This is a genomic window from Paraburkholderia solisilvae, from assembly GCF_902859875.1.
Lineage (GTDB): Bacteria > Pseudomonadota > Gammaproteobacteria > Burkholderiales > Burkholderiaceae > Paraburkholderia > Paraburkholderia solisilvae.
In genome coordinates, this window is record NZ_CADIKF010000004.1 from 173,015 (window position 1) to 230,685 (window position 57,671).

General features: G+C 64.2%; 50 protein-coding genes and 1 tRNA gene (2 of these 51 running past the window's edge). 14 read left to right on the top strand and 37 right to left on the bottom strand.

What is annotated here, in order from left to right; translation table 11 throughout:
• The 7 genes from HV675_RS04575 to HV675_RS04600 form a co-directional block, all read right to left on the bottom strand.
• Positions 1–254, bottom strand: partial view of a histone H1-like DNA-binding protein gene (locus HV675_RS04575; RefSeq protein ID WP_175109575.1) — the start only. Its footprint begins 322 nt before the window's first position; 254 of the gene's 576 nt are visible here — the first part of the coding sequence; the start codon lies at positions 252–254; its stop codon lies off the left edge, out of view.
• A 30-nt stretch (positions 255–284) separates the two neighbouring features.
• Positions 285–650: a hypothetical protein gene (locus HV675_RS32370; protein WP_377700555.1), complete on the bottom strand. Its 366-nt coding sequence runs from the start codon at positions 648–650 to the stop codon at positions 285–287.
• An 82-nt stretch (positions 651–732) separates the two neighbouring features.
• Positions 733–2,001: a ribonucleotide-diphosphate reductase subunit beta gene (locus tag HV675_RS04580; RefSeq protein WP_175109576.1), complete on the bottom strand. Its 1,269-nt coding sequence runs from the start codon at positions 1,999–2,001 to the stop codon at positions 733–735.
• Between the two features lie 513 nt (positions 2,002–2,514).
• Positions 2,515–5,550, bottom strand: coding sequence for a ribonucleoside-diphosphate reductase subunit alpha (locus tag HV675_RS04585; protein WP_175109578.1), 3,036 nt, complete (start codon positions 5,548–5,550; stop codon positions 2,515–2,517).
• 606 nt (positions 5,551–6,156) lie between these two features.
• Positions 6,157–6,753 (bottom strand): 1,6-anhydro-N-acetylmuramyl-L-alanine amidase AmpD, encoded by a 597-nt coding sequence (ampD, locus tag HV675_RS04590; protein WP_175109579.1) that lies wholly within the window; start codon positions 6,751–6,753, stop codon positions 6,157–6,159.
• 237 nt (positions 6,754–6,990) lie between these two features.
• Complete coding sequence (locus HV675_RS04595) at positions 6,991–7,344, bottom strand: PP0621 family protein (protein ID WP_175109580.1); 354 nt, start codon at positions 7,342–7,344, stop codon at positions 6,991–6,993.
• Positions 7,345–7,352: 8 nt separating this feature from the next.
• Positions 7,353–8,372, bottom strand: a complete 1,020-nt coding sequence (locus tag HV675_RS04600) for a cytochrome C assembly family protein (protein WP_175109584.1) — start codon at positions 8,370–8,372, stop codon at positions 7,353–7,355.
• 128 nt (positions 8,373–8,500) lie between these two features.
• Between HV675_RS04600 and ffh the strand changes: the two genes are divergently transcribed.
• Entirely contained in the window at positions 8,501–9,868 is a 1,368-nt protein-coding gene (gene ffh, locus HV675_RS04605; RefSeq protein ID WP_175109586.1) for a signal recognition particle protein, read from the top strand.
• A gap of 142 nt (positions 9,869–10,010) precedes the next feature.
• Complete coding sequence (locus HV675_RS04610; RefSeq protein ID WP_175109588.1) at positions 10,011–10,562, top strand: hypoxanthine-guanine phosphoribosyltransferase; 552 nt, start codon at positions 10,011–10,013, stop codon at positions 10,560–10,562.
• A 37-nt stretch (positions 10,563–10,599) separates the two neighbouring features.
• Here HV675_RS04610 and HV675_RS04615 read toward each other — a convergent pair whose 3' ends face one another.
• Positions 10,600–11,196 carry a MarC family protein gene (locus HV675_RS04615; RefSeq protein ID WP_175109589.1) on the bottom strand — a complete coding sequence of 199 codons (597 nt, stop codon included), beginning with the start codon at positions 11,194–11,196 and terminating at the stop codon, positions 10,600–10,602.
• Positions 11,197–11,208: 12 nt separating this feature from the next.
• Positions 11,209–12,945, bottom strand: coding sequence for a proline--tRNA ligase (locus tag HV675_RS04620; protein ID WP_175109591.1), 1,737 nt, complete (start codon positions 12,943–12,945; stop codon positions 11,209–11,211).
• 501 nt (positions 12,946–13,446) lie between these two features.
• Between HV675_RS04620 and HV675_RS04625 the strand changes: the two genes are divergently transcribed.
• Positions 13,447–14,145, top strand: a complete 699-nt coding sequence (locus tag HV675_RS04625; protein ID WP_175109592.1) for an RNA pyrophosphohydrolase — start codon at positions 13,447–13,449, stop codon at positions 14,143–14,145.
• An 88-nt stretch (positions 14,146–14,233) separates the two neighbouring features.
• Positions 14,234–14,797, top strand: a complete 564-nt coding sequence (locus HV675_RS04630; RefSeq protein ID WP_175109593.1) for a CNP1-like family protein — start codon at positions 14,234–14,236, stop codon at positions 14,795–14,797.
• 58 nt (positions 14,798–14,855) lie between these two features.
• Here HV675_RS04630 and proB read toward each other — a convergent pair whose 3' ends face one another.
• The 4 genes from proB to rplU all read right to left on the bottom strand — a co-directional run bounded on the left by proB (position 14,856) and on the right by rplU (position 18,139).
• The gene (gene proB, locus HV675_RS04635) at positions 14,856–15,974 is read right to left on the bottom strand and encodes a glutamate 5-kinase (RefSeq protein WP_175109595.1); all 1,119 of its coding nucleotides are present in this window, start codon (positions 15,972–15,974) and stop codon (positions 14,856–14,858) included.
• A gap of 98 nt (positions 15,975–16,072) precedes the next feature.
• Entirely contained in the window at positions 16,073–17,191 is a 1,119-nt protein-coding gene (gene cgtA, locus HV675_RS04640) for an Obg family GTPase CgtA (RefSeq protein ID WP_175109597.1), read from the bottom strand.
• A gap of 348 nt (positions 17,192–17,539) precedes the next feature.
• The gene (gene rpmA, locus HV675_RS04645; RefSeq protein WP_175109598.1) at positions 17,540–17,803 is read right to left on the bottom strand and encodes a 50S ribosomal protein L27; all 264 of its coding nucleotides are present in this window, start codon (positions 17,801–17,803) and stop codon (positions 17,540–17,542) included.
• A gap of 24 nt (positions 17,804–17,827) precedes the next feature.
• Positions 17,828–18,139, bottom strand: a complete 312-nt coding sequence (rplU, locus tag HV675_RS04650; protein ID WP_007180329.1) for a 50S ribosomal protein L21 — start codon at positions 18,137–18,139, stop codon at positions 17,828–17,830.
• 244 nt (positions 18,140–18,383) lie between these two features.
• Here rplU and HV675_RS04655 point away from each other — a divergent pair, with 244 nt between their 5' ends.
• From HV675_RS04655 to HV675_RS04695, 9 genes are all read left to right on the top strand, one after another.
• Positions 18,384–19,376 carry a polyprenyl synthetase family protein gene (locus HV675_RS04655; RefSeq protein WP_175109600.1) on the top strand — a complete coding sequence of 331 codons (993 nt, stop codon included), beginning with the start codon at positions 18,384–18,386 and terminating at the stop codon, positions 19,374–19,376.
• Positions 19,377–19,435: 59 nt separating this feature from the next.
• Positions 19,436–19,512: transfer RNA gene (locus HV675_RS04660), tRNA-Pro, on the top strand.
• A 251-nt stretch (positions 19,513–19,763) separates the two neighbouring features.
• Positions 19,764–21,068, top strand: coding sequence for an HlyC/CorC family transporter (locus tag HV675_RS04665; RefSeq protein ID WP_175109602.1), 1,305 nt, complete (start codon positions 19,764–19,766; stop codon positions 21,066–21,068).
• Positions 21,069–21,234: 166 nt separating this feature from the next.
• Positions 21,235–22,551, top strand: a complete 1,317-nt coding sequence (locus HV675_RS04670) for a GspE/PulE family protein (protein ID WP_175109604.1) — start codon at positions 21,235–21,237, stop codon at positions 22,549–22,551.
• Entirely contained in the window at positions 22,548–23,786 is a 1,239-nt protein-coding gene (locus tag HV675_RS04675; RefSeq protein WP_175109606.1) for a type II secretion system F family protein, read from the top strand. The genes HV675_RS04670 and HV675_RS04675 overlap by 4 nt, the downstream gene beginning before the upstream one ends.
• A gap of 27 nt (positions 23,787–23,813) precedes the next feature.
• Positions 23,814–24,800: a prepilin peptidase gene (locus HV675_RS04680; protein WP_377700554.1), complete on the top strand. Its 987-nt coding sequence runs from the start codon at positions 23,814–23,816 to the stop codon at positions 24,798–24,800.
• Positions 24,801–24,803: 3 nt separating this feature from the next.
• Positions 24,804–25,406 carry a dephospho-CoA kinase gene (coaE, locus tag HV675_RS04685; protein ID WP_175109608.1) on the top strand — a complete coding sequence of 201 codons (603 nt, stop codon included), beginning with the start codon at positions 24,804–24,806 and terminating at the stop codon, positions 25,404–25,406.
• Positions 25,407–25,714: 308 nt separating this feature from the next.
• Complete coding sequence (gene zapD / locus HV675_RS04690) at positions 25,715–26,470, top strand: cell division protein ZapD (RefSeq protein WP_175109610.1); 756 nt, start codon at positions 25,715–25,717, stop codon at positions 26,468–26,470.
• 326 nt (positions 26,471–26,796) lie between these two features.
• On the top strand, positions 26,797–26,991 hold the full coding sequence (locus HV675_RS04695) for a DNA gyrase inhibitor YacG (RefSeq protein ID WP_175109612.1): 195 nt from the start codon (positions 26,797–26,799) through the stop codon (positions 26,989–26,991).
• A 25-nt stretch (positions 26,992–27,016) separates the two neighbouring features.
• On the opposite strand, the gene HV675_RS04700 is transcribed toward HV675_RS04695, so the two are convergent.
• The 4 genes from HV675_RS04700 to secA all read right to left on the bottom strand — a co-directional run bounded on the left by HV675_RS04700 (position 27,017) and on the right by secA (position 32,650).
• Positions 27,017–27,442, bottom strand: coding sequence for an NUDIX domain-containing protein (locus HV675_RS04700; RefSeq protein WP_175109614.1), 426 nt, complete (start codon positions 27,440–27,442; stop codon positions 27,017–27,019).
• Positions 27,439–28,308, bottom strand: a complete 870-nt coding sequence (locus HV675_RS04705) for an ATP-binding protein (protein WP_175109615.1) — start codon at positions 28,306–28,308, stop codon at positions 27,439–27,441. Before HV675_RS04705 ends, HV675_RS04700 begins: the two co-directional genes overlap by 4 nt.
• Before the next feature lie 58 nt (positions 28,309–28,366).
• Positions 28,367–29,617 carry a bifunctional glutamate N-acetyltransferase/amino-acid acetyltransferase ArgJ gene (gene argJ / locus HV675_RS04710; RefSeq protein WP_175109617.1) on the bottom strand — a complete coding sequence of 417 codons (1,251 nt, stop codon included), beginning with the start codon at positions 29,615–29,617 and terminating at the stop codon, positions 28,367–28,369.
• 201 nt (positions 29,618–29,818) lie between these two features.
• Positions 29,819–32,650: a preprotein translocase subunit SecA gene (secA, locus tag HV675_RS04715; RefSeq protein ID WP_175109649.1), complete on the bottom strand. Its 2,832-nt coding sequence runs from the start codon at positions 32,648–32,650 to the stop codon at positions 29,819–29,821.
• A gap of 431 nt (positions 32,651–33,081) precedes the next feature.
• Here secA and HV675_RS04720 point away from each other — a divergent pair, with 431 nt between their 5' ends.
• Positions 33,082–33,588, top strand: coding sequence for a DciA family protein (locus HV675_RS04720; RefSeq protein WP_175109619.1), 507 nt, complete (start codon positions 33,082–33,084; stop codon positions 33,586–33,588).
• Positions 33,589–33,708: 120 nt separating this feature from the next.
• Here HV675_RS04720 and lpxC read toward each other — a convergent pair whose 3' ends face one another.
• The 20 genes from lpxC to HV675_RS04820 all read right to left on the bottom strand — a co-directional run.
• On the bottom strand, positions 33,709–34,626 hold the full coding sequence (gene lpxC, locus HV675_RS04725) for a UDP-3-O-acyl-N-acetylglucosamine deacetylase (protein WP_175109650.1): 918 nt from the start codon (positions 34,624–34,626) through the stop codon (positions 33,709–33,711).
• Positions 34,627–34,974: 348 nt separating this feature from the next.
• The gene (locus HV675_RS04730; RefSeq protein ID WP_175109621.1) at positions 34,975–35,478 is read right to left on the bottom strand and encodes a peroxiredoxin; all 504 of its coding nucleotides are present in this window, start codon (positions 35,476–35,478) and stop codon (positions 34,975–34,977) included.
• Between the two features lie 230 nt (positions 35,479–35,708).
• Positions 35,709–36,905, bottom strand: a complete 1,197-nt coding sequence (ftsZ, locus tag HV675_RS04735; protein ID WP_175109623.1) for a cell division protein FtsZ — start codon at positions 36,903–36,905, stop codon at positions 35,709–35,711.
• A 105-nt stretch (positions 36,906–37,010) separates the two neighbouring features.
• Positions 37,011–38,243 carry a cell division protein FtsA gene (gene ftsA, locus HV675_RS04740; RefSeq protein WP_075158229.1) on the bottom strand — a complete coding sequence of 411 codons (1,233 nt, stop codon included), beginning with the start codon at positions 38,241–38,243 and terminating at the stop codon, positions 37,011–37,013.
• A gap of 27 nt (positions 38,244–38,270) precedes the next feature.
• A complete protein-coding gene (locus HV675_RS04745) occupies positions 38,271–39,023 on the bottom strand; it encodes a cell division protein FtsQ/DivIB (RefSeq protein WP_175109625.1) in 753 nt (250 codons plus the stop codon).
• A gap of 10 nt (positions 39,024–39,033) precedes the next feature.
• A complete protein-coding gene (locus HV675_RS04750; RefSeq protein WP_175109627.1) occupies positions 39,034–39,975 on the bottom strand; it encodes a D-alanine--D-alanine ligase in 942 nt (313 codons plus the stop codon).
• Positions 39,972–41,369 (bottom strand): UDP-N-acetylmuramate--L-alanine ligase, encoded by a 1,398-nt coding sequence (gene murC, locus HV675_RS04755; protein ID WP_175109628.1) that lies wholly within the window; start codon positions 41,367–41,369, stop codon positions 39,972–39,974. Before murC ends, HV675_RS04750 begins: the two co-directional genes overlap by 4 nt.
• On the bottom strand, positions 41,366–42,496 hold the full coding sequence (gene murG, locus HV675_RS04760) for an undecaprenyldiphospho-muramoylpentapeptide beta-N-acetylglucosaminyltransferase (protein ID WP_175109630.1): 1,131 nt from the start codon (positions 42,494–42,496) through the stop codon (positions 41,366–41,368). The genes murC and murG overlap by 4 nt, the downstream gene beginning before the upstream one ends.
• Positions 42,493–43,773, bottom strand: a complete 1,281-nt coding sequence (ftsW, locus tag HV675_RS04765) for a putative lipid II flippase FtsW (RefSeq protein WP_175109631.1) — start codon at positions 43,771–43,773, stop codon at positions 42,493–42,495. Before ftsW ends, murG begins: the two co-directional genes overlap by 4 nt.
• Complete coding sequence (gene murD, locus HV675_RS04770; protein WP_175109632.1) at positions 43,770–45,284, bottom strand: UDP-N-acetylmuramoyl-L-alanine--D-glutamate ligase; 1,515 nt, start codon at positions 45,282–45,284, stop codon at positions 43,770–43,772. Before murD ends, ftsW begins: the two co-directional genes overlap by 4 nt.
• Before the next feature lie 30 nt (positions 45,285–45,314).
• Positions 45,315–46,484, bottom strand: coding sequence for a phospho-N-acetylmuramoyl-pentapeptide-transferase (gene mraY / locus HV675_RS04775; protein ID WP_175109633.1), 1,170 nt, complete (start codon positions 46,482–46,484; stop codon positions 45,315–45,317).
• A gap of 16 nt (positions 46,485–46,500) precedes the next feature.
• Positions 46,501–47,928 (bottom strand): UDP-N-acetylmuramoyl-tripeptide--D-alanyl-D-alanine ligase, encoded by a 1,428-nt coding sequence (locus HV675_RS04780; RefSeq protein WP_175109634.1) that lies wholly within the window; start codon positions 47,926–47,928, stop codon positions 46,501–46,503.
• Positions 47,925–49,481 (bottom strand): UDP-N-acetylmuramoyl-L-alanyl-D-glutamate--2,6-diaminopimelate ligase, encoded by a 1,557-nt coding sequence (locus tag HV675_RS04785; protein WP_175109635.1) that lies wholly within the window; start codon positions 49,479–49,481, stop codon positions 47,925–47,927. Before HV675_RS04785 ends, HV675_RS04780 begins: the two co-directional genes overlap by 4 nt.
• Positions 49,478–51,439: a peptidoglycan D,D-transpeptidase FtsI family protein gene (locus HV675_RS04790; RefSeq protein WP_175109651.1), complete on the bottom strand. Its 1,962-nt coding sequence runs from the start codon at positions 51,437–51,439 to the stop codon at positions 49,478–49,480. The genes HV675_RS04785 and HV675_RS04790 overlap by 4 nt, the downstream gene beginning before the upstream one ends.
• Positions 51,439–51,816, bottom strand: a complete 378-nt coding sequence (gene ftsL / locus HV675_RS04795) for a cell division protein FtsL (RefSeq protein WP_175109636.1) — start codon at positions 51,814–51,816, stop codon at positions 51,439–51,441. Before ftsL ends, HV675_RS04790 begins: the two co-directional genes overlap by 1 nt.
• Positions 51,813–52,754: a 16S rRNA (cytosine(1402)-N(4))-methyltransferase RsmH gene (rsmH, locus tag HV675_RS04800; protein ID WP_175109637.1), complete on the bottom strand. Its 942-nt coding sequence runs from the start codon at positions 52,752–52,754 to the stop codon at positions 51,813–51,815. The genes ftsL and rsmH overlap by 4 nt, the downstream gene beginning before the upstream one ends.
• A 27-nt stretch (positions 52,755–52,781) precedes the next feature.
• Positions 52,782–53,210, bottom strand: a complete 429-nt coding sequence (mraZ, locus tag HV675_RS04805; RefSeq protein WP_175109638.1) for a division/cell wall cluster transcriptional repressor MraZ — start codon at positions 53,208–53,210, stop codon at positions 52,782–52,784.
• A gap of 442 nt (positions 53,211–53,652) precedes the next feature.
• A complete protein-coding gene (coq7, locus tag HV675_RS04810) occupies positions 53,653–54,300 on the bottom strand; it encodes a 2-polyprenyl-3-methyl-6-methoxy-1,4-benzoquinone monooxygenase (RefSeq protein WP_175109639.1) in 648 nt (215 codons plus the stop codon).
• A 538-nt stretch (positions 54,301–54,838) separates the two neighbouring features.
• A complete protein-coding gene (locus tag HV675_RS04815; protein ID WP_175109640.1) occupies positions 54,839–56,512 on the bottom strand; it encodes a long-chain fatty acid--CoA ligase in 1,674 nt (557 codons plus the stop codon).
• A gap of 498 nt (positions 56,513–57,010) precedes the next feature.
• Positions 57,011–57,671: the 3' portion of a molybdopterin-containing oxidoreductase family protein gene (locus HV675_RS04820; RefSeq protein ID WP_175109641.1), read on the bottom strand. The gene runs 1,430 nt beyond the window's last position; only the last 661 of its 2,091 coding nucleotides appear in the window; the start codon falls outside the window, past its right edge — the gene reads right to left on this strand; the stop codon is at positions 57,011–57,013.

Sequence of the window (57,671 nt, forward strand, 5' to 3'; positions counted from 1 at the left end):
GCAGCCTTCTTCGCTGCGACCTTCTTCACTGCGACTTTCTTCGAAGCAACCTTCTTCGAAGCGACCTTCTTTGCTGCAGCCTTCTTGGCCGGCGCCTTCTTGGCAGCAACCTTCTTCACTGCCACTTTCTTCGCAGCAACCTTCTTCACTGCGACTTTACGTGCTGCTGCCTTCTTCGCCGGAGCTGCCTTCTTTGCTGCAACCTTCTTCACTGCCGCTTTCTTCGCAGCAGGCTTCTTTTTGGCCATTGCCATGGTTTTCTCCTTCAGGTTTTCAGATGAGAGTTAAATCAAACAACACCCTTCGTCATCAAAACCCGTTTCCCGCGGGCGCTTTTCAGGGCGCGCGCTACGAAGCGGGCTATTCATCGGCGTACGCCAGTCCAACGCGCTTACGCTAATGAATACGGTAAGGCGCGCGGTGTCCCGTGACACCGCGCGCCAAGTCCAGTCGACGTCGGATACCGACGCCGGCAAGCGTTTGATCAAGCCGCCCGCATGGCATTGAGCCAGGCAACGGGCGGCTTTTCGTAAGGGGAAGTTTGCCCATCCCACTGAAGGGTTCGCAAAGTGCCTCTGAACTTTGCGGGTCCGCTTGGGGACCCGCATCTGAACCGCTACGGCGCCCATGGCGCCCGGCACGCTCTGCATCAGGCAGTCAAACTCCTAACCAATATGCCGCGGCCCGTGCCGGCGGCATCCCCAACAATCTCATACGCGGCGCGTGGGACGTTTATTCCCAGGAGAGCGCGCCGCCAGTCTGATATTCGATTACCCGCGTCTCGAAGAAGTTGCGTTCCTTCTTCAGGTCGATCATCTCGCTCATCCACGGGAACGGGTTTTCCTCGTTCGGGAACAGCGCATCGAGGCCGATCTGCTGGCAACGACGGTTGCAGATGAAGCGCAGGTAGCTCTTGAACATCGACGCGTTCAGACCGAGCACCCCGCGCGGCATCGTGTCTTCGGCGTAGCGATATTCGAGGTCGACTGCCTGCTTGAAGATCTCGCGGATTTCCGCGCGGAACTCCGCCGTCCACAGATGCGGGTTTTCAAGCTTGATCTGGTTGATCAGGTCGATGCCGAAATTGCAGTGCATCGACTCGTCGCGCAGGATGTACTGGTACTGCTCCGCCGCGCCGGTCATCTTGTTCTGGCGGCCGAGCGCGAGAATTTGCGTGAAACCGACGTAGAAGAACAGGCCTTCCATCACACAGGCGAACACGATCAGCGACTTGAGCAGCTTCTGGTCTGCCTCGAGCGTGCCGGTCTTGAAGGCCGGGTCGGTCAGCGTATGGATGAACGGAATCAGGAATTCGTCTTTGGCGCGGATCGACGCGACCTCGTGGTACGCGTTGAAGATCTCGCCCTCGTCGAGTCCGAGCGACTCGACGATGTATTGGTACGCGTGCGTGTGGATCGCCTCTTCGAACGCCTGGCGCAGCAGGAACTGCCGGCATTCGGGCGCCGTGATGTGGCGATAGGTGCCGAGCACGATGTTGTTCGCCGCGAGCGAGTCGGCCGTCACGAAGAAGCCGAGGTTGCGCTTGATGACGCGGCGCTCGTCCTCGGTCAGCCCGTTCGGGTCTTTCCACAGCGCGATGTCGCGCGACATGTTGATTTCCTGCGGCATCCAGTGGTTCGCGCAGCCGGACAGGTATTTCTCCCACGCCCACTTGTACTTGAACGGCACCAGCTGGTTGACGTCGGTCTGGCCGTTGATGATGCGTTTGTCGGCGACATTCACGCGCGCTTCAACCGAAGCGGTGGCGGCAGTGGTGGTGCTGGAAGCAGTGGTCGGAGCGGCGGCCTGGTCGACAAGACGGGTGACAGCGGGAGCGACAGCGATGTCGCCCGCGAAGATGTCTTGAGCGGAGGGAGCTTGAAGAGCGGAACGCGTTTCGACTTGCGAACCGACGACCGACCCGGCAGCGTTGCGCAACACATTGTGTTGCGAAGCGCTCGACGGAGTTACGGCAGTGATCTCGTCATCCCAGTTGAGCATAAATGTCACCATCAATTTAGATCGGTTTGTACCATCTTTTCACGCGCGTTAAAAGGGCTCGCTCATGAAAATTCGTGTTTTCGATTCACGTTGCGACCTTCATACAACACTTTGTTCAACAGACTGTGAAGGTCGATGCAGTGAACGTGATCGAAATGCGTGTCGTCGACGTGTTGCAGTTGATCGTCGAGCGTTGTTTCGAAGCGGCCTTGATGAGGCTTTAAAGCGGCCTTTGCCGTCGCCTCGAAGGTGATGCAAAGGTGTCTCGAAGACACGTTGAAGGGTGAGTCGCGGCTCGTTCGACGTGTCTGCGATGACGCGCGACGCCGTTGTGCACTGCTTGATCGACTGCGTTGAGTGGCGCGTGTTGCGTGCGGCGTTGCGTCGGCGTGTTGCGTACGGCGTTGCGTGTGCGGCGGCTGTCTTGCTTCGTTTGAACCCGGCGCGGCGTGCTGCGCGCCGGCGGTGGCGTCGTCGAGACTGCGCCGCCGCCGACGTGTTACTGCGCGTTACTTACTGGCAAGCCTCGCACTCGTCGAAGCCCGGGTCGCCCGGACGCATCATGCAGACCGGACCGTCCGCTTCCGGCGCCGCATCGAGAGCAGCGAGCGGAGCAGCAGCCACAGCGGCCGATGCCTGCAGACCGCCCGACGACGCACCGCCACTCGCGCCACCGCCGATACCGAAGCCGCCTGTCATGCCACCTGCGGAGCCATTCCCGGCTCCGCCTGCACCACCCGCGCCACCATCGTTGCTCGGCACCGCGTTCAGCGCGCCGTGCGCGACCGTCGACTTCTCGACGTGCGTCGCCGCCATCGTGCGCAGGTAGTACGTGGTCTTCAGGCCGCGCAGCCATGCGAGCTTGTAGACCTCATCGAGCTTCTTGCCCGACGCGCCGCCCATATAGATATTGAGCGACTGCGCCTGGTCGATCCACTTCTGCCGGCGCGAGGCTGCCTCGACGAGCCACGTCGGATCGACTTCGAACGCGGTCGCGTAGATCGCGCGCAGGTCGCCCGGGATCCGGTCGATGCGCGACAGCGAGCCGTCGAAGTACTTCAGGTCGGCGACCATCACCTCGTCCCACAGGCCGCGCGCCTTCAGGTCGCGCACCAGGTATTCATTCACCACCGTGAATTCGCCCGACAGGTTCGACTTCACGTACAGGTTCTGGAAGGTCGGCTCGATGCAGGCCGACACGCCGATGATGTTCGAGATCGTGGCGGTCGGCGCGATCGCGACGCAGTTGGAGTTGCGCATACCGTGTGCCGCGATCCGCTCGCGCAGCGACGCCCAGTCCATCGACTCGCTCGAATCCACTTCGACATAGCCGCCGCGTTGCTCGGCGAGCAGCGTCAGCGTGTCCTGCGGCAGGATGCCGCGATCCCACAGCGAGCCGCGGTAGCTCGAATAGCGGCCGCGTTCCTGGGCGAGCTCGGTCGACGCCCAGTACGCGTAGTAGCAGACCGCTTCCATCGACCGGTCGGCGAACTCGACCGCGTCCGGCGACGCGTACGGCGTGCGCAGCAGGTGCAGGCAGTCCTGGAAGCCCATGATGCCCATCCCGACCGGGCGGTGCTTCAGGTTCGAGTTACGCGCCTTGGCGACCGCGTAGTAGTTGATGTCGATCACGTTGTCGAGCATGCGCATCGCGACGCTCACCGTGCGCTTGAGCTTGTCGTGGTCGAGCGTGAGCGTGCCGTCGGCCTGCTGCTTCATGTGCGCGACGAGGTTCACCGAGCCGAGGTTGCAGACGGCGATTTCGGTGTCGCTGGTGTTCAGCGTGATCTCGGTGCACAGATTCGACGAATGGACGACGCCGACGTGCTGCTGCGGGCTGCGGATGTTGCACGGATCCTTGAAGGTGATCCACGGATGGCCGGTTTCGAACAGCATGCCGAGCATCTTGCGCCACAGTTGCGCCGCCGGCAGCTTCTTGAAGAGCTTCAGTTCGCCGCGCGCGACCTTGTCTTCGTAGGCCGTGTAAGCGGCTTCGAACTCGGCGCCGAACTTGTCGTGCAGGTCCGGGCAGGTCGACGGCGAGAACAGCGTCCAGTCGCCGCCTTCGGCGACGCGCTTCATGAACAGGTCCGGAATCCAGTTGGCGGTGTTCATGTCGTGCGTGCGGCGGCGGTCATCGCCGGTGTTCTTGCGCAGCTCGAGGAATTCTTCGATGTCGAGGTGCCACGACTCGAGGTATGCGCACACCGCGCCCTTGCGCTTGCCGCCCTGGTTCACCGCGACGGCCGTGTCGTTGACCACCTTCAGGAACGGCACGACGCCTTGCGACTTGCCGTTGGTGCCCTTGATGTGCGAGCCGAGCGCGCGCACGCGGGTCCAGTCGTTGCCGAGGCCGCCGGCGAACTTCGACAGCAGCGCGTTTTCCTTCAGCGCCTCGTAGATGCCGTCGAGGTCGTCGTCCACCGTGGTGAGGTAGCACGACGACAGTTGCGAGCGGCGCGTGCCCGAGTTGAACAGCGTCGGCGTCGAGCTCATGAAGTCGAAGCTCGACAGCACGTTGTAGAACTCGATCGCGCGCGCTTCGCGGTCGATTTCGTTCAGCGACAGGCCCATCGCGACACGCATAAAGAATGCCTGCGGCATTTCGATGCGCGTGCCGTCGGCATGCAGGAAATAACGGTCGTACAACGTTTGCAACCCGAGGTAGCCGAATTGCAGGTCGCGGTTTGCGTCGAGCGCCGCACCGAGACGCTTCAGGTCGAACTGCAGCAGTTTCTCGTCGAGCAGTTCCGCCTGCACGCCGCGCTTGATGAAGAGCGGGAAATATTCGGCATAGCGCTCGTTCATCTGCGCCTGCGTCACTTCCTCTTCGAGGATCTCGCGGCGGATGGTGTGCAGCAGGATGCGCGCGGTGACCTGGCTGTACGCCGGGTCTTTTTCGATCATCGTGCGCGCCGCCAGAATGGCCGAGTCGTACACCTGGCTCATCGGCACGCCGTCGTACAGGTTCTTCACCGTCTCGGCGGCGATCGGCTCCGCGCTCACCGCGTCGCCGAGATTCGCGCACGCCGATTCGATCAGCGCGCGCAGTGCGTTCAGGTCGAGCGGACGCGTGACGCCGTTGTCGATCACGTTCAGGCCCGACTCGGCCGCCTGCCCTTCCTGCTCGTGGCTGCGCTCCTGGTGACGCTTCTCGCGGTACAGCACGTAGGCGCGCGCGACGTTGTGCTCGCCGCCGCGCATCAGCGCGAGTTCAACCTGATCCTGAATGTCTTCGATGTGGAACGTGCCGCCGTTCGGGCGGCTGCGCATCAGCGCGCGCACGACCGATTGCGTGAGTTGTTCCACCAGTTCGCGCACGCGCGCCGACGCTGCGCCTTGACCGCCGTTGACGGCCAGAAAAGCCTTCGTCACCGCGATTGCGATTTTCGAAGGCTCGAACGACACCACGCTGCCGTTGCGACGGATCACCTTGTAGTCGGCGAAGGTCGCCGGCGCGAGCGCTTGCGCGCCCTGAGCCTGCCCGGCGGGAGGAAGGCCAGTGGGTGCGCCCTCGTACCGGGTCGTCACGTTGTCGGTCGTTTGCATGTGCAAAAGCTCCTGGTCTGGGGGTGGTGCGGACCTAACCGCGAATTAAAACAATCGCTGCGCCGGCGCGGACGCGAGCGAAGTAAGGAATGGGTGAAACCTGCGATGGGGATGACCGCTCAGTTCGCTCCGGCTGGAACGACCGGATGCGCTCTGCTGGCGGCGGCGGGAACAGCGCAACGTGATGATCGGCCTGGACCCACGACGCGACAGGTACAAACCCTGCGCGTGAGCGAGCGTCTTCATCATGCGTGTTGCGATCACTGGCTGGTCCCTTTCTTGGCGAAGTTGCTGAAGCGTCAAATAGAGCGGACGCCACGAGAGCGGACGCTACGCGAAGCGGACATCGCTTCAGGACGCGTCACTTCAGCGTTTTTTCAATGCCGGCAATGCTTTAGGCACCCTGCTCATGAAGCGGGTGCGCTGCCCCGATCAACACAACATCTTGTGGAAAACTGCTTTAACGGCACCAAGTATAGTGGACTTTAGCGTTCTATCAATCTAAAAATTTAGCCCGCGCGGGTTGACATTTCGCTTGACCGCGCGGGCCCAAGGCTCACGCGCGAGCAAGCCCGGCCGGGCTTTGCGGGTTTTCGTCGCAGCCGCTTATCGCGCAGCTGGCCGATACCGATAGGGGAAATACTGATCGGGAAATGAAGTTTCGCGTTGCAGTCGCGCCCAGTCGAAGTGCGGACCGGGGTCGGTCTTGCGGCCCGGTGCGATATCCGAGTGACCGGCCAACGCGGTGATCGGATAGTGCGCGGCGAGGCTCTGTGCGAGCGCGCTCAAGGTCTGGTATTGCGCCGCTTCGAATGCGGCGGCGTCGCTGCCTTCGAGCTCGACGCCAATCGAGAAGTCGTTGCAGCGCTCGCGGCCGAAGAAATTCGACGCGCCCGCATGCCACGCGCGCTCGTTGCACGACACGAATTGCTCGAGCGTGCCGTCGCGGCGAATCACGAAGTGCGCGGACACGCGTACGCCGCGCAGGTGGGCCGCGTAGTACGGATGCGCGTCGCAGTCGAGGCGGTTCAGAAACAGGTCGGCGATTGCGCCGCCGCCGAATTCGCCCGGCGGCAGGCTGATGTTGTGCACGACGATCAGCGTCGGCACCGCGTCTGCCGGACGCGCCTCGACATTCGGCGACGGGAACGGCTGCGCGCCTGCGACCCAGCCGTCGGCGCCGATCGCGAAGTTGTGCGTCATCGGCTCGGTCTCGTCGATGTGCGCTTCATGGGTGCGCTTTGTTCGTGAGTGTGATTCATGGGTGGGCCGCGGTGGGCTGCTTTGCCGGCGCGCTTCATGGGTGTGCTTCGTTGGTGTGCGTTGTCCGACTGCGTTGTCTGCCTGATTCGTTGGCGCGCTTCGTTGGCCTGCTTCACCTGCCTGCTTCACCTGCCCGTTTCATCTGCCTGCTTCTTCGGCGCGCTTCTTCGGCACGCTTCATCGGCCGTCCCGGCCCTTCGTCTGCTCGACGCGCGCCGCGTAGCGCTGCGCGTGTGCGGCGCTGCAGAACGGCTGACCATCGAACATCACCGAATCGCTTTTCGGTGCGTGCACGCCGCACTCGGCGCAGCGGATCATCGGCTCCGGAAGTTGCCGGCTTGCGGTGCCGCGTGCGTTGCCGTTCGGTCCGGGCGCACCGTTCGCCGCACGGTTACTCGAAGACTGACCGGCGCCGTTCGCGCCAGGCTGACCGCCCGCGCGCGACGACGTACGCGCATCAGGACGCCGCAGCGCCTTGACGAGCCATTGACCGACCACGAACAGCAGGACCAGCAGAATGATTTGCCGCATGGGAACACTCAGACGACAGGACGGTGCAGCAGCACCTGGAAGACGAAACGGCTGCCAATATAAGCAAGCACCAAGGCGACGAACGCCGCGAGCACCCAGCGCAACGCAGCACGCCCGCGCCAGCCCGACACTTTGCGCGCGGTCAGCAACGCGCCGAACATCAGCCACGACAGGACGGCGAATACGGTCTTGTGATCGAACGTCAGCGGCCGGTTCATCAATTGCTCGTTGAACAGCATGCCGGATACGAGCGTGAGCGTCAGCAGCACGAAACCTGCGCTGATCAGCCGGAACAGCAGCTTCTCGAGTGTGAGCAGCGGCGGCAGCGTGTCGAGCCAGCCCGACAGCCAACCGTTGCCGGCCGCCGCGTTGTGCCGCTGCAGCGCGCCGCCGCGGCCGCGCATCGCATGCAGACGCCGTTCGACGAGCAGCATCAGCACCGCGTGCAGCGCGGCGATCACAAAGAGCCCGTAGGCGATGTTGGCGATCAGGAAGTGCAGCTTGAACAGCGGCGCGGCCGAGTACGACAGCACATGCACGCCGCCGAACACGAGCGGCAACAGCGATGCGACGCACGCGAGCGGCAATGCGAGCAGCCGCAGACCGTCGAGCGGGAAGAAAAAGCTTTCTATCCAGTAGATGCCCACGCCGAGCCAGAACATCGCGGACAGCGCGAACGCAAAGCCGAACACCATCGCGTTCTGCGGAAAGATGGTCGTGTGCAGCAGAACGCCGTGCACCAGCAGTGCGACGAACAGCAGAATGCGCACCGGCGGCGTCATGCCGATCGCCACGCCTTGCGCGCGCGTGCGCTGCGCCACCGGTTGCATCGACGCCGACGGATTCACGTGTGCGCCCGCCGCGGCCGAAGGATTCAGTCGAGCGCCGGCCGCGCCCGTTGCTCCGGTCGCCAGCGACGGTGCGCCCTCGAACACCGGCTCGGGCGCGGTGTGCCGATGCGAGCGCCACCCTGCGACGGCCAGGCCGCCGTACAGGAGCGCAGTGAGGGCATACAGTACAATATCCATGTTCGAAGTTTACACTAGGGCACCTGGCCGCGACGCCGGGCTACATGCGCACGCGCAGTCATGCGCGGCGTGTGCGGCCGCTGGCACCCTCCGTCGCGCGCACGGGGCCGCACTGCTCATCGCTCCCCATGCTCGACAATCTCACTCAACGGATGGCGCGCGTCGTCAAGACGCTGCGCGGCGAAGCCCGGCTCACCGAAGCCAATACGCAGGAGATGCTACGCGAAGTTCGCCTTGCGCTCCTCGAAGCCGACGTCGCGTTGCCGGTCGTACGCGAATTCATTGCGAAAGTGAAGGAAAAGGCGCTCGGCGAGGACGTGGTCGGCAGCCTGTCGCCGGGCCAGGCGCTCGTCGGCGTCGTGCAGCGCGAGCTGACCGCGGTGATCGGCGGCGACTACGAAGGCAAGGCCGTCGAACTGAATCTCGCCGTCACGCCGCCCGCGATCATCCTGATGGCCGGCCTGCAAGGCGCCGGTAAAACCACGACGGTCGGCAAGCTTGCGAAGCTGTTGCGCGAGAAGTACAAGAAGAAGGTGCTCACCGTTTCGTGCGACGTCTACCGTCCGGCCGCAATCGCGCAGTTGCAGACGGTGACCGAGCAGGTCGGCGCCGATTTCTTCCCGTCGCAGCCGGATCAGAAACCGGTCGATATCGCGCGCGCCGCGGTCGACTGGGCCAAACGCCACTATCACGACGTACTGCTCGTCGATACGGCCGGCCGCCTCGGTATCGACGAAGCGATGATGCAGGAAATCACCGCGCTGCATAGCACGCTGAATCCGGCGGAGACGCTCTTCGTCGTCGACGCGATGCTCGGCCAGGACGCGGTCAACACCGCGAAGGCGTTCAATGACGCGCTGCCGCTCACCGGCGTCGTGCTGACCAAGCTCGACGGCGACTCGCGTGGCGGCGCGGCGCTGTCGGTGCGGCACATCACCGGCAAGCCGATCAAGTTCGTCGGCGTCGCGGAGAAGCTCGACGGCCTCGAAATCTTCTACCCGGATCGCATGGCGAACCGGATCCTCGGGATGGGCGACATTCTCGCGCTCGTCGAAGAGGCGCAGCGCGGCGTCGACGTGCAAGCCGCGCAGAAGCTCGCGGACAAGGTGAAGAAAGGCGGCGACTTCGACCTGAACGATTTCCGCGCGCAACTTTCGCAAATGAAGAATATGGGCGGCCTGTCGTCGCTGATGGACAAGCTGCCCGCGCAGTTCCAGCAGGCGGCGGCCGGCGCCGATATGGGCCACGCCGAAAAGCAGATGCGCCGGATGGAAGGCATCATCAACTCGATGACGGCGCAGGAACGCGCGAAGCCCGAGCTGATCAAGGCAACCCGCAAGCGCCGCATCGCGGCGGGCGCCGGCGTGCAGGTGCAGGAAGTCAACCGCATGCTCAATCAGTACGAGCAGATGCGCACGATGATGAAAAAACTGAAGGGCGGCAATCTGCAGAAGATGATGCGCGGCATGAAAGGCATGCTGCCCGGGATGCGCTGAGCAGCGGCGCGAACGGACGTCGTCGGATCGATGCCGTGACATGCCGGGCGCACACCGGGTTTATTCGGTGACCGGGTTTGTTCTGAAGCGGCGCCGTTGTGTTCCACACTAATATGTATACAGTTACCGCCCGCCGAACATCATGAATCGCGAAGAAGCCCTCCAGATTTTCAGTCAGTCCGAAGAGATCGTATCGGCCGCCGACGTCGACGCGTCGATCGCGCGGATGGCCGGCGAGATCCGCACCGAGATGAGCGACGTGTTCCCGCTCGTGCTGTCGGTGATGGGCGGCGCCGCGGTATTCACCGGCATGTTGCTGCCGCATCTCGACTTCCCGCTCGAGTTCGATTACATCCATCTCACGCGCTACCGGAACACCACCCAGGGCAGCCACGACATGCAATGGCGGGTCGCGCCGGCCGAATCGGTGAAGGACCGCGTCGTGCTCGTGCTCGACGACATTCTCGACGAAGGCGAGACGATGGCCGCGATTCGCGACCGCATTCTCGCGATGGGTGCGAAGCGCTTTATGAGCGCGGTGCTGTGCGAGAAGCTCATCGCGAAGGCCAAGCCGCTGCGCCCGGACTTCTGCGGCTTCGAAGTGCCGGACCGCTATGTGTTCGGCTGCGGGATGGACGCAAAGGGCTATTGGCGCAACCTGCCGACCATCCGCGCGCTGACCGCCGGCGGGTGAAATCTGGCCGCGCGCTTCTCGGCGCGGCGTCGCAAATTCAGAGTTGATGCACGAACGCGCGAATACCGGCGAGGATCATCTCGACTGAAATTGCGACCAGCACGAGGCCCATCAGCCGCTCGAACGCGGTGACCGCGCGTTCGCCGAGCCACTGCTGAATCCGCTCCGACAACACGAGCACGATCGCGCAGATCACCATCGTCACGGTCAGCGCACCAATCCATTCGAGCATCTTGCCGGGCGCCTGCGACGTCAGCAGCATCACCGTCGCCAGCGCCGACGGACCGGCCAGCGCGGGAATCGCGAGCGGCACGATCAGCGGCTCGCCGCCGCGCGTCACTCCGGTCAGGCCGTCCGGATGCGGGAAGATCATCCGCAACGCGATCAGAAACAGGACGATGCCCCCGCCGATGCGCAGCGACAGATCGGTCAGATGCATCATGCGCAGAAAACGGTCGCCGGCCATCATGAAGGCCAGCAGGATCGCAAACGCGATCGCGACCTCACGCAGAATCACCCACGCGCGGCGATGCGGCGTCACGCCCCGCAAGCAGCTGACGAAGAGCGGGATATTGCCGAGCGGGTCTGTGATCAGGATCAGCAGGACCGTGGCGGACAGGAAGTTGTACTCCACGGTCCGCTCCGGTCAGTGCGAAAGCGCTGCCTTCACCTTGTCGACCACGGTCTGCGCGGCCGTGTCGACCGGCAGCAGGGTCGCCTCGGTGTCGCGCCGGCCCTGGTACTCGATCTTCCCGTCCTTCAGACCGCGCTCGCCGATCACGAGCCGGTGCGGCACACCGATCAGCTCCCAGTCGGCGAACATCACGCCCGGGCGCTCGCCGCGGTCGTCGAGAATCACATCGATGCCGGCCGCGATCAGCTCGCCGTACAGCTTGTCGGCGTGCTCGCGCACCGCATCGCTACGGTCGTAACCCATCGGGCACAGCACGACTTCGAACGGCGCGATCGATTCCGGCCAGATGATGCCCTTGTCGTCGAAGTTCTGTTCGATCGCCGCGCCGAGAATGCGCGTGATGCCGATGCCGTAGCAGCCCATCTCCATCGGCTGCGGCTTGCCGGTTTCGTCGAGGAACGTCGCGTTCATCGCGACCGAGTAACGCGTGCCCAACCGGAACACGTGACCGACCTCGATGCCGCGGCAGATATCGAGCACGCCCTTGCCGTCCGGCGACGGATCGCCCGTCACCACGTTGCGGATATCCGCCACCACCGGTTCCGGCAGGTCGCGGCCCCAGTTGACGCCGGTCGTGTGATAGTCGACCTCGTTCGCGCCGACCACGAAGTCGCTCATGTTCGCGACCGTGCTGTCCGCGATTACCTTGACCGGCTTCTTCGTATTCAGCGGACCGAGATAGCCCGGCGGCGTGCCGAACCATTCGACAATCTCCGCTTCGGTCGCGAAACGGAAATCGGCGAGGCCCGGCTGCCTGCCCGCCTTGATCTCGTTCAGCTCGTGGTCGCCGCGCAGCAGCAGCAGCCAGATGGTCGGCTCGGCGCCTTCGTTGTCGGTCGCGAGCACGATCGACTTGATCGTGCGTTCGAGCGGAATGTTCAGATGCTCGGCGACCTGCTCGCACTTCGCCTTGCCGGGCGTGGCGGTTTTTTGCAACGGCTCGACGGGCGCGGCGCGCTGCGCGACGAGCGGCAGCGCGTCGGCGGCCTCGACGTTCGCCGCATAGTCCGACGTCGGGCAATAGGCGATTGCGTCCTCGCCGGTATCGGCGATCACATGGAACTCGTGCGAGCCGCTGCCGCCGATCGAACCGTTATCCGCCGCCACCGCGCGAAACTCGAGACCGAGGCGCGTGAAGATCCGCACGTACGCGTCGTACATCTTGCGATACGACTCCTTCAGACCTTCCGTGTCCTTGTCGAACGAGTACGCGTCTTTCATGATGAACTCGCGACCGCGCATCACGCCGAAGCGCGGACGGATCTCATCACGGAACTTGGTCTGCACCTGATAGAAGTTCACCGGCATTTGCCGGTAGCTCTTGATCTGGTTGCGCGCGATATCGGTGACCACTTCCTCGTGTGTCGGGCCGAGCACGAAATCGCTCTGTTTGCGATCCTTGAAGCGCAGCAGCTCCGGACCGTACTTCACCCAGCGCCCCGACTCCTGCCACAGCTCGGCCGGCTGCACCGACGGCATCAACAGTTCGATCGCGCCCGCCCGGTTCATTTCCTCGCGCACGATCGCTTCCACCTTGCGGATCGAACGCAGGCCGATTGGCAGATAGTTATAGATGCCGCCGGCCACGCGACGGATCATGCCGGCACGCACCATAAGCTTGTGACTGACAATTTCGGCATCGGCAGGCGCTTCCTTGAGCGTGCCAATAAAGAAACGGGAGGCTTTCATTCAGAGTTTTCCAAAAGCGGCGGAACCGGGTCGGGCCCGCCCAAAGAGATGAAACGGTAGCATTTGCGGACCCGTTCGCCAAATCCGCGTCAGATCGGCGCCGAACGCACGCGAGATTGCACGCCGGGCGAGCGTGAAATGTGCGCGAAGCGCGTGCCGAATGCAATGGTTCAATGTCCAGCGGGCGCATTCGGCAGGTTCAACCCTCTTTTGCCGCGCCTGCCTAAGGCCTACGCCGACGTCCATGCGTGCGCCGAGGGCCTCGCCACACGACTCGGACGATGCATTCTGGCGACACGGTATGTGCTGCGAACTGGATGCCGACCCATGCCGACCGAGTCCCGACTGAGTCCCGACCGCCTGCCAGGCGGGTCCGGGCTCTCGCTTGCAACAGGCTCCGGCGCGCTGCGATCCAGGGGCAACCCGGGCGGCGTTCGTGGTGCGTCAGGGCCATTATCTGTTTATAATCAAAGCAATTTTAAAGGATTCGAAGGTGGTTGTATGCTGGATCGTGAAGGCTTTCGCCCGAACGTCGGCATCATCCTCTTGAACGCGCACAACGAGGTGTTTTGGGGTAAGCGGCTCCGTGAACATTCCTGGCAGTTTCCGCAAGGGGGCATCAAATACGGTGAAACCCCCGTGCAAGCGATGTATCGGGAGTTACACGAGGAAACCGGGCTGCTTCCCGAGCACGTCAAGGTGATCGGTCGCACGCGCGACTGGTTGCGTTATGAGGTGCCGGACAAGTTCATCAAGCGTGAAGTACGCGGGCATTACCGTGGCCAGAAGCAGATCTGGTTCCTGCTCCGGATGGTCGGGCGCGATTGCGACATCTGTTTGCGCGCCACCGATCACCCCGAGTTCGATGCATGGCGCTGGAACGAGTACTGGGTGCCGCTCGACTGTGTGATCGAGTTCAAGCGGGATGTGTATCAGCTGGCGCTGACGGAACTCTCCCGTTTCCTGCGCCGCGCTGCGCCGCGTACGGACAAACCGGGAGGTCATCATGGGCAGCGCTATCCGAGGATGGCGTCGTCGGTGAATGTGCCGCCGGGGTCGGCCGCATCAGCGGCTGTGTCCACGCCGTCGGCCGGTCAGGTGGTGACCGTCGTGGTTGAAACATCGCTGCGTGCACCGATGGAATCGGACTGCTCGGCAGCCGAAAGCGTCGTCGTTCGCGTGCCGGGTTTGCGCGACTAGCGCTGCAGCAGCGATACTGTGCGGCGCGTCGCGCCGCGTTTGCCGGTGCGGCTCATTCGCCGCCGCGCCGGCATTTCGGGGAATTCATTTGAAAGCGTTTGCTCTCGCCGTGGCTTGCATCGCCACCGGCGCTCTGCTGGCCGGCTGTTCCAGCACCAACAAACAACCGGCCACGCAGAAGGATTCAGACTTCCATTATCTGCTCGACATGCCGACCAACTGGACCGAGAACAAGGTCGACAAGTTGCCGCCGCTGCCCGATACAGCCGACCTGCTGCCCTTCCAGGTATCGCAGAACACGCCGCTCAGCTACTTTGTGGATTCGAAGTCGATCACGGTAGGATCGGACGGCGTCGTGCGATACACGGTCGTGGTCACGAGCCCGGGCGGCGCGCGCAATATCAATTACGAAGGCATTCGCTGCGATAACTACACGTGGCGCCTGTATGCGGGTCTCAACGACAACCACGACGGCTGGGACCGCACGGTCGAAAATGACTGGGCGCGTATCGAGAACGGCGACCTGAACGCGTATCGCGCGGCGCTGTATCAGGACTTCTTCTGTACGAACCGGATACCGGTCGGGTCAGCGAAGACGATCGTCAATAATATTCGCTACAACCGGACGCAGAGCGAGTTGATCAACCGCTGATGCGCTGGGCGTTGCGCGCCGTTTGCGAAAACGGCGCGCCCGCAGCGCGCCGGGCTAGTTACACCAGCACGAGATTGTCGCGGTGAATCAGTTCGGGCTCGAGCATATAGCCGAGCACGGATTCGATCTCGCCGCTCGGGCGGCGCTGAATCAGCTTCGCCTCCGAACTGCTGTAGTTCGTGAGGCCGCGCGCAACTTCGCGCCCGGCCGCATTCACACACGCGATCACCTCGCCGCGCGCAAACACGCCCTGCACGTCGACGACGCCGATCGGCAGCAAGCTCTTGCCGCCCTCGGTGAGCTTCTCCACCGCACCGTCGTCGATCACGACATGGCCGCGCACCTGCAGATGGTCCGCCATCCATTGCTTGCGCGCCGCCATCCGCGCGGTGCGGGCGATCAGCTGTGTGCCGATCGCTTCTCCAGATGCGAGCCGCGCCAGCACATCCGCCTCGCGGCCGCTGGCGATCACCGTATCGGCGCCGCTGTGGGCCGCGCGCTTGGCGGCGAGAATTTTGGTCAGCATGCCGCCGCGGCCGATGCTCGAGCCGGCGCCGCCCGCCATCGCCTCCAGTTCCGGTGAGCCGGCATCGGCCTGCTGCACGAGCGTTGCGGACGGATCTTTGCGCGGATCCGCGGTATAGAGACCTTGCTGATCGGTGAGAATGATCAGCGCGTCGCCCTCGATCAGATTCGCGACCAGCGCGCCGAGCGTATCGTTGTCGCCGAACTTGATTTCGTCGGTCACGACCGTGTCGTTTTCGTTGATGATCGGCACGACACCCAGACGCAACAGCGTCAGCAACGTCGAACGTGCATTCAGGTAGCGTTCGCGGTCCGCGAGGTCAGCATGCGTGAGCAGAATTTGCGCGGTGCGGATCGCATGCTCGGCGAAGCGGCTTTCGTAGACCTGCGCAAGCCCCATTTGCCCAACCGCAGCCGCGGCCTGCAATTCGTCGATCTCACGCGGCCGCTTCGTCCAGCCGAGGCGCTGCATCCCTTCCGCGATCGCGCCGGAACTGACCAGCACCACTTCCTTGCCTTGTTCGCGCAGCGCGGCAATCTGCGCAGCCCAACGGCCGATGGCCGCGTGATCGAGGCCGCGCCCGTCATTCGTGACGAGGCTCGATCCGACTTTCACGACCAGCCGGCGGGAATCTGCGATGACGGAACGCATTGTGCGCGATCTCCAACAGGGTACGAGGGTGCTTCGTCAGTGGCACATCAGGCTGCCGTACACGCGAACCGTGCAGCGGCAGCCGGACTTGTTGCAGGTCAGTCTTGCGGCGGGTTGGCCGATGCGCCGCCGGCGCCGTCTTCGGCCTCCTGACGGAAACGCACATCGGCCGCCAGATCTTCCGCCTCGGCGGCATCGTGAGCCTCCGAATGTGCGGCAAGGTAGTCATACACCGCGTAGCAGAGGTTCTCGCAACCCTGTCCCGTCAACGCGGAAATCTGAAAGACCGGCCCGTCCCATTCGAATCCCTCCCGGAACGCCGCAACACGCGCTTCGCGTTCTTCTTCGGGAACCATGTCGAGCTTGTTCAGCACGAGCCAGCGAGGCTTCGCGTACAGCGTCTCGTCGTACTTGCGCAGTTCGTTGACGATCGCCTTCGCTTCCGCGACCGGATCGACCGCTTCGTCGAACGGTGCGAGATCGACGATATGCAGCAGCAAGCCGGTACGCTGCAAGTGCCGCAGGAACTGATGGCCAAGCCCCGCGCCTTCGGCGGCGCCCTCGATCAACCCGGGAATATCGGCGATCACAAAGCTTCGGCTGGGTCCGACCCGCACCACGCCGAGATTCGGCGCAAGCGTGGTGAACGGATAGTCGGCGATCTTCGGCCGCGCATTCGATACCGACGAAATAAACGTCGACTTGCCCGCGTTCGGCATGCCGAGCAGGCCGACATCCGCGAGCACTTTCAATTCGAGGCGCAGCATCCGGCGCTCGCCGGGTTTGCCATCGGTTTTCTGGCGCGGCGCGCGATTCGTGCTCGACTTGAAGTGCAGATTGCCGAGACCGCCCGTTCCGCCCTTCGCGACCTGCACGACCTGATTGTGCTCGGTCAGATCGGCGATCAGTTCGCCGGTATCGAGATCGGTAATGACGGTGCCGACCGGCATACGCAGCGTGATGTCGTCGCCGCCCTTGCCGTAACAGTCCGCGCCGCGGCCGTTTTCACCATTGCGCGCCTGATGTTTCTTTGAATAGCGGTAGTCGATCAGCGTATTGATATTGCGATCGGCGATGGCATGCACGCTGCCGCCTCGTCCGCCATCGCCGCCGTCCGGGCCGCCGAACGGGACGAACTTTTCGCGGCGCATCGACGCGCTGCCATCTCCTCCGTCGCCGGCGATGACTTCGATCTTCGCTTCGTCAATGAACTTCATGCGTTACTCCATCCCGTTTGTTCCGTCTGGAACCGTCTGGCCCCGCCTGATTCGGCCGGGTCCCACCTGATACCTGATACCGGTTAATGCTGTTTGATGCTGTCTGATCCACCCGTACTGCCGCTATTTTGCCGCGCGCGGCAAGGGCCAACAATCGACCAAACGGCCGATCGACCAGATGGCGAAGCAAAGGAGAATCAAAGTCAAAGCGACAGACCGAACGTGTGCAGCTTGCCGTGCGCGTGCTGATGCGTGCGCGCCCGCGTATGAAAGAAAAGGCAATAAAAAAAGCCCCGCTTACTTCGCGGGGCCTTTTCCGGTGCTGAAGCCCGAACCTGATTAATTCACTCAGGCTGCTGCGCGGACGACGTTGACCGTATGCTTCCTGGCGGCGCCTTTCGTCGAGAACTTGACGTGGCCGTCGACCAACGCGAACAGCGTGTGGTCCTTGCCCATGCCGACGTTCTCGCCCGGGTGCAGACGCGTACCGCGCTGACGCACGATGATGCCGCCGGCGAGGATTGCCTGACCGCCATAAACCTTCACGCCGAGACGTTTCGACTCGGAGTCGCGGCCGTTCCGGGACGAGCCGCCTGCCTTTTTGTGTGCCATGTGATAGCTCCTTGCCCGATGCGCTTACGCGTTGATCGCGTCGATGCGCAGTTCGGTGTAGTTCTGGCGGTGGCCGCCGTGCTTCTGGTAGTGCTTCCGGCGACGCATCTTGAAGATCGTCACTTTGGCGTGACGACCTTGCGACACAACGGTAGCCTTGACGGAAGCCCCACTGACCAGCGGCGTACCGAACTTAATCGATTCGCCTTCGCCCACTGCGAGAACCTGGTCGAGCGTGATTTCTGCGTCAATGTCTGCCGGTATCTGTTCTACTTTAAGTTTTTCGCCGACAGCAACCTTGTACTGCTTGCCGCCGGTTTTTATGACCGCGTACATTGAAAACCTCACTCTGGAATTCGTGATCCACTTTTCCGACGCACCACGCGCGGAAACCCGTGATTATACATAGAGTTAGCCGACCGGTCAAAGCCGATTCACATCCGGCGCAATGACCTCTGACGGCCCCGTCCAATGCCCGTAGCATAGGCCGAATGGCCAGAAAAGCTGCGCACGGCCACCCCGCGACGCGGAAATTGCGCGATTCGCCTTATAATTCGCGGCATTACCCCAATTCGCCACCATGTCGTCGACCGCCACCCCCGCCCCCAACGCCGCCAGCCTGCTCGCACCGATCTCCGAAGACATGCAGCAGGTCAATCGTGTCATCCGGCACCGTCTGGCGTCCGAGGTCATGCTGATCAACCAGATCTCCGAGTACATCATCAGCGCCGGCGGCAAGCGCCTTCGTCCGGCGCTGCTGCTGCTCGTGGCGGGCGCGCTGGGCGATACCACCGGGCAGCGTCACGAACTGGCCGCGGTGATCGAGTTCATCCACACGGCCACGCTGCTGCACGATGACGTCGTCGACGAATCCGACCTGCGGCGCGGCCGTCAGACCGCGAATGCGCTGTTCGGCAATGCGGCGAGCGTGCTGGTCGGCGACTTCCTCTACTCGCGCTCGTTCCAGATGATGGTTGGCGTCGGCAAGATGCGCGTGATGCAAATCCTGTCGGAGGCGACCAACATCATCTCCGAAGGCGAGGTGCTGCAACTGCTGAACATGCATGATGCGGACGTCGACGAAACGCGCTACATGCAGGTCATCCGCTACAAGACGGCGAAGCTGTTCGAGGCCGCCGCCCAGCTCGGTGCGGTGCTGTCGGATGTGGACGAAACAACCGAAGCGGCCGCGGCCGAATTTGGCCGCCGCATCGGCACGTCGTTCCAGATCATGGACGACTGGCTCGATTACACCGGCACGGCCGAATCGATGGGCAAGAACGCCGGCGACGATCTGCGCGAAGGCAAGCCGACACTGCCGCTCATTTATCTGATCGAACGCGGCACGCCCGAACAGGCGGCACTCGCGCGCGACGCGATCGTCCAGGGCGGCACGGACCGCTTCGAAACCATTTTCGACGCGATCACGCGCTCAGGCGCGCTGGATCACACACTGCAATGCGCGAAGCAGGAAGCACAGGCGGCTGCGGCCGCGATTTCTTCGTTTCCTGATTCCATTTACAAGGAAAGCCTGCTAGAATTATGCTCTTACTCGACGACGAGGCAGTCTTAATCGAGACTCATCCCCTCGAAAAGTCCAGTAAGAGTCCAGCCGTACAATGCAGGACAAATCGGGGTGTAGCTTAGCCTGGTAGAGCGCTACGTTCGGGACGTAGAGGCCGGAGGTTCGAATCCTCTCACCCCGACCAGATTTCTTAAAAACCGCGCAACGCAGCGCGGTTTTTTTTCGCCCGCTGCTTTTGTCTCGCGTTCGTCTCGCATCCGTCTTTTTGCCTCGCCCGTCCATCAAGGCAACGCAGCTCACTCACAGCCGTGCTCCGCATCGCCGTCGCATGCTTCGCGCACCCGTCCGTGTGGCCGGTCCTGCCGTTCGGCCGACAGGGTCGCATGACCCCTCTGCTATATTCTTCCCCATCCCTCTCCCCTTTATTCACGACGCGTGGAACAAATTCCCTTATGGGCGCAGATAGGCGCCGTCTTCGTCCTTCTGATCTGCTCGAGCTTCTTCTCCATTTCCGAAACGGCAATGATGGCGCTCAACCGTCATCGGCTCAAATACCTGTCCAGCAAAGGCGCGCTCGGCGCAAAGACGACTCAGGGCCTGCTGGCGCGCACCGACCAGCTGCTGAGCGTGATCCTGATCGGCAATAACCTCTTCAATACGATCATCCCGGTGCTCACCACGTCGATCGCGCTGCACACGTTCGGCAGCGACAGCGTCGTGCTGTCGGTGTCGACCGGCATCGTCGCGTTTCTGATTATCGTGTTCGCGGAAATCGCGCCGAAAATCGTCGGCGCGACGTACCCCGAAAAGATCGCGCTGCCGGCGAGCCTGCTGATCGCGCCGCTGATGCGCGTCGCGAAGCCGCTCATCTGGTTCGTCAACCTGATCGCGAACGGCTTTCTGCGCCTGTTGCACATCAACACCGGCGGCGCGCGTGACCAGCGCCTGTCGACGGAAGAGCTGCGCACCATCGTGCTCGAGTCCGGCAGCTTCATGCCGACCAAGCACCGCAGCATCCTGCTCAATCTGTTCGACCTCGAAAATATCTCGGTCGACGACGTGATGATTCCGCGCCGCCGGATCGAAGCGCTCGACTTCGACGCGCCGTTCGAGCAGATCCTGCATCAACTCGAGACCTGCTATCACAACAAGCTGATCGTCTACCAGGGCGACATCGACCGCGTGCTCGGCGTGCTGCATGTGCGCAAGACGCTCGCGGCGCTTCACAATCAGGAGCTTGAACGCGAAACGCTGCGCGAACTGCTCGCGGAGCCTTACTTCGTGCCGTCCGGCACGCCGGTCTTCCAGCAGCTGCAGTATTTCCAGGAGAGCCGCCACCGTACGGCGCTCGTCGTCAACGAATACGGCGAATTGCAGGGACTCGTCACGCCGGAGGACATCATCGAAGAGCTGATCGGCGAGTTCACCACGTCGGTGCCGCGCAGCGCGAGTTCGCGCGGCGGCTGGGACGACCACGGCGAATGCATCGTGGCCGGCAGCATGCCGCTGCGAGAGTTGAACCGCTGGCTGCAACTGCACCTGCCGACCGACGGCCCGAAAACGCTCAACGGGTTGATCCTCGAAATTCTCGAGGAGATTCCGGAAGGCGACGTCTGCGTGCAGATCGGCGAGGTCAAGCTCGAAGTGATGCGCAGCGACGATCAGGCGATCCGCACTGTGAAGCTGTTCCGGCCGGGTCAGAAAACCAGCGGGAAAGCGGCCAGATTGCTGCGCCGCTGACTTCGTCCACACAACCTCGCATCGCACGCGATCAGCACGTCCGGCCACGCATCCTACTGCAAATGAAAGCCGCGCACAGCTAGCCGAACGGCCGAATGGCGGTCGCGGCCGCAGTACCGGATCATGACACCGTCTTGTTGCACAGGCGGCTCATGGCCGGTATCCGATGTCATCCGTTCTCTCCTCTACGCCTCGCGAGTCGACCCTCGCCGGCGAGTCATCGTCGCGCGTCGCGCTGCGCACTTCGCTGCCCGGCCCTGCACCGCTGAACACGCTGAACCCGCTGAGCACACCCCATGCGCTGAACGAAGCCGACGCCGCACCGGCTGTCCGGCTCCTCACGGAAACGCTGCAGGAAGCGGCGCGCCGCAACGCATCGGACCTGCACATCGAACCCGCGGAACACGGCTGGCGCATCCGTCTGCGCATCGACGGCGTGCTGCATGAAATTGCCCAACCGCCTGCTCATTTGCGCGATGCGTTCGTCACGCGCGTGAAGGTGCTCGCGCGGATGGATATCGCCGAGCGGCGCGTGCCGCAAGACGGGCGGCTCAGGCTTCCAATGGGCGCAGATCGTATCGAAGACTATCGCGTCAACTCGCTGCCTACGCTGTTCGGCGAAAAGCTCGTACTGCGGCGGCTCGAACCGCTGCCCGCCGACCTGTCGCTCGATGCGCTCGGCCTCACGCACGAACAGTGCGCGACGGTCGGAGAGGCGATCAGCGCGCCGCATGGCCTCGTGCTGGTGACCGGCCCAACCGGCAGCGGCAAGACGCTGTCGTTGTATTGCTTCCTGCAAATGCTCAACAACGCGTCGCGCAACCTGTGTTCAGTCGAAGACCCCGCGGAAATCCAGCTGGCCGGCATCAATCAGGTCAGCGTGCGCGACAAGGCCGGTCTCACGTTCGCGACGGTATTGCGCGCATTTTTGCGCCAGGACCCGGATGTGATCATGGTCGGGGAAATCCGCGACGAAGAAACCGCGGATGTCGCGGTCAAGGCCGCGCAAACGGGCCATCTCGTGCTGTCGACGCTGCATACGAACGACGCGCCCGCGGCAATCGCCCGCCTGATCGATATCGGCGTCGAACCGTTCAACCTCGCCGGCGCGCTGCGCATGGTGAGCGCGCAGCGGCTCGTGCGCAAGCTGTGCACTGCTTGCCGGACACCGGAAGCGCCGTCCGCCGCCGCGTTGCGTGCCGCGGGCGTGCCCGATGACCGCCTCGCGGGCTGGCGATCGTACGCGGCGGTGGGCTGCGACCTCTGTCACGGCATCGGCTATCGCGGGCGCATCGGCATCCACCAGGTGATGCCGATTTCCGCTGCGATGCGCGAGTTGATCGTCACGCGCGCCGGCACGCCGAAGCTGACGCAGCAAGCCCGCTCGGAAGCCGTTGCCACGCTGCGTGAAGCCGCGCTCGCGCGCGTGTACGACGGCACCACGAGCCTCACCGAAGCGCTCTGCGCAACCGAGGCCGCATGAAGAGCGGCGCGATCGAATCGTTATCGCAGGAGCTGCGTTTCAGATGGCGTGGCATCGAGGCCGACGGTACGCAGATCAGCGGCTCGGTCATCGCGCCGGACGTCGCGGCGGCGCGCGCGCAGGTTCGGCGCGACGATCTCTTCATCGTCGAGCTCGTCGCGCACGGTCCCGCGCCGCGCCCGGGCGCAAGCGCCGCCGAGATTACGCGCTTCACGCGTCAGCTCGCCAGCCTGCTGCGGGCCGGCTTGCCGCTTGCACCGTCGCTCGAGCTGCTGGCCGACACGCGCGCGGCGTCGTCCGCTAAAAGACGTAACGGCATGCCGCGGATCGTCGGCGCCCTCGCCCGCGACATCGTGGCGGGCGTGAGTTTCTCGCAGGCGTTGCGCGCTCGCGCGGACCTGTTCGGTCCGTTGTACGGACAACTGGTTGCGGTCGGCGAAGCGTCGGGCGCGCTCGCCGACGTGCTCGCCCGCATCGCGGACGACCGCGAGCGTGCCGCCGCGCAACGCGCGAAAGTACGCGCGGCGCTCACCTATCCGGCGGCGATCCTGGTGCTTGCAATCGCAATCACCGCGGCGCTGCTGGTGTGGGTCGTGCCGACCTTCAAGCAGATCTTCGACGGCTTCGGCGCGGCGTTGCCCGCTCCGACTCAGGCGGTACTCGCGCTGTCGGGCGCGCTCGCGCGCTGGAGCGTGCCGGTCGGCGTGCTGCTTATCGCCGCGGGCGCGGGCTTCGCGAGGCTGCTGCGCGTATCGGAAAGCGCGCGTCTCGCATGCGCGCGCCTCTCGTTGCGGGCACCCGTCGTCGGGCCGCTGCTGACCATGCTGTGCGCGGCGCGCTGGAGCCGTGCGCTCGGCACCTTGCTATCGGCCGGCACGCCGCTCGCCGATGCGTTTGCCGCGCTCAACCACGCAACCGGCAACGCATACTTCGACCATGCGACCGCCGGCATCGCAGCACGTCTGAAGGACGGCGAGCGGCTCGCCACCGCGATGCAGGCCACGCAGTGCTTTCCTGCCGAGGTCGTGCAGCCGGTCGCCGTCGCGGAAGAATCAGGCACGCTCGACGCGATGCTGCTCGATGTGGCGTCGCTGTGCGATCGTCAGGTAGACGAAAAAATCGGCACGCTTGCGAGTCTGTGCGAACCGCTCGTGATCGTCGTGCTCGGACTGCTCGTCGGAGGTCTCGTGATTGCGATGTATCTTCCCATCATTCAACTCGGCAACGTGGTGTAGCATCGCACCCGAATCGAAACATTTACCATGCCGGCTGCCTTCACAACCGTGTCAGACCACCTCTACAACATGCCGCCATCGTCGCCTTCGGGGTGGTCGCCGGCGCCGCCTTTCGCGTCGGCGTTCGCCTATCTCGACGACGTCGCGGCAAGCATCGGCGCGGCGTTCGGCATGCTGCCGCTCACCGTGCAGATCGTGTTCGCGGTGGCGCTCGGACTGGTGATCGGCAGCTTTCTGAATGTGCTCGTGCACCGGCTGCCGATCATGCTCGAACGCGCATGGCGCAGCGAAGTCAGCGATGCGACCGGTCAGCATTTCGAAGACGACGGCCTGCCGCCGCGCTACAACCTGTGGGTCCCGCGCAGCGCATGCCCGCATTGCGGCCACGTGCTGCGTGCATGGGAGAACCTGCCGGTCTTGAGCTACCTGATGCTGCGCGGCCGATGCTCGCAATGCAACGCGCGCGTGAGCCTGCGCTATCCGCTGATTGAAATCGCAAGCGCCGTCTGCGCAGTCGCGTCGCTGATGCTATTCGGACCGAGCGGCATGGCGCTCGCGTCGTTCGGGCTGTGCGCGGCGCTGCTCGCGATGAGCGCGATCGACATCGACACGCATCTGCTGCCCGACTCGCTGACGCTGCCTCTGTTGTGGGCCGGCCTGATCCTCAACTTCGGCGGTCTGTACGTGAGCCTGTATGACGCGGTGCTGGGTGCAATCGCCGGCTATCTCGCGCTATGGTGCGTACACTGGGTGTTCAAGCTCGTGCGCGGCGTCGAAGGAATGGGCTACGGCGACTTCAAGCTGCTCGCCGCGCTTGGCGCATGGCTAGGCTGGGAGGCGCTGCCGCAGATCATTCTGATCGCCGCGGTGGCCGGTGCGGTGGTCGGCCTCGTCGCCACCTGGCGCGGCCGCATGCGCTTTGAAGAACCGCTGCCGTTCGGCCCGTTTCTCGCGGCAGGCGGCGCGCTCACGCTGTTCGCCGGTACGCCGCTCTATATGGCGCTCGGAGGCTGACGCATGTTTGCAGTGGGATTGACCGGCGGCATCGGCAGCGGCAAGTCGTTCGTCGCCGAGCGCTTCGCGGCGCGCGGCGTGCCGATCGTCGACACAGATGCGATCGCACATCGCATCACGGCGCCGCACGGCCTCGCGATGCCCGCTATCGCGCGCGCGTTTGGCGCATCGTTCGTCGCGCCCGACGGCTCGCTCGATCGCCCGCGCATGCGAGCGCTTGTCTTTAGCGACGAAACCGCGCGGCATCGCCTCGAGGCGATCACGCACCCGTTGATCCGCACGGAGACCGAGCGCGAGTGGCAACAGGCGCACGGCCCATACGTGATCATCGTGGTGCCGCTGCTGGTCGAATCGGGCGCCTGGAAGACGCGCGTGAATCGCGTCCTCGTCGTCGATTGCAGCGTCGAAACGCAGATCGCCCGGGTGATACAACGCAACGGCTTCACGCGCGAACAGGTGCTCGCGATCATCGCCCGGCAGGCCACGCGCGAAGCGCGGATTGCCGCCGCCGACGACGTGATCGTCAACGACGACCTGCCGCGCGATGTATTCGATGCACGCATCGACGAATTGCACCATTTGTATACATCGTCCGCGGGTCGGTAACAGAACAGGACGGGAACAAAACGGGCATGAGACAGGACCGTACGAAAGGCCACGACAGGTCAGCGGAAAAGCCCGGGCGGGCGAGCACGTACACGGCCGGATGCGGCACCGGGTCTCGCTGTGCCGTGCATGCACCTGGCGCGCGGGCATCCCGATTGCGCAAAAAGCGGGCAGCGCGCAGCGATCTTGCAGTAACCAAAGCGAAAAAAATGCGAACTGGACGGAACCAGTGTTTGATTGCTAGGGTAGAGTCACGGCATTAGAATGTCCTGCAATTCCGTCACCGACCACGCGCGAGGCGAGCCCGCTTGATTCTTTACGAGTATCCCTTCAACGAGCGAATCAGAACGCTTTTGCGCCTCGAAGACCTGTTCGAGCGCTTTACGTTCTTTTTGACTCAGGAAGATCCGAGGGAACATCATGTCGCGCTCACCACGCTGTTCGAGATTGCGGAAGTCGCCGGTCGCGCGGATCTGAAGTCTGACCTGATGAAGGAACTCGAGCGGCAGCGTCAAACGCTCGCACCGTTCCGCGGCAATCCGGGCATCGAGCAGAACGCGCTCGAAGCCGTGCTCGGAGAAATCGAGCAGACCTTGAGCGGCCTCGCCCAGATGCAGGGCAAAACGGGCCAGCATCTGACCGACAACGAATGGCTGTCCAGCATTCGCAGCCGCGCAATCATTCCGGGCGGCACCTGCAAGTTCGATCTTCCGTCGTACTACGCATGGCAGCAGACCCATCCGGATCAGCGGCGCCAGGATATCGCCAAGTGGGTGATGCCGCTGCTGTCGTTGCGCGATGCGGCCGCGATCGTGCTGCGGCTTGCGCGCGAGTCGGGCCAGGCGTCGAAGGTGATGGCCATGCAGGGCAGCTATCAGCAGATGCTGTCGGGCCGCACCTACCAGTTGATGCAGGTGCGTATCGCGCCCGAATTGCGCGTGATTCCGGAAGCGAGCGCCAACAAGTACATGTTGTGGGTCCGCTTCACGGTGCAGGATGGCGATCTGCGCCCGCGTGCAGTCGATGTCGATGTGCCGTTCCAGCTGACGTTGTGCAGCCTGTAACACACGCTGGTCGCGCCGCCTGACGCTGATCGACGCCGCCGCTGTCCGCACGATCTTAGCGAGCTAATAGCGCGCCAACGGCAAAGCGCCCGGTAGCAAGACGCCCGGTAGCAGCCGCGCGCAAGCCGCACACCTGACCGGCGCACAGCCGCGAACAGGCCGGCGCCAATCCTGAAAACGCGCGAAAAAGCCCACACGCGACGCAAGAACGCGACGCGCATCTGCAACGAAAACACGCAGACGCGCTACGATGCGCTTTATTCTGACGCGAGCGTCCCCAGATTGGACGCTCGTTACGTTTCGATCGACACACTGCCATAGACAGAATGATCACCGTCGTCAAATGCCCGAGCTGCGGCAAGGACGTCCGCTGGACCCCTGAAAGCCGCTTTCGCCCGTTCTGCTCCGAACGGTGCAAACAGAACGACCTCGGCGCCTGGGCCGCCGAGAAATACCGGATCGGTAGCAGCGGTGACGAGCCGCCGAGCGACGACTCGCCCGGCGATCATCCGCAACACTGACGCTGGTCCAAGCGAAAGCCCGCGCTCACTCAGCGGCGAGCCACTCCAGTACGGGGATCGTCGCGGGAAGCAACGGCGTGACGTCCGCAGGCAGCGCCTGCCAGACGAGCGCCTGGCCTTCGCGCCCGTGCGGCTCACCGGTCCACGCGGTCACCTTGCAGAAATAAAGCCGCACGTACGCGTGCGGATAGTCGTGTTCGAGCGTATGCCAGCGGTGGCACGCCATCACGTCGATGCCGAGCTCCTCGTGCAGTTCGCGCGCGAGTGCCGCCTCGACGGTCTCGCCAGGCTCGAGCTTGCCGCCGGGAAACTCCCAGTAGCCTTCATACGGCTTGCCCGCGGGCCGCTGCGCCAGCAGATAGCGCCCATCCGGCTGCACCAGCACGCCGACCGCGACCTCGGTGACCGGCCGCGCGGCGGCCTCGACCGCGTTATCGGCCGCGCCGCTCATGCTTGCGCCCGGCGGCCCGACCAGTCACGCGCAAACTGCCACGCCACCCGTCCGGAACGCGAGCCGCGTTCGAGCGCCCACACGAGCGCGTCGCCGCGTGCGGCCTCGACACCGGCGTCGTCACAGCCAAAGTGGCGCAGCCAGTGCGCGACGATCGTCAGGTAATCGTCCTGCTTGAACGGGTAGAAGCTGACCCACAGCCCGAAGCGCTCGGACAGCGAGATCTTCTCCTCGACCACTTCGCCCGGATGAATCTCACCGTCGGAGGTGTGCTTGTACGTCTCGTTGTCGCTCATGTACTCCGGCAGCAGATGGCGGCGGTTGGACGTCGCGTAGATCAGCACGTTGTCGGACTGCGCAGCCACCGACCCGTCGAGCGCAACCTTCAGCGCCTTATAGCCGGATTCGCCGTCCTCGAACGACAGATCGTCGCAAAACACGATAAAGCGCTCCGGCCGCATCGAGATCAGATCGACGATATCGCCGAGATCGTGCAGATCGTCCTTGTCGACTTCGATCAGCCGCAAGCCGTCCTTCGCATGCGCATTCAGGCAGGCCTTGATCAGCGACGACTTGCCGGTGCCGCGCGCGCCGGTCAGCAGCACGTTGTTGGCCGGCTGCTTCTGCACGAACTGACGCGTGTTCTGCTCGATCAGTTCTTTTTGACGATCGATGTTCTGCAGATCGTCGAACGAGATCGACGAAATCGCCGCGACTGGCTGCAGAAAGCCGCGCCCCTGGCGCTTGCGCCAGCGAAACGCGACGGCGGCGCCCCAGTCGACATCGGGTGCGGCCGGAGGCAGCATTGCTTCGAGACGGCCCAGCACCGCTTCGGCGCGGGTCAACAACAGTTCGAGTTTGTCCATGGCTAACGTGAGAGGCGGATCGGAATAACAGCGTGCGGCAAGGCGGGCGCGGCTGCGGTCACGAACGGTAATCGGCGTTGATGCTGACGTATTCGTGCGACAGGTCGCAGGTCCAGATCGTGGCTTGCGCGTTACCGCGGCCTAGCAGCACGCGAATCGCGATCTCGCTCTTTTTCATCACGCGCTGGCCGTCTTCCTCACGATACGCCGGATTGCGGCCGCCTGCCTTCGCGACGAGCACGTCATCCAGATACAGATCGATCTTGCCGACGTCGAGGTCATCCACGCCCGCGTAGCCGATTGCCGCGAGAATGCGGCCGAGATTCGGATCGGACGCGTAGAACGCGGTCTTCACGAGCGGCGAGTGGCCGATCGCATACGCGATCTGCCGGCACTCGGCGACGCTCGTGCCGCCCTCGACCTGCACCGTCATGAACTTCGTTGCGCCCTCGCCGTCGCGCACGATCAGTTGCGCGAGCGTCTGCGCGACCTCGGTGACCGCGTCGCGCAGCGCCGCGTAGGCCGCCGAGTCGGTCGACGTGATGGCCGGCAGGCTCGACTTGCCCGAAGCGATCAGGATGAACGAATCGTTGGTCGACGTATCGCCGTCGATCGTGATGCAGTTGAACGAGCGGTCCGCGACATGTTTGACGAGCGCGTCCAGCACCGGCTGCGCCACCTTCGCGTCGAACGCGAGAAAGCCGAGCATGGTCGCCATGTTCGGCTTGATCATGCCGGCGCCCTTGCTGATGCCGGTCAGCGTCACCGTGTGGCCGTCAATCCTGACCTGGCGCGACGCGGCTTTCGGCAGCGTGTCGGTGGTCATGATCGCCTGTGCCGCGTCATACCAGTGCGCGGCCGCGCGGTTCGCAAGCGCTGCGGGCAAACCCGCGGTGAGCCGGTCGACCGGCAGCGGCTCGAGAATCACGCCGGTCGAAAACGGCAGCACCTGCGCGGGTTCGATACCCGCGAGCCGCGCGAGCGCCGTGCAGGTTTCACGCGCGTGCGCGAGGCCCGGCTCGCCAGTGCCGGCGTTCGCATTGCCCGTGTTGATCACCAGCGCGCGGATGCCCTTGCCAGCCGCACCATCATGACGTGCGCGCTCGAGATGCTCGCGACACACGGTGACCGGCGCCGCGCAAAAGCGGTTCGACGTGAACACGCCCGCGACCGTCGCGCCTTCGTCGACGGAAATCACGAGTACGTCCTTGCGATTCGGCTTGCGGATATTCGCTTCGGCCCAGCCGAGCGTCACGCCCGGTACCGGATGAAGTTGAGCGGGTTCGATCGAGGGGAAATTGACAGCCATGGTGGCGACCTGTCCAAGCTGAAAAATGCCGGCGAGCGCCGGCATGGGGGAATCGTAACTGGCGCTCCGGCAACGTGACGGACCGCCGCGAAATCACCTGCAATTTAACGCATTACGCGGACCACCAGGTGCACGCGAAGGCAGCTCTGCAACCGCGCGGCCGGCGCGCATCAGCACGCCGCCGTCGAGCCGCCTATGGCATCAGGCAATCTTGCCGTGGCACTGCTTGTACTTCTTGCCGCTACCGCACGGGCACGGGTCGTTGCGGCCGACCTTCGGGATGCCGTCGCTCGCGCCCGGCGCCACAGCGGCCGCACCGGCGCCGCGCGGCGCATGGCTCATCGCATCGCCGATCATCGTCGCGGCCGCATCGGCTGCGACCGGCGCCGCGGCGACCGCGGTCGCCGCGCCCGAATCCGAGTAGTCCGCGTGACGGAACTCGACGTTCTCCAGATGGCTGCCCTGCTCTTCGTACTGCTCGGCCGCCTGTTCGAGCTGCTCCGGCGACTGGATCTGCACGTTCATCACGATCCGCGTGACTTCGAGCTTCACCGCATCGAGCATCGCGGCGAACAGTTCGAACGCTTCGCGCTTGTATTCCTGCTTCGGGTTCTTCTGCGCATAGCCGCGCAGATGAATGCCCTGGCGCAGGTGATCGAGCGCGGCGAGATGTTCACGCCAGCTGCGATCGAGCGTCTGCAGCATGATCGAGCGCTCGAACGCGCTGAACGATTCGCGGCCGACCTGCTCGACTTTCCCTTCATACGCCTCATCCGCCGCCGCGGTAACGGCTTCGAGAATCTCGTCCGCGTCGATCGACTTCGACTCGTTGATCATCTCCTGAATCGCGAGATCGAGCTGCCATTCGTTGCGCAGCACTTCTTCGAGCTCAGGCACGTCCCACTGCTCTTCGATGCTGCCGGCCGGCACGAACTGACGCACGATATCGCTCATCACGCCATGGCGCATCGCGCCGATCGTTTCGGTGATGTCGTGCGCTTCGAGCAACTCGTTGCGCTGCTGGTAAATCACCTTGCGCTGATCGTTCGCGACGTCGTCATATTCGAGCAGCTGCTTGCGGATATCGAAGTTGCGCGCCTCGACCTTGCGTTGCGCGGATTCGATCGAACGCGTGACGATGCCGGCCTCGATCGCCTCGCCTTCGGGCATTTTCAGCCGGTCCATGATCGCGCGCACGCGGTCGCCCGCGAAAATACGCAGCAGCGGGTCTTCCAGCGACAGATAGAAACGCGACGAACCCGGGTCGCCCTGACGGCCCGCACGGCCGCGCAGCTGATTGTCGATCCGGCGCGACTCGTGACGCTCGGTGCCGACGATGTGCAAGCCGCCCGCCGCCTTCACCTGATCGTGCAGCGCCTGCCATTCGTCGTGCAGCTGCGCGATGCGGCGCTGCTTTTCGTCGGCGGGAATCGACTCGTCCGCGTCGATAAACGCGGCCTGTTTCTCCGCATTGCCGCCGAGCACGATGTCGGTGCCGCGGCCTGCCATATTGGTCGCGATCGTGATGCGCTGCGGCCGCCCCGCTTCCGCGACGATCGCCGCTTCGCGTGCATGCTGCTTCGCGTTCAGCACTTCGTGAGGCAGACCGGCCTTGGTCAGCAGATGCGACAGCAGCTCGGAGTTTTCGATCGACGTGGTGCCGACCAGCACCGGCTGGCCGCGCTCGTAGCATTCGCGGATGTCGCGGGCGAGCGCATCGTAGCGCTCGCGCGCGGTCTTGTAGATCTGATCCTGCCGGTCGATCCGCTTCGGCGGCCGGTTGGTCGGAATCACGACCGTTTCGAGGCCGTAGATCTCGTTGAATTCGTACGCTTCGGTATCGGCCGTGCCGGTCATGCCGGACAGCTTGCCGTACATGCGGAAGTAGTTCTGGAACGTGATCGACGCGAGCGTCTGGTTCTCGCTCTGGATCTTCACATGTTCCTTCGCCTCGACCGCCTGATGCAGGCCGTCGGACCAGCGGCGGCCGGCCATCAGACGCCCGGTGAACTCATCGACGATGATCACTTCGCCGTTTTGCACCACGTAGTGCTGATCGCGATGGAACAGCGTGTGTGCACGCAGCGCCGCGTACACGTGGTGCATCAGCGTGATGTTCTGCGGCGCATAGAGGCTTTCGCCGTCGCCGATCAGCCCCCATTCGGCGAGCAGCCGCTCGGCCTTCTCGTGGCCGGACTCGGTGAGGAACACCTGGCGCGCTTTCTCGTCGAGCGTGTAGTCGCCCGGCTTCTCGACGCCGGTGCCGTCGGCCTTCTCTTCGCCGATCTGCCGCTCGAGCAGCGGCGGCAGCGCATTCATGCGCACGTAAAGCTCGGTGTGATCTTCCGCCTGGCCCGAGATGATGAGCGGCGTGCGCGCCTCGTCGATCAGGATCGAGTCCACTTCGTCGACGATCGCGAAGTTCAGCGCCCGTTGCACGCGCGCCTCGGTCTCGTAGACCATGTTGTCGCGCAGGTAGTCGAAGCCGAACTCGTTATTGGTGCCGTACGTGATGTCCGCGGCGTACGCTTCCTGCTTCAGGCCGTGATCCATCTGCGACAGGTTCACGCCGACCGACAGCCCGAGAAAGTTGTAAAGGCGCCCCATCCATTCGGCGTCGCGCTGCGCGAGGTAGTCGTTCACGGTCACGACGTGCACGCCGCGGCCGGACAGCGCATTCAGATACGCGGCGAGCGTCGCGACGAGCGTCTTGCCCTCGCCGGTGCGCATTTCCGCGATCTTGCCGTAATGCAGCACCATGCCGCCGATCAACTGCACGTCGAAGTGGCGCATCTTCAGCACGCGACGGCTCGCCTCGCGGCAGACCGCAAACGCCTCCGGCAACAGCTTGTCGAGCGACTCGCCGCCGGCGACGCGCTGACGGAACTCGCCGGTTTTCGCGCGCAGTTGATCGTCCGTCAATTGCTCGATCTGCGGCTCGAGCGCATTGATCGACACGACGGTCTTTTGATATTGCTTGACGAGCCGCTGGTTGCGACTGCCAAAAATCTTTTGTAGAAAACCGGTGATCATCGGATCGGAGTCTCTGCGTCGCGGCTTCGGCAGGGAAAGCGGAAAAGCGCGGCCGGGCATCGTGCCCTCGCTTACCCGGTGTCGGAAGTGCCTCGGCGGCTTGTCAAGGAATGAATTCGAATCGGGGATTTTAGCACGCGCCCTACGGCGCGCCTGTGTCATGCGTCAGATAGCTGACGGCGTTCGCCGATGCCGTTCCGGCGCTCGCCGTTTATGCGCCACGCGTGCTCGCGCCGCGATGCGGCCGGTCGAGGTGGCTGGTTGGTGCGGGCGCAGCCGCGTTTTGGGCCGCGTTTTTGGGCCACGCGCCCATCCGTGCCGATCACCGGCGCGATTTGGCACACGATTGATTACCCGCGAATCGCGCACCGCATGCACGGTACAATCGGGCCACCTGTACGCGCCCGCGCGCAGCGCCATTCCTGTCAAACATGAGCCGCTCTTCGTCGAACACCAGGCCGCCGTTTTCCAGATCGACCGCGCGGCCGTTCTCGCCCTCATTCGAGGCGCGCCGCCCGCAACGGCTCGCCGACGTGCTCGCCCGCACCGATGCGTTTTCCGCGCTGCGCGCGGGCGTCGAGCAGATCGCCGCGCTTCAGCGCGATCTGACCGAACTGCTGCCCGACTATCTGGCGACGAGCGCCGAGCCCGGCTTTATCAAGGACGGCGTGCTGTCGATCTTCGCCGCGCATAATGCGCTCGCCGCCAGGTTGCGGCATCTGGAACCGCGCCTGCTGGCCGATTTGCAGCAGCGCGGCTGGGCGATCGAATCGTTGAAGATACGTGTGCGGCCGAAGCCGCTGGACGCGCCGCCGCCAGTCAAGCAGGCCCGCATGACACGCGCGGGCGCGCAGGCGCTTCATGAGCTGAGCGAGTCGATGGCGCCGTCTCCGCTGCAGGCGGCGCTCGCGCGCATGGCCGCGCGGCATCGCAAGTAGCGCGGCGCCGCACTGCACGCGGCGCGCCCCAAAAGAAAAAGCGACCCGGCCGGGTCGCTTTTGTTCTTCTGCATCCGCCGCTATGCGCAACGGCGCAGCGGCCAACGCCCGTGCCCGGGCTTACGCAAACGCCGTCTGCGTATCGTATGCAAACCCACGCGGCGCCTTCTGCGGATCGTCGAAGGTGACGATTTCGTATGCATCTTCATGCGCGAGCAGCTCGCGCAGCAGCGCATTGTTCAGACCGTGCCCCGATTTGTACGCGTCGTACGACGCGAGCAGCGGATGGCCGATCACATACAGGTCGCCGATCGCGTCGAGCATCTTGTGCTTCACGAACTCGTCGTCGTAGCGCAGCCCGTCGTTGTTCAGGATGCGGTATTCGTCGAGCACGATCGCATTGTCCATGCTGCCGCCGCGCGCGAGGCCCAGTTCGCGCATCGTTTCCACTTCATGCGCGAAACCGAAGGTGCGCGCACGCGCGATTTCACGCACATACGACGTGTTCGCGAAATCCACTTCCAGCGCCTGGCCGGTCTTATCGACCGCCGGATGACGGAAGTCGATGGTGAACTTCAGCTTGAAGCCGAAATACGGATCGAGGCGCGCAAATTTGTCGCCGTCGCGAATCTCGACCGGCTTCTTCACCTTGATGAACTTCTTCGCCGCGTTCTGTTGCTCGATACCGGCCGATTGGATCAGAAACACGAACGACGCGGCGCTGCCGTCCATGATCGGAATTTCTTCAGCGGTGACGTCGACGTACAGATTGTCGATGCCGAGGCCCGCGCACGCGGACATCAGATGCTCGACCGTCGACACGCGTGCGCCGTCCTTCTGCAGCACCGAGGCGAGCCGCGTATCGCCGATCGCCATTGCGGACGCGGGAATATCCACCGGCGTGGGCAGATCCACGCGCGAAAACACAATGCCGGTGTCCGGCGCCGCAGGACGAAGCGTCAGATCGACCTTGCGTCCCGAGTGCAAACCGATGCCGACCGTCTTCACGATCGTTTTGATAGTGCGCTGCTTCAACATGATGGTCTTCTGTTCCATTCAGCATCCCGACCCGCCTCGCAAATCCAGCGCTGCGTCAGCGCCGCGATTGAAATTGGCAATCGGGACTTTTTATGCCATAGGGCAAAGTATACTCCATCCGCCCCCCAGGCGCGGCCGTCTGGTCGTATCAAATCTGTTTCGCAGCATTACGCGAGCCACGAACGCTGCCGGATTTCGCAATCGGCAGACAAATGAGAGCGGGGCCGACGCCCGAAATGGAGGCGTTTCCGGACATCGGCCCAAGGGTTGACCACGTTACGGCCTGTCACAAAGGCGTCACGATCGACGTTGCCGCAACACAACAACGCCGCACCGCACGCGTTGCAACTATTTCAACGTCGCGAGAATGCTCTGCGCATCGCTCACTTCGAACTTGCCGGGCGCCTCGACGTGCAGCGTCTTGACCACGCCGTCGTCGACCACCATCGCGTAGCGCTGCGAGCGAATGCCCATGCCACGCGCCGACATGTCCTGATCCAGACCGAGCGCCTTCGTGAAAACCGCACTCCCGTCCGCCATCATGCGCACCTTGCCCGAGGTGTGCTGATCGCGTCCCCACGCGCCCATCACGAACGCGTCGTTGACGGACACGCACCAGACTTCGTCGACGCCCGCGGCGCGCAGCTTGTCCGCCGCTTCGACGTAACCCGGCACGTGCTTGGCCGAACAGGTCGGCGTGTAGGCCCCGGGCAATCCGAAGATCACCACGCGCTTACCCGCCGTTTCGAGGCTCACGCTAAAGCTGTTCGGTCCGATCGTGCAACCCGCGCGTTCCTCGTCGATCATTTCGAAGACGGTTGCGTCGGGCAGTTTTTCACCAGTTTTGATCATTGCTCGTTCCTTCACTCGATGATGCGGGAGCCTGCCCGCACGTAAACGTATGGAAAGCGACGTTTCATCCGGCGACGGCAGTCCATCCGCTTCGATTATCCGAAGCGGGCAACTGTGCTTGCCGCGCGTCTTGCGAGACGCGGTCTGTCGGCCATTCCACCGGTCACGCGCGTGCCATCCGAACTGGCGCAACAGCGCTTGCGCCGCCCCGGAAGCCCGCTCCTCGCGCGTCAGTCAGCCTGCTTGCGCAGGAAAGCCGGAATGTCGTACGTGTCGACGCCCTTTTCCTGCAGCGCCTGCACGTGCGAAGCTGCGGTATCGCGCGACGTGCGCCACACGGCCGGCGTATCCAGCGAACCGTAATCCGCCGCCTGTGCCGGTTGCGTCGCGTAGCCGTGCTGCACGCCGTGGTTGACCGGCGCATTGTCGGTACCGGTGCGCAACAGCGTCATCGGCGCCGACTGCTGCTTCTTCGCAGTCCGGCCGAGACCCGTCGCGACGACGGTCACGCGCAGCGCGTCGCCCATCGCGTCATCGTACACGGCGCCGAAAATCACCGTCGCGTCGTCAGCCGCGTAGCTCTTGATGGTGTTCATCACTTCGCGGGTTTCCGACAGACGCAGCGAGCGGCTCGACGTGATGTTGACGAGCACGCCGCGCGCACCCGACAGATCGACGCCTTCGAGCAGCGGGCTCGCGACCGCTTGTTCGGCCGCAAGGCGCGCGCGATCGACGCCGGCAACCGTCGCCGTGCCCATCATCGCTTTGCCCTGCTCGCCCATCACCGTCTTCACGTCTTCGAAGTCGACGTTCACGAGACCGTCGACGTTGATGATTTCCGCAATGCCGGCGACCGCGTTGTTGAGCACATCGTCAGCGCACTGGAAGCACTTGTCCATCTCGGCGTCATCGCCCATCACCTCGAACAGCTTGTCGTTCAGAACGACGATCAGCGAGTCGACGTGATCCTCCAGTTGCTGCGAACCTGCTTCGGCGACGCGCATGCGCTTGCCGCCTTCGAACTCGAACGGCTTGCTGACCACGCCGACCGTCAGAATTCCCATCTCCTTCGCGATCTGCGCGACGACCGGCGCCGCGCCGGTACCGGTGCCGCCACCCATGCCCGCGGTGATGAACACCATATGCGCGCCGAGCAGTGCGTCGGCGATTCGCTCACGTGCTTCTTCGGCTGCCGCGCGGCCCATTTCCGGCTTGGCGCCCGCACCCAGACCGGTCCTGCCGAGCTGAATCACGGCCGTCGCACGCGAGCGCGACAGCGCCTGCGCATCCGTGTTCATCACGATGAAGTCGACGCCCTGCACGCCGCGGTTGATCATGTGCTGCACGGCATTGCCGCCCGCACCCCCTACGCCCACCACCTTGATGATGGTGCCGTTGGTTTCCGTTTCCAGCATCTGGAATTCCATATTGCCTCCGTCAAGAAAAAAGTCTTAATCGGCCGTTATCCGGCAGGAGATCGGGCAACCTCCTGTCGCGCGCCGGCCGCCGGCACCGGCGCGATTTCAGATTCGTCAAAAGTTGCCGAGGAACCAGTCCTTCATCCGCGTGAACACCTGTCCCATCGAGCCGGACTGCACCGCGACCTTGCGCCCGCGCATGCGCTGCGAGCGCCCTTCGACGAGCAGGCCCATCGCGGTCGAATAGCGCGGATTGCGCACCACGTCCGCGAGGCCGCCCGCGTATTCGGGCACACCGATGCGCACCGGCTTCAGGAAGATGTCCTCACCGAGCTCGACCATGCCGGGCATCATCGATGCGCCGCCGGTCAGCACCACGCCGGAGCTCAGCAGTTCCTCGTAACCCGACTCGCGCACCACCTGCTGCACGAGCGAAAACAGTTCTTCGACGCGCGGCTCGATCACCGCCGCGAGCGCCTGGCGCGACAGCGTGCGCGGACCGCGCTCGCCAAGACCCGGCACCTCGATCATTTCGTCCGGATCGGCGAGCGCCTGCTTCGCGATGCCGTAGCCGACCTTGATGTCTTCCGCGTCCGGCGTCGGCGTGCGCAGCGCCATCGCGATGTCGCTCGTCACCTGATCGCCGGCGATCGGAATGACCGCGGTGTGCCGGATCGCGCCTTCGCTGAAAATCGCAATATCGGTCGTGCCGCCGCCGATGTCGACCAGCACCACGCCCAGTTCCTTTTCGTCGTCGGTCAGCACCGCGAGCGACGAGGCGAGCGGCTGCAGGATCAGATCGTTCACTTCGAGCCCGCAGCGGCGCACGCACTTCACGATGTTCTGCGCCGCGCTCACCGCGCCGGTCACGATATGCACCTTCACTTCGAGCCGGATGCCGCTCATGCCGATCGGCTCGCGCACATCTTCCTGGCCGTCGATGATGAATTCCTGCGTGAGGATATGCAGCACCTGCTGATCGGTCGGGATGTTGATCGCCTTCGCGGTTTCGATCACGCGCGCGACATCCGTCTGCGTGACTTCCTTCTCCTTGATCGCGACCATCCCGCTCGAGTTGAAGCTGCGGATATGGCTGCCGGCGATCCCGGTGAACACATTCGTGATCTTGCAGTCGGCCATCAGCTCCGCTTCTTCGAGCGCGCGCTGGATCGACTGCACGGTGGCTTCGATATTCACCACCACGCCTTTCTTGAGCCCCTTCGACTCGCTCTGGCCGAGGCCGATCACTTCGTAGTGACCCTCGCCTTTCAGCTCGGCGACAATTGCCACGACTTTCGCCGTCCCGATGTCGAGGGCCACTAGCAGGTCTTTATAGTCTTTACTCATAGGGTGCTCATTGCGAGTGATGTCCTGTTACTTCTTGCCCTTGTCGGGTTCCGTAATGAAGCGCATGCCAGCTGCTCGAATCGCAAAACCGTTCGGATAACGCAAGTCCGCATACTCGATATCCTTCCCCCAGCGTTGCGTGACCGCCGACCACGCGGCGGTCAAACGCTTGCAACGGTCGAACAGCGTGTCCTGATTGCGTTCGCGGCCCAGTTCGACCTGCGTGCCGTTCGACAGCTTCACGGTCCACGCATAGCGCTGCGACAGCGTCACTTCGTCCGGCGTCGCGCCAAGGGGTGCAAACCACTTCTCGAAATCGCGATAACGCGCGACCACTTCCTTCGCTGATCCATCCGGTCCATCGAACGCCGGCAACTCTTCGTCCAGTTCGCCCTGGTTCGCGGTAAACAGTTCGCCGTCGACGCTCACCAGCTGGTCGCTGCCCCACGTGCCGAGCGGCTTGAACTCTTCGAGTGTCACCGCGAGCGCGTTCGGCCACACGCGCCGCACGCTCGCATGACGCACCCACGGCATCTGCTCGAACGACTGCCGCGCGGCATCCAGGTCGACGGTGAAGAAGTTGCCCTTCAGCCGTCCGACGACCGTCGCGCGCACCGTCGGCGAATTGATGTGCTCGGTGTCGCCGTCGATACGGATCTCGCGCAGCGCGAAGTTCGGGCGCTGGATCAACCAGTACGCGCCAGCCGCCAGCAGCACGAGCGCCAGCAACGCGTGCAACGCGTTGGCGGCGAAGTTCAGCTGACGAACGTTGTTCCACATGGCGATCCGTTCAGTCCTTCAAGGTCATCGACAAAATTTTCACGACCAGCTCCGAATAGCTGATGCCGACCGCGCGCGCGGCTTTCGGCGGCAGCGAGTGATCGGTCATGCCCGGCGCGGTATTCACTTCGAGGAAGTACGGCTTGCCCTCGGCGTCCATCATGAAGTCCGCGCGGCCCCAGTCGGTGCAGCCGAGCACGTCGAACGCGCGACGCGACAGCGCCTTCAGGCGCTGCTCTTCGGCCGGGGCGAGCCCGCACGGAATCAGGTACTGCGTATCGTCGGCGATGTACTTCGCGTGGTAGTCGTAGAACTCGCCGGCCGGCACGATGCGGATGATCGGCAGGTCGAGATCGCCGCACACGCACGCGGTGTGTTCGCCGCCGCCCTCGATGCTCTTTTCGACCACCACGATCCGGTCGTACTTCACCGCTTCTTCGAGTGCCGCGACCAGCGTGTCCGCCGTCTTCACCTTGATCACCGCGACGCTCGAACCTTCGCTTGCCGGCTTCACGAAAAGCGGCAAGCCGAGCTTCGCGACAATCTCCGCGGCGCGCGCCGCATAGTCGTCACCGCGCAGCACCGTTTCGAACGGCGGCGTCGGCACACCGAGTTGCTGCCACACGAGCTTCGTGCGGAACTTGTCGAGCCCGAGCGCCGAACCGAGCACGCCGCTACCCGTATAGCGGATGCCGTAGAAATCGAGCGCGCCCTGAATCTGGCCGTTTTCGCCATAACCGCCGTGCAGCGCGTTGAATGCGCGCACGAAGCCTTCTTCCTTCAACGCGGCGAGCGGCCGCTCGGACGGATCGAACGGATGCGCATCGATTCCCGCCTCGCGCAGCCCTTGCAGCACGAGACGGCCGGAATTCAGCGACACTTCGCGCTCGGCGGATTCACCGCCGAGCAGCACCGCAACCTTGCCGAAATCCTGAGGATTCACCCTGCTCATTTGACACCTTCGTTTGCTGCGGCGAGTCGACCCGGCACACCGCCGATCGATCCCGCCCCCATCGTGATCACCACATCGCCCGCGCGCACGACGGCGGCCAGCGCTTCCGGCACTTCATCGACCGTTTCGACGAACACCGGTTCGATTTTTCCCGCGACGCGAATCGCGCGCGTGAGCGAACGCCCATCCGCCGCGACGATCGGCGCTTCGCCGGCCGCATACACTTCGGTCAGCACCAGCGCGTCGACCGTGGACAGCACCTTCACGAAGTCTTCGAAGCAATCGCGCGTGCGCGTGAAGCGATGCGGCTGGAACGCGAGCACGAGCCGCTTGTCCGGAAACGCGCCGCGCGCCGCCGCGATCGTCGCGGCCATTTCGACCGGGTGATGACCATAATCGTCGACCAGCGTGTACGCGCCGCCGTCCGCGACCGGCACCTCGCCATACCGTTGAAAACGCCGGCCGACGCCATTGAATTCCGCGAGCGCCCGCTGAATATCGGCATCTTTCACTTCGAGTTCAGTCGCGATCGCGATCGCCGCGAGCGCGTTCTGCACGTTGTGCGTGCCGGGCAGATTCAGCACGATGTCGAGCGGCGCGGCGTCTTCGCGCATCGCGGTGAAATGCATCTGGCCTTCGCGCGCGATGACATTCACCGCGCGCACCTGCGCATCGGACGCAAAACCGTAACGGATGATCGGCTTCGACACGAACGGCAGAATCTCTTTCACGTTCGGATCGTCGACGCACAGCACCGCGATCCCGTAGAACGGCAGCCGGTGCGTGAATTCGATGAATGCCTGCTTGAGCCGCGCGAAGTCGTGCCCGTAGGTGTCCATGTGATCGGCGTCGATGTTCGTGATTACTTCGATCACCGGAAACAGGTTCAGGAACGATGCGTCCGATTCGTCCGCTTCGGCGACGATAAAGTCGCCCGTGCCCAGACGCGCATTCGCGCCCGCGCTGATCAGCCGCCCGCCGATCACGAAGGTCGGATCGAGCCCGCCCGCGGCCAGCACGCTCGCCACCAGCGAGGTCGTGGTGGTCTTGCCGTGCGTACCGGCAATCGCGATGCCCTGCTTCAGGCGCATCAGTTCCGCGAGCATCACCGCGCGCGGCACGATCGGGATGCGCCGGTGGCGCGCCGCGAGCACTTCGGGGTTGTCGCTGCGCACCGCCGTCGACACGACGACCGCATTCGCGCCATCGATGTTTTCCGGGTCATGCCCGATCGCGATGCGCGCGCCGAGCGCGGCGAGGCGCTCGGTCACCGCATTGCGCGTGAGATCCGAGCCGCTTACCTGATAGCCGAGATTGACGAGCACTTCCGCAATGCCGCTCATGCCGGCGCCGCCGATCCCGACGAAGTGAATATGTTTGACGATATGTTTCATTGCTGACTTCCTTCCGGGACCGCCGCACCTTGCGCGGCGCCCGCTACGGTTGCGCAGATCTGCGCAACCTGTTCGGTCGCGTCGGGCTTGGCGAGCGACCGTGAACGCTTCGCCATTTCGAGCAGTGTTTCGCGTGTCTGGCCGCGCAGCCAGTCGGCAAGCTGTTCCGCCGACAGGTCGCGCTGCTGCACGACGCGCGCCGCGCCGTGTTCGGCGAGAAACGCCGCGTTGGTGGTCTGGTGATCGTCGACTGCGTACGGAAACGGCACGAAGAACGCGGCGACACCGACCGCCGCGATCTCCGCGACCGTCATCGCGCCCGCACGGCAGATCACGAGATCCGCGTTCGCGTAAGCACTTGTCATGTCGTCGATAAACGGCACCAGCTGCACGTCGGCTCCGGTTGCGATGCCCGCGGCTTCGTAGTTCGCGCGCAATGCTTCGATATGCTTTGCGCCCGCCTGATGCACGATGCGCGGACGGGCGCCGTCAGCGAGTCGCGCGAGCGCGTTCGGCACCACTTCATTCAACGCGGCGGCGCCGAGACTGCCGCCGACCACGAGCACATTCAACGGACCGCTTCGTGATGCATACCGTGCTTCGGGTGCCGGCACGCGCGCAAGTTCCTCACGAATCGGATTGCCCGTCCATTGCGCATGCGGCAGCGCATTCGGAAACGCGACGAGCACACGTTTCGCGAGTTTCGCGAGCACCTTGTTCGCGAGGCCCGCGACCGAATTCTGTTCGTGCAGCACGAGCGAGCGGCCCGACAGCCACGTCATCACGCCCGCCGGGAACGTGATGTAGCCGCCCATGCCGAGCACGACGTCCGGCTTCACGCGACGCAGCACCGCAAGACTTTGCGAACACGCGCGCAGCAGATTCACCGGCAGCATCAGTTTCGTTTTGACGCCTTTGCCGCGCAGGCCGCCGAAGCGCACGTACTCCATCGGAATGCCGTGCTTCGGCACGAGCGTCGCTTCCATCCCCGCCGGATTGCCGAGCCACACGACGCGCCAGCCCCACGCCTGCATCAGGTGCGCGACCGCGAGCCCCGGGAACACGTGTCCCCCGGTGCCGCCGGCCATCACCATCAGCGTGCGCGGATCGGTCGCAAGACGCGTCATACCTTCCCTCCGCGCATCAGCACCCGGTTTTCATAGTCGACGCGCATCAGCACCGCGACCGCGATGCAGTTCAGCAGAATGCCGGAGCCGCCGTAACTGACGAGCGGCAGCGTCAGGCCCTTGGTCGGCAGCAGACCGAGGTTCACGCCCATATTGATAAAGGTCTGCGCACCGAACCAGATGCCGATGCCCTTCGCGACGAGGCCGGCGAACGTGCGGTCGAGCGCGAGCGCCTGGCGGCCGATCTCGAACGCGCGCCGCACGATCCAGTAGAACAGCAGGATCACGACCAGCACGCCGACGAAACCGAGTTCCTCGCCGATCACCGCGAGAATGAAGTCGGTATGCGCTTCCGGCAGATAGTTGAGCTTTTCGACGCTGCCGCCGAGGCCGACGCCGAACCACTCGCCGCGGCCGAACGCGATCAGCGAATGCGTCAGCTGATACGCCTTGCCCTGCGCGTAACGGTCGTCCCACGGGTCGAGGTACGCGAAAATCCGCTCGCGGCGCCACGGCGACGCCCACACCAGCAGCGTGAAGGTGCCCACCGCGGTCGCCACGAGGCCGCCGAAAATCTTGCCGTTCACGCCGCCGAGGAACAGCACGCCCATCGCGATCGCGGCGATCACCATAAACGCGCCCATGTCCGGCTCGAGCAGCAGCAGCATGCCGACCACGCCGACCGCGAAGCCCATCGGCAAAAAGCCCTTCGCGAAGCTGTGCATGTATTCCTGCTTGCGCACCGTGTAGTTCGCCGCGTAAATCGTCACCGCGAGCTTCATGATTTCCGACGGCTGCATATTCGTGATGCCGAGCGGAATCCAGCGGCGCGCGCCGTTGACGCCCTTGCCGATATGCGGGATCAGCACGATCACCAGCGCGGCGAGCGCGATCAGGAAGAGCTTCGGCGCGTACTTGTCCCACGTCGAGATCGGAATACGGAACGTGACGATACCGGTCACCGCGCCGAGCACAACGAAGAGAATTTGCCGCACGAGGAACGCGTAGTCGCGATACGACGCGTATTTCGGCGAATCCGGCATCGCGATCGACGCCGAATACACCATTACGATGCCGAGCCCGAGCAGCGCGACGACGACCCACAGCAGCGAATGGTCGTAGTCGAGCATCCGCGAGCGCAGCGGCCGCACGCCGTTGACGGCGCTCGCGAGGCCGCCGCCGCTGCCGCGGCCCGCACCCGGCGACGATACCGATGCGCCGGCGACCGAGCCGCGCTGGCCGGTGAGGCGTGATCCGAAGCGTTCCGACCAGCTCATATCATCGTCCCCCGTTCGGCGGCCAGCTCTTCGACCGTGCCGCGGAATACCGCCGCACGGTGCGCATAGCCGTTAAACATGTCGAAGCTCGCACACGCCGGCGACAGCAACACCGCGTCGCCCGGCTGCGCGAGTGCAGCCGCGGCGCGCGTCGCTTCCTCGAGCGTCGCGTGATCGGCGAGCGCGATGCCGGTGTCCGCGAGCGCGGCGCGGATGCGCGGCGCGTCGCGGCCGATCAGCATCACTGCGCGGCACCAGCGCGTGACCGGCGCGGCGAGCGGCTCGAAATCCTGGCCCTTGCCGTCGCCGCCGGCGATCAGCACGATGCGCTGCGCGAGACCGTCGAGCGCCGCGACCGTCGCCCCCACATTGGTGCCCTTGCTGTCGTCGACGTAATCGACGCCGTCGAGCGACGCGATCAGTTCGACGCGATGCGGCTCGCCGCGGTATTCGCGCAAGCCGTGCAGGAGCGGCGCGCCCGGCAGGCCGATCGCGCGCGCGAGCGCGAATGCGGCGAGCGCATTCGCAGCGTTGTGCAGACCGCGGATGCGTAGCGCGTCGGCGGGCATCAGGCGCTTCAATGCGATATTCGGCGGCGTCGTGGCTTCGCTCTTGCGGCGACGCGTAGTGGTCGGTTCGTCGGCTGCGTCGTGGTCTTCGGCAACCACCAGCCACAGCATGCCGTTATCGCGCAGCAAGCCGAAGTCGCCGTTGCGGGTCGGCTCGTTCACGCCGAACGTCACCATGCGCGCGGCGCTGTCCGCGGCCGGCGCGAGCGCCATCACGCGCGCGTCGTCGCGGTTCAGCACGCGCACCGTGTGCGCACCGAAGATGCGGCCTTTGGCGGCCGCGTACGCGTCGAGCCCGCCGTGCCAGTCGAGATGGTCCTGCGTGATGTTCAGCACGACCGCCGCATCGGGCGAAAACGTATGCGCGGTTTCCAGCTGGAAGCTCGACAGTTCGAGCACCCAGATCTCCGGCAACGCGGTGTTGTCGATCGCTTCGCTCAGTTTGTCGAGCGCGGCCGGGCTGATGTTGCCCGCCACCGCGACCTTCTTGCCCGCGCGCGCGCACAGCAGGCCGGTGAGGCTCGTCGTGGTGGTCTTGCCGTTGGTGCCGGTAATCGCAATCACCTTCGGCGCGTAGCCGCTTTCGCCGAGCGTCTGCAACGCCTGCGCGAAAAATTCGAGCTCGCCCCACACCGGAATGTCGCGCTCGCGCGCGGCGGTGATCAGCGGCAGCAGATCGGCGGCCAGCGGCGACAGCCCCGGGCTGATCGCGACCAGCTCGACGCCTTCGAGCAGCACCGGCGAGAACGGGCCGCCGACGAAATCCGCGTCGACCTGATGCGCTTCGAGCGCGGACAGATTCGGCGGCACCTCGCGCGTGTCGGCGATGCGCAGGCGGCAACCGTGCCGCGCGCACCAGCGCGCCATCGCGAGGCCCGATTCACCGAGCCCCAGCACGAGCACCATCGGCTTTTGCCGATCCCGAAACTTCTCGCCGAACATCGCTTGCTTTCCCTTTTGCTGCTTAACGCATTAACGCAACTTGAGCGTGGACAAACCGAATAGGCACAACATCAACGTGATGATCCAGAAACGCACGACCACCTGCGTTTCTTTCCACCCGGACAACTCGAAGTGGTGATGCAGCGGCGCCATCTTGAAGATGCGCCGGCCTTCGCCGTAACGGCGCTTCGTATATTTGAACCACGTGACCTGCAGCATCACGGAAAGCGTTTCGGCGACAAAGATGCCGCCCATAATGAAAAGCACGATCTCCTGGCGCACGATCACCGCGACCGTGCCGAGCGCGCCGCCGAGCGCAAGCGCGCCGACGTCGCCCATAAACACCTGCGCGGGGTGCGTGTTGTACCAGAGGAACGCGAGTCCGGCTCCGCCGATCGCGGAGCAGAAAATCAGCAGTTCGCCCGCGCCGGGAATATGCGGGAACAGCAGATACTTCGAATAGACCGAACTGCCCATCACGTAAGCGAACACGCCGAGCGACGCGCCGACCAGCACGACCGGCATGATCACGAGACCGTCGAGGCCGTCGGTCAGATTCACCGCATTGCTCGCGCCGACAATCACCAGATACGTAAGCGCGATAAAGCCCCATACGCCGAGCGGATAGGTAATCGACTTGAGAAACGGCAACATCAGATCCGCGCGCGCGGGCAGCCCCATCGACAAACCGCTGCGCACCCACGCCATAAACAGGTCGAACACGCGCACATTGCTCGCCTCGGACACGCTGAACGCGAGGTACACGGCGGCGAAAATGCCGATCACCGATTGCCAGAAATACTTCTCGCGCGACGACATCCCGCGCGGGTCCTTGTAGACGACCTTCCGGTAGTCGTCGACCCAGCCGATGATGCCGAAGCCGAACGTGACGAGCATCACGATCCAGATAAAGCGGTTCGTCAGATCGGCCCACAGCAGCGTCGACACCGCGATGCCGATCAGGATCAGCACGCCGCCCATGGTCGGCGTGCCCGATTTGACGAGGTGCGATTGCGGACCGTCCTTGCGGACTGCCTGGCCGACCTTCATGGCGGTCAGCTTGCGAATCACCCACGGGCCGCACACGAGGCCGATCAGCAATGCGGTGATCGTCGCGGCAACTGCGCGAAACGTGAGGTAACTGACCACGCGCAAAAAGCTTGCGTCATTCTGCAGCCATTGCGCCAGCGCCACTAGCATGCGGTTCCCTTCTCTTTCAATGTGCGGCGGGCCTGTCGCCCGTCGCATCGGTTTGTGGACTTGTCAAGGCGTCCACCACGCGCTCCATCTGCATGAAGCGCGAGCCTTTCACCAGAAATGTGGCCGAAGCCGTGAAGCCTGCCTGCTGCAATTGCGCGACGAGCGCGGCCGGATCGGCTGCGTGGTGCGCGGACGGACCGTATGCCGCACACGCGTCGCGCGATGCGTCGCCCATTGCGTACAGCGCGTCGATGCCGCGCTCGTTCGCGTACGCACCGATTTCGCGATGAAACGCCGGGCCGTCGTCGCCGACCTCGCCCATATCGCCCATCACCAGCACGCGCGGCGCGCGTTGCGTCGCGAGCACGTCGATTGCCGCGCGCATCGAGTCCGGGTTCGCGTTATATGTGTCGTCGATCACCATCGCGCCCGCGAATGCGCCGAGCGCCGCGCGCTTCACCTGCAAGCGGCCCTTCACGGCGCCGAACGCTTCGAGGCCGCGCCGGATTGCATCGAGCGGCACGCCGGCAGCCAGCGCGGCGGATGTCGCCGCGAGCGCGTTGCGCGCGTTGTGCGCGCCGAGCACTTGCAGTGTCACGTCGAGATGACCGTCCGGCGTGTCGATGCTGAGCCGGCTGCCGTCGAAGCGGCCGGTCACGGCGGCTTCGGTGATGCATTCGTCGGAGTTCAGCGCGAAGTCGATCACGCGGTTGCCGGTCGCGGCGACGCGCCAGATGCCGGCGTATTGATCGTCGGCGGGAAACACCGCGATGCCGTCCGGCGTCAGCGCGTGAATCACGCTCGCATGTTCGAGCGCGACCGCTTCGACCGTCGCCATAAATTCCTGATGCTCGCGCTGCGCGTTATTGACGACCGCGACAGTCGGCTCCGCGATCTTCGCAAGCAGTTGCGTCTCGCCGGGATGATTCATGCCGAGCTCGACGACCGCGAGCCGGTGCGCTTCGCTGAGACGCAGCAGCGTGAGCGGCAGACCGACGTCGTTATTGAAGTTGCCCGCGGTCGCAAGACGCGACGCGGCGCCGACCGCAGCCGAGAAGATCGACGCGATCATTTCCTTGACCGTCGTCTTGCCGTTGCTGCCGGTGACCGCGACGAGCGGCATCGGGAAGCGCCGGCGCCAGCCGCGCGCGAGCGCGCCGAGCGCGACGCGCGTATCCGCGACGCGCAAGGCGGGCACCCGCCAGTCGTCCGGCGTACGGGTGACCAGCACCGCGCTTACCTGACGGGTCGCGACATCCGGCAGGAAGTCGTGCGCGTCGAAGCGTTCGCCTTTGAGCGCCACGAACAGGTCGCCCGGGCCGGCCGTGCGGCTGTCGGTCGACACGCGCTCGAACGTCGCCGCGCCGTCGCCGACGACGATGGCGCCCTGTATCAGCGCGGCGGCTTCTTGCAGCGAGAACATCGCGACACCTGGTCCGCTCATTCGCCACCTCCGCGTGCTTGCGTCGCGCGCGCGGCCAGCGCAAGCCGCGCATGGTCCTGATCCGAAAACGCGCGCTTTCTGCCCATGATTTCCTGGGTCGCTTCGTGGCCTTTGCCCGCGAGCACGATCACGTCCTCGCGCGCCGCGCTGCGAATTGCCTGCAAGATCGCGCTCGCACGGTCTTCGATACAGCGCGCTTTCGACGGCTGCGCCATGCCCGCGAGAATCTGGTCGATGATGTTTTGCGGATCTTCGCTGCGCGGGTTGTCGCTCGTGACGACCGTGCCGTCGGCGCAGCGCTCGGCGATCGCGCCCATCAGCGGGCGCTTGGTCGCATCGCGGTCGCCGCCGCAGCCGAACATGCAGATCAGCCCGCCGCCGCGCGTTTGCGCAATCGGGCGCAGCGCGGCGAGCGTCTTCTCCAGCGCATCGGGCGTGTGCGCGTAGTCGATCACGACGAGCGGCTCGTCGTTCTGCAGGCGGCCGCCGAGGCGCTGCATGCGGCCGTCGACCGGTTCGAGCTTCGCCAGTTCGGCGAGCGCGGCGTCGAACGGCACGTCAGCGGCAAGCAGTGCGCCGAGCACGCCGAGCAGATTGCTGACGTTGAACGCGCCGAGCGTGCCGACTTCGAGGTCGGCGCGGCCCCAATCGGACACCAGATGAAACGCCGTGCCGGTCGCGGTCGCGCGCACGTCGCTCGCGATCAGCGCCGCGTCCGCCAGCAGCGCGCTCACGTCCGGCGTGCCCGCTGCGCCTTCGAGCGAATAGGCGATGGTGCGTGCGCGCCCTTTCGTGTTCGCGAGCAGACGGCGGCCCGCGTGGTCATCGGCGTTGATCACCGCGACGCGCAGTTCCGGCCACGCGAAAAGACGCGCTTTCGCAGCCTCGTATGCGGCGAACGTGCGGTGATAGTCGAGATGGTCCTGCGTCAGGTTCGTGAAGACCGCGATATCGAACGCGGTGCCGTTCACGCGCCCCTGATGCAATGCGTGCGACGATACTTCCATGGCGACCGCCTGCGCGCCCGCGCCGCGCAGTTGCGCGAGACTGCGCTGCAGTTGCGGCGCGTCCGGCGTCGTAAAGCCGGTGTGCACGAGGCGCCCCGGCATGCCACTGCCGAGCGTGCCGATCACCGCGCACGGCGTGCCGAGCGCCGACAGCGCGGCCGCGATCCATTGCGTGCACGACGTCTTGCCATTCGTGCCGGTCACGCCGACCACGCGCATCGCATCGCTCGGGTCACCGTACCATGCGCTGGCAATCGAACCGGCGAGCACGTCGAGCGCCGGCACCGCATGCGCGAGCGGCGCCGTGGGCGTCACCGCCAGGTTTTCCGGCTGATACAGCACCGCGACGGCGCCGCGCTCGATTGCTTTGCCGATAAACGCCCGGTTGTCCGCGCCGTCCACCGCGTACGCGAGAAAAGCGTCCCCCGCGGCCAGCGTGCGCGTGTCCGCATGCAGATGCGCGGCCGGCTTCACGCGCGCGCGCAACCACGCGAGTGCGTCTTCGATTGACCGGCGCGACGGATGGGCGGTGCGCAGCAGGCTCATCGCACGACTCCCGGATGATTCTTCACGTCGCTCGAGATCGTCATTTTCTTCGCGGCCGTACGGGTCGCGATTTTCGCGGCGAACTTCTTCGCGCCACCGCTGTTGCTCGCGCTGTTTGCGCGATTCGACTCGACGACGCGTTTTGCACCATCCTTCGCCGCGCCGTTCGCCGCATCGACGCCGTTCGTATTGGACGCGAGTTCGCTTACCGCATGCGTGTCGTCCGACACGACCATCTGCTTGATCGGCATGTCGGGCGGCACGTTCAGCGAGCGCAGCGTGTCGCCGGCGATCGCCGAGAACACCGGACCCGACACCTGACCGCCGAAGTGGCTGCCCGCGGTCGGCTCGTCGACCGACACCGCGACGACGATGCGCGGATTCGGCATCGGCGCCATGCCGACAAACGACGCGCGGTACCGCGATTTGTCGTAACCGTGACCGGAGTGCTTGTACGCGGTGCCGCTCTTGCCGCCGACGCGATAGCCGGGCACCGCCGCATCCGGCGACGTGCCGGCCGGCGACACGACGGCCTCGAGCATCGCACGCACTTCGCGCGCGGTGGTCGGCGAAAACACTTGCGTGCCGGCGGCCGGCTGGTCGCCCGGCGTGCGGAAAATCGAAATCGGCATGATCTGGCCGTCGTGCGCGATCGCGGTGTACGCACGCCCGAGCTGGAACAGCGACGCCGACAGGCCGTAACCGTAGGACATGGTCGCCTGCTCGATGCGGCGCCAGCTCTTCCACGGACGCAGGCGGCCCGCCGCCGCGCCTGGAAAACCGACCTTCGGCGCCTGGCCGAGACCGATGCTGGTATACATGTTCCACATCTCTTCGGGCTTGAGCTGCATCGCGATCTTGGTCGCGCCGATGTTGCTCGACTTCTGGATCACGCCGGCTACGGTCAGCGTGCCGAACGCGCTGTCGTCGGTGATCGTCGCACCGTCGAGGACAAAACGTCCCGGCCCCGTATCCACCAGTGTAGTCGGCGACACGCGGTGCAGATCGAGTGCGAGCGAGATCGTGAACGGCTTCATGATCGAGCCCGGCTCGAACACGTCGGTCAGGATGCGGTTGCGCAACTGCTCACCGGTCAGGCGCGTGCGGTCGTTCGGGTTGTACGTCGGATAATTGACGAGCGCGAGCACTTCGCCGGTGCGCACGTCGATCACCATCGCGGCGCCCGCTTTCGCCTTGAACTTCTGCACCGCCGCTTTCAGGTTCGTGTAAGCGATGTATTGAATCTTGCTGTCGATCGCCAGTTCGATGTCGTTGCCGTTGTGCGGCACGACCTGCTCGTCGACGTCCTCGATGATGTGCCCCATCCGGTCCTTGATCACGCGGCGGCTGCCGGGCATCCCGGCGAGCAGCTTCTGGTCGCCGAGTTCGATGCCTTCCTGGCCTTCGTCCTCGACGTTCGTGAAGCCGATCAGATGCGCGGTGATCTCGCCTTCCGGATAGAAACGCTTGTATTCGTTGCGCTGATAGACGCCCGGAATGTCGAGCGCCGCGACCTGCGCGGCGACGTCGACCGGCACCTGGCGCTTCACGTAGACGAAGGTCTTGTCTTCGGACAGCTTCGCGCGCAGTTCCTTGTCCGACATGTCGAGCAGCGTGCCGAGCTGGTGCAGCTTGTCCGCGCCGAGATCGTCGGGCACCGACTCCGGAATCGCCCAGATCGCTCGCACCGGCAGGCTCGTCGCGAGCACGAGGCCGTTGCGATCGAGAATCTTGCCGCGCGTGGCCGGCAGCTCGATGGTGCGCTGATAGCGACTCTCGCCCTGCTTCTGATAGAACGCGTTGCCCGGCCCCTGAATCCAGAACGCCCGTCCGGCCAGCGCGACGAACGCCATGAAAAGCAGGAACACGACGAGCTTCGAGCGCCACATCGGCAGGCGCACCGACAGAATCGGGTTCGCGGAGAACGCGACGCTTTTGCGATTCGACGATTTCTTCATCATCGTGCGCCTCCGCGGGCGCCTGCCGCTTCTGCCGGTCGCGCCGGCCGCGCGTTCAGCGGCGCGGATGCCTCCGACGTCGGAACCGGCGCGTCTTCGGCTTTCGCCGCGCCCGGATCGAGCACCACGTATTGCGTGCGGCCGGTCGTGGCCGGCTGCATCTTCAGGGAGTCGGTGGCGAGCTGCTCGATGCGCGAAGTCTTCGACAACGCGCTTTGCTGATATTGAAGCTGCGAATAATCCTGCTGCAACTGGCGCTCCTGGCTTTGCGCGCGCTGCAGCTGGATGAAGATCTGGCGCTGCTGGTTCGTCGCGTTCACGACCGACAGCGCACAGCCCATCACGACAATCAGCAGGAAGATATTGAGACGGTTCATGGCGCGATCCGCTCCGCGACGCGCATCACGGCGGAACGGGCGCGCGGATTGGCGGCGACTTCGGCGTCGCTCGCGAATACACGGCCTAGCAGTTTGAATGGGGGGCTCGGCAGGTCGGCTGCACGAATCGGCAGGCGGCGGTCGACCACAGGCGCGCTGGATTGCGCCTGCATGAATCGCTTGACGATCCGGTCTTCGAGCGAATGAAAGCTGATCACGACCAGCCGCCCCCCTTGCTCCAGCAACGACGACGCTGCTTCTAGTACGACTTGCAGCTCCGCAAGCTCTTGATTGACGTGAATCCGTATAGCCTGAAAGGTGCGGGTTGCCGGGTCCTTACCCTTCTCACGGGTTTTGACGGCGTTAGCCACGATTTGGGCAAGCTCGCCCGTGCTTGCGAGAGGCCCGAGACGGTCGGACTCTGCCCGGCGAGCAACAAGCGCCTTTGCAATCTGAACAGCAAACCGTTCTTCCCCATAATCTCTGATTACCTCCGTCAGTTCCTGCAACGTGGCCCGCGCGAGCCAATCCGCGGCGGATTCGCCGCGCGTCGGGTCCATCCGCATGTCGAGTGGGCCATCGGCGCGGAAACTGAAGCCGCGCTCAGGATCGTCGACTTGCGGCGACGACACACCCAGGTCCAGCAATACGCCCGACACACGCCCTACCCCGCGCGACGCCAGCGCGTCACGCAGTGATGCAAAACTCTGATGCACGATTTCAAGACGCGGATCGGCAATCTGCCGGGCCGTTTCGATCGCAAGTGGATCTTTATCGAATGCGATCAGCCGGCCCGCCTCAGCGAGCTTGCCCAACACCGCCCGACTGTGACCACCGCGCCCGAACGTGCCGTCCACATAGACGCCGTCCGTGCGCGTGACCAGCGCGTCGACCGCTTCCTCCAGCAGCACCGTGCGATGCTGCAACTCCTTTCCCATCGCAGGCGCCATGTCGATCACCCGCGGTCAGAACGTGAAATTCTTCAGCGCCTCGGGCATGCCCTGCGCCATCGCCTGCTGTTCCTTCGCGTGGTAGGTGTCTGCGTCCCACAACTCGAAGTGACTTCCCATTCCTAACAACATCACGTCTTTTTCAAGCGAACCGGCGGCGCGCAACTCGGGCGACACCAGAATTCGCCCGGCCGAATCGAGTTCGACGTCGGCCGCATTGCCGAGGAAAATGCGCTGCCACCATTTCGCTTCCATCGGCAGTTCGGCGACCTTCTTGCGAAACACCTCCCACTCAGGGCGCGGAAACAGCAACAGGCAGCCATCCGGGTGCTTGGTGATCGTCACCCGGCCTTCCGCCTGTGCTTGCAGCGCTTCCCGATAGCGAGCCGGGATCGACAATCTCCCTTTCGCATCGAGTGTTAGCGCTGACGGCCCTTGGAACACTGCAACTCCCTTTTGTGAGGGCGTTGTAAGAAGTCGCCCGGTCTCGAAAACTTACCCGAAATAAGCGGGTAGATCACACAAAAATACACTTTCTCACACTGTCTCCCACTTTAGAGGAACCCCAAAGTCGGGTCAAGGGAGGCGGGCCGATTTTTAACGAATTTTGTTTGCTAGAACAAGGACTTAGCGGCGGTCCTTGATATCGGACCTAAACAGGAAAATCGTTATAAATGAATCAGATAGTGGAACTTGTGAAGGTAGTACGTGAGAAGTCCGGGGAAAACCGCGTGAATGCTGGGCGTTCGGCGAGATGTGAATTGCGCAAGCGGGGCGAGGCAAACGCGCGCGGGAATCGAGGAGGTCGAGCGAGGTAACGAGGTGACGCGGAACCGGCAACGGACGGCGCGACGCGCGCCGTCCCACCACTATTCAGGCGAAAACATCAGATACGGTACGCGGTCGTCGTCATGATTTTCGACGCGGCCCGCATCAGCGCGCGGGCCGGGAAAGGCAGTTCGATACCGCCCGCATCCATTGCCGCTTTACCGTGTGCCGCTTCGTCGGCGCGCATCTGTTCGACGACGGCACGCGATTCATGGTCGGCCGCGGGCAGCGTTTCAAGATGTCCGTTCAGATGCTGTTCGACCTGGCGTTCGGTCTCGGCCATAAAGCCAAGGCTCACCCGGTCGCCGAAGCGGCCCGCGGCAAAACCGATGGCGAGCGCGCCGGCGTACCACAGCGGATTCAACAGGCTCGGACGCGAATCGAGCGCTTCGAGGCGCTTGTAGGTCCATGCGAGGTGATCTTCCTCTTCGCGCGCGGCGTGCTCGAATGCCTGCTTCAACGCGGGGGAGCGGGTCGCGAGCTTCTGCGCCTGATACAACGCCTGCGCGCAGACTTCGCCGACGTGATTGACGCGCATCAGTCCGGCCGCGTGCGCACGCTCCTCGGCGGACATGTCGACGCGTTCGGCCGCTTCTGCGCCTGCCGCGAGTTCCGCCGGCTTCGGCATCGGACGGCTCATGCGCGACACGCCTGTCATTGATCGCAAACCGCGATCGAACTCGGTAATCCAATCGTCCAGCAGCATCCGGCTCCTCCAGTCAGGCGGTCACCCGAATGCGCCGATGGGTGCGCGCGAGTCGATGCATTCGAGCCCCTAAAACAAGGGTTTTTGGCGATTAAGGGGGGATTTTAGACCATGTTGCGTAAACGAAACAGCACGAAACAGCACGAAACAACGCAAAGGAACGCGAAACCGTGCGAAACAACGGGAGGCCGCGTTCCGGCGCTGATCCGTTTTGGCTTTGACCACGGTAAGGCTTTCCGGCGAGAATTTTTCGTTGGTTTCGTTTAGCGCGGGAGAGCACTGCGGGTGTCTCAAACAGGTCGGCGGCTTTGCTTAGTAAGTCTCATGTTTTTGCGTGTGCGGTTCGCGTCAGCGTTGGCGAAGATTTCGGGCGCACTGTTTTTTGTGCTGTGTTTGCGCGGTTTGCCGGCGCGCCGCCGCACGAACCATTCTCGACTACCAAATAGAACGGCCCCGCAGGATTGGCCTGCTGGGCCGCCGTGCCGGGTCCGGTTCCGCTCCCGTCTCCGGTTATGTTCCGGACGGCAACGCAGGTAAGCTATGCGCGTCCGTCGCGCAATTCGCGCCGCAAAATTTTGCCGACGTTGCTCTTCGGCAATTCCTTGCGAAACTCGACGATGCGCGGCCGTTTGTACGGCGTCAGCTGGTCCTTGCAGAACGCGATGAGGTCGGCGTCGGTGAGCGTCTCGTCCTTCTTCACGACGTAAAGCTTCACCGCCTCGCCCGACTGCGGATCGGGCACACCGACCGCCGCCACCTCGAACACACCCGGGTGCCTCGCGACAACGTCCTCGACTTCGTTCGGATACACATTGAAGCCCGACACCAGGATCATGTCCTTCTTGCGATCGACGATCTTCACGAAGCCGCGCTCGTCCATCTGGCCGATATCGCCGGAGCGCAGGAAGCCGTCGGCGGTCATCACCCTGGCGGTTTCTTCCGGCCGGTTCCAATAGCCGGCCATGACCTGCGGGCCGCGAATGCAGACTTCGCCCGGCTGGCCGAGCGGCACTTCGTTGCCGTCGTCGTCGCGAATCGAGATTTCCGTCGACGACAGCGGCAGGCCGATCGTGCCGTTGTATTCGGTGGCCGTCACCGGATTGCAGGTCGCCGACGGCGAGGTCTCGGACAATCCGTATCCCTCGATGATCGGCGTCTTCGTTCTTGCGAACCAGCGCTCCGCGACGGCCTGTTGCACCGCCATGCCGCCCGCGTTGGCGACCGTCAGATTCGACAGATCGAGCTTGTCGAAGTCCGGATGGTTCAGCATCGCGTTGAATAGCGTGTTGACCGCGGGCAACGTCGTGATCTTGTAGCCGCGCAGCGCCTTGATCATGCCGCCGATATCGCGCGGATTCGGAATCAGCACGCCGAGGCCGCCCTGGCGGATCGGCATCAGGCCGGCGACGGTCAGCGCGAACACGTGATAAAGCGGCAGCGCGACCAGCGTGACCGTCTGCTTGATGTCCGACCGCGCGGCATTGGCCGGTGCGTGCCACGCGACGGACTGCAGCACGTTCGCGATCAGATTGCGATGCGTGAGCGTCGCGCCCTTCGACACGCCGGTCGTGCCGCCCGTGTATTGCAGAAACGCGATGTCGTCCGGACCTTGCTGCGCCGGCTTGAACGGCAGACGCGCGCCGGCCGCGAGTGCGTCGTTGAATTTCACGTGGCCCGGCAGACTCCACGCCGGCACCAGCTTCTTCACGCGCCGCACGACGAAATTGACGATATGCCCTTTAGGGCCCAGCAGATCGCCCATCGACGCGACAATCACGTGCTCGAGCGGCGTGTTGCCGATCACCGCCTGCACCGTCGCCGCGAAGTTTTCGAGCACGATGATCGCCTGCGCGCCGCTGTCGGTCATCTGATATTGGAGCTCGCGCGGCGTATACAGCGGATTGACGTTCACGACCACATATCCCGCGCGCAGCACCGCGGCGAGCGCGACCGGATATTGCAGCACGTTCGGCATCATGAGCGCGATGCGCGCGCCGCGCTCGAGACCTTTCGACTGGAACCACGCGCCCAGACGCCGCGACAGTTCGTCGAGTTCGCCGTATGTGATTTCTTTGCCCATGCAGGCGAACGCCGGCTTGTCGCGATATCGACTGAAACTGTCGTCCAGAAGACCGGCCACTGACGCGTATTGCGTGGGATCGATCTCCGCCGGCACGCCGGGTGGATACGATTTCAGCCAGATCTTCTGCATGCGGTATTTCTCCGGGTTTTCGTATTTTCGAATGGTCGTGCTAAAAACAGCGCATCGTAGCATGCGTGCGCGGGCACTTGATTTCGGGTTATCACCCGATTAGATGAGGGCCTCGAAACGGAAGAACACGCACCCCCGGTCAGTCATTCCGTTTGCCATACAGAATGCTCGAATATCGGCAGGAATGACATGGGTGGAGGAGTTGCGCCGGGGAGAGGCTTTTGTCTGCGAGTGACGCGTTGGGCGCTTATCGGCGGGTGTGTGCGGCCGGTTCTCTTACCAGTACGTCAACCGGGCGCCTCAGGGGGTGTTTCTGCCGTGTCGCTCTGCCGTGTCGCTCTGCCGTGTCGCTCTGCCGTGTCGCTCTGCCGTGTCGCTCTGCCGTGTCGCTCTGCCGTGTCGCTCTGCCGTGTCGCTCTGCCGTGTCTCCAGGCCCATCTCCCCACCAGCGTCTCAACCGGCGCGCCTCGGCCGACCTCTCAGCCGGCGCCTGCCGCCTCAGGCGCGTTCAACTTCGACCAGACAATCGTAGAACGTCGCCGAGCCGCCGAGGTCGGTCAACGCCTGACTCGTCACCTGATTCGCGTTGCGGCCGTCCGGTGCGAGCTTCTTCCACCAGATCGACAGGCCGACCACGAGTCCCTCGCGCGCCTTGTCAGTGACGCGGGCGCGCGCCTGCATCGAGCCGCGATCGTTGAAAATGCGCACCTCGTCGCCTTCGGCGATGTCGCGTTGCTGCGCATCGAGCGGATGGATGTCCAGATGCGGTTCGCCTTCGGTCGCGCGCAAGCTTTCGACGTTGACGAAGGTGCTGTTCAGAAAATTGCGCGCCGGCGGGGAAATCATCGCGAGCGGATAGCGGGCCGCGAGTTCGGGCGCGTTTTCGGCCGACTCGTACGGCGGCAGATAGTCGGGCAGCGGATCGATGCCCTGCTGCGCGAGCCGTTCGCTGTAAAACTCGCACTTGCCCGACGGCGTGCGGAAGCCGCCTTGCGCGAACGGCGCGTCCGGCACCTGCAGTCTGGCCCAGCCGGTGCGCTTGAGCGCCGGCCAGTCGACGCCGGCAAGCGCCGCGTCGTCCCAGCGGAATGCGGCCGCCGCGACTGCTTCATCGCTTTCGTACAGTGCCGGCTCGGCGAAACCCATGGCGCGCGCGATG

Coding starts and splice junctions, on each gene's coding strand:
- ftsA (WP_075158229.1), bottom strand. CDS start 38,243: ATGAGTAAAGACTATAAAGACCTGCTAGTGGCCCTCGACATCGGGACG.
- HV675_RS04720 (WP_175109619.1), top strand. CDS start 33,082: ATGAGCCGCTCTTCGTCGAACACCAGGCCGCCGTTTTCCAGATCGACC.
- HV675_RS04655 (WP_175109600.1), top strand. CDS start 18,384: ATGTCGTCGACCGCCACCCCCGCCCCCAACGCCGCCAGCCTGCTCGCA.
- HV675_RS04585 (WP_175109578.1), bottom strand. CDS start 5,550: ATGCAAACGACCGACAACGTGACGACCCGGTACGAGGGCGCACCCACT.
- HV675_RS04600 (WP_175109584.1), bottom strand. CDS start 8,372: ATGGATATTGTACTGTATGCCCTCACTGCGCTCCTGTACGGCGGCCTG.
- HV675_RS04675 (WP_175109606.1), top strand. CDS start 22,548: ATGAAGAGCGGCGCGATCGAATCGTTATCGCAGGAGCTGCGTTTCAGA.
- HV675_RS04610 (WP_175109588.1), top strand. CDS start 10,011: ATGAATCGCGAAGAAGCCCTCCAGATTTTCAGTCAGTCCGAAGAGATC.
- lpxC (WP_175109650.1), bottom strand. CDS start 34,626: ATGTTGAAGCAGCGCACTATCAAAACGATCGTGAAGACGGTCGGCATC.
- HV675_RS04750 (WP_175109627.1), bottom strand. CDS start 39,975: ATGAGCAGGGTGAATCCTCAGGATTTCGGCAAGGTTGCGGTGCTGCTC.
- secA (WP_175109649.1), bottom strand. CDS start 32,650: ATGATCACCGGTTTTCTACAAAAGATTTTTGGCAGTCGCAACCAGCGG.
- HV675_RS04700 (WP_175109614.1), bottom strand. CDS start 27,442: ATGAGCGGCGCGGCCGATAACGCGGTCGAGGCCGCCGCGCGGCCGGTC.
- mraY (WP_175109633.1), bottom strand. CDS start 46,484: ATGCTAGTGGCGCTGGCGCAATGGCTGCAGAATGACGCAAGCTTTTTG.
- ftsZ (WP_175109623.1), bottom strand. CDS start 36,905: ATGGAATTCCAGATGCTGGAAACGGAAACCAACGGCACCATCATCAAG.
- ftsW (WP_175109631.1), bottom strand. CDS start 43,773: ATGAGCTGGTCGGAACGCTTCGGATCACGCCTCACCGGCCAGCGCGGC.
- HV675_RS04625 (WP_175109592.1), top strand. CDS start 13,447: ATGCTGGATCGTGAAGGCTTTCGCCCGAACGTCGGCATCATCCTCTTG.
- ffh (WP_175109586.1), top strand. CDS start 8,501: ATGCTCGACAATCTCACTCAACGGATGGCGCGCGTCGTCAAGACGCTG.
- proB (WP_175109595.1), bottom strand. CDS start 15,974: ATGCGTTCCGTCATCGCAGATTCCCGCCGGCTGGTCGTGAAAGTCGGA.
- HV675_RS04695 (WP_175109612.1), top strand. CDS start 26,797: ATGATCACCGTCGTCAAATGCCCGAGCTGCGGCAAGGACGTCCGCTGG.
- HV675_RS04730 (WP_175109621.1), bottom strand. CDS start 35,478: ATGATCAAAACTGGTGAAAAACTGCCCGACGCAACCGTCTTCGAAATG.
- HV675_RS04580 (WP_175109576.1), bottom strand. CDS start 2,001: ATGCTCAACTGGGATGACGAGATCACTGCCGTAACTCCGTCGAGCGCT.
- HV675_RS04745 (WP_175109625.1), bottom strand. CDS start 39,023: ATGTGGAACAACGTTCGTCAGCTGAACTTCGCCGCCAACGCGTTGCAC.
- murG (WP_175109630.1), bottom strand. CDS start 42,496: ATGACGCGTCTTGCGACCGATCCGCGCACGCTGATGGTGATGGCCGGC.
- ampD (WP_175109579.1), bottom strand. CDS start 6,753: ATGACGCACAACTTCGCGATCGGCGCCGACGGCTGGGTCGCAGGCGCG.
- HV675_RS32370 (WP_377700555.1), bottom strand. CDS start 650: ATGCAGAGCGTGCCGGGCGCCATGGGCGCCGTAGCGGTTCAGATGCGG.
- HV675_RS04680 (WP_377700554.1), top strand. CDS start 23,814: ATGCCGGCTGCCTTCACAACCGTGTCAGACCACCTCTACAACATGCCG.
- cgtA (WP_175109597.1), bottom strand. CDS start 17,191: ATGAAGTTCATTGACGAAGCGAAGATCGAAGTCATCGCCGGCGACGGA.
- rpmA (WP_175109598.1), bottom strand. CDS start 17,803: ATGGCACACAAAAAGGCAGGCGGCTCGTCCCGGAACGGCCGCGACTCC.
- coaE (WP_175109608.1), top strand. CDS start 24,804: ATGTTTGCAGTGGGATTGACCGGCGGCATCGGCAGCGGCAAGTCGTTC.
- ftsL (WP_175109636.1), bottom strand. CDS start 51,816: ATGAACCGTCTCAATATCTTCCTGCTGATTGTCGTGATGGGCTGTGCG.
- HV675_RS04705 (WP_175109615.1), bottom strand. CDS start 28,308: ATGGACAAACTCGAACTGTTGTTGACCCGCGCCGAAGCGGTGCTGGGC.
- HV675_RS04785 (WP_175109635.1), bottom strand. CDS start 49,481: ATGAGCCTGCTGCGCACCGCCCATCCGTCGCGCCGGTCAATCGAAGAC.
- HV675_RS04670 (WP_175109604.1), top strand. CDS start 21,235: ATGTCATCCGTTCTCTCCTCTACGCCTCGCGAGTCGACCCTCGCCGGC.
- coq7 (WP_175109639.1), bottom strand. CDS start 54,300: ATGCTGCTGGACGATTGGATTACCGAGTTCGATCGCGGTTTGCGATCA.
- rsmH (WP_175109637.1), bottom strand. CDS start 52,754: ATGGGAAAGGAGTTGCAGCATCGCACGGTGCTGCTGGAGGAAGCGGTC.
- murD (WP_175109632.1), bottom strand. CDS start 45,284: ATGTTCGGCGAGAAGTTTCGGGATCGGCAAAAGCCGATGGTGCTCGTG.
- argJ (WP_175109617.1), bottom strand. CDS start 29,617: ATGGCTGTCAATTTCCCCTCGATCGAACCCGCTCAACTTCATCCGGTA.
- HV675_RS04790 (WP_175109651.1), bottom strand. CDS start 51,439: ATGAAGAAATCGTCGAATCGCAAAAGCGTCGCGTTCTCCGCGAACCCG.
- murC (WP_175109628.1), bottom strand. CDS start 41,369: ATGAAACATATCGTCAAACATATTCACTTCGTCGGGATCGGCGGCGCC.
- HV675_RS04815 (WP_175109640.1), bottom strand. CDS start 56,512: ATGCAGAAGATCTGGCTGAAATCGTATCCACCCGGCGTGCCGGCGGAG.
- rplU (WP_007180329.1), bottom strand. CDS start 18,139: ATGTACGCGGTCATAAAAACCGGCGGCAAGCAGTACAAGGTTGCTGTC.
- HV675_RS04595 (WP_175109580.1), bottom strand. CDS start 7,344: ATGCGGCAAATCATTCTGCTGGTCCTGCTGTTCGTGGTCGGTCAATGG.
- HV675_RS04780 (WP_175109634.1), bottom strand. CDS start 47,928: ATGAGCGGACCAGGTGTCGCGATGTTCTCGCTGCAAGAAGCCGCCGCG.
- HV675_RS04620 (WP_175109591.1), bottom strand. CDS start 12,945: ATGAAAGCCTCCCGTTTCTTTATTGGCACGCTCAAGGAAGCGCCTGCC.